We start from the raw sequence: 57,671 nt of genomic DNA, 5'->3' as shown, positions 1-57,671 counted from the left end.
GCATGGTCATTTCGGGGGTAGTGTGGCCAAGGTATCGCTGAACAACGTGGAGCGGGACCCCGGCGTTGAGTAGGTTCGTGGCCTTGGTGTGCCTGAAGCTGTGGGTTCTGGCGAGTCTGAGTGGTTGACCGTTTTCGTCGCGGATGTCGGCGAGATCGACCAGCTTGCGCAACTGCGTGCGGAAGACGTTGCTGCTGTAGGGGCGGCGACCGTGCAGGTTGTTATGGCTCCGGATGAACAGATACTGCGGTGGCTCTGTTATCCGGTTCCGGTGAAGGTGGTCTTTGAGCCAGCGCTGCTGTTCGGCAATGATCTCAATTGCCTCGGAATCGATGAAGATCGTTTCAGGTGCGCCGTCGATCTTGGTCTGCTGGTATCGCAGCTTGGCGATCCTCTCCGAGCCCGGGTCCTCGGCGCCCGGAACGGGTACCAGAGGATTCACGTCGATCATGCAGATTTCACTAGCGCGGCGACCTGTCGCGATGAGCAAAAGGAGGATCCGCATCGCTTGGGGATCCTCCAGACCTCCGTCCGACCTTGCAACCCCCAGCAATGGTGCGTGCAGGGCGATTTGGGACATCGTGTGCTCCGAATAGAGGCGGGTTTCGTCGAGCGGTTCCTTCTTTGACTTTCGAGGCAGGTCGCCTGGACGTATGAGGCGGAGGTAGTCAGGGGACAAGGTTGTCCAGCGGGCATCGATTCCGACCCGTGCCGCGTCGTCGGCCTGATCGACCATCAACTCATACAGTCCCCGGACAGCTGCAACGATCGAAGAAACGCCCGACAGCTCGCGTCGGCTGCCGCTTCGGGTCTTGAAGGCGCTCTCCGTGAGGAAGTCGAGCATCAATGCCCGGCGCTCCTGCGCACTCTTGGCGAGCAGGGGCGTATCGACATTTCTCAGGGTCAGGAACCTGCCGAAAACTTTGATCCCGTTATGTCGCTGCAGCGCGGTCCCCCAGGCGATGTCACCACGCTCCAGTTCCGTCTTTACGTAAAACATCGCACCCTCTCTCAGCCATGCTGGTGCGACTTCGTGCCAGTGAATGGCATCTGGCTTGGGAGGGACGTTTCGCCCTCGGGGGATGCGGGAGTCCAACTGCAGTGACCAGACTTCCCGCTTCCACCAGGGGCCGTCGTCGTAGGCAAACCACAGCAGTTTCGCCGAGCGGTCCAGCGGCCCTGCAATGGTTCGCAGGGTTGAGGGGTTTGGCAACGCCCGGGTTCTTTTCGCCCAGGAACTACTCAGCTCTTTCCGCCATTGGGATGGTGTGCGGTCCATCAGGCTCTCCGCCTCTTGCCCCTCTGCTTTCAGCCGGCGGGAGGTCTCGGCCAGTTCCCTTACGAGCAGTCCCAGCGGCGCGCAGGGAACTCGTCCACCGCCTTTGACGATGCTCCAGATCACGTACTGCATCTCGCGCCGCATGATCGCTGGGAGTCCGTCCAGATGAATGTTGCCGATCTTGGCGTGGTAGTAGGCAAAGAACGGCAAATACTGTGCCGGGATCGTCGTGCGGGTGTAGTGGAGCAACCGCATGTCCAGTGGAACCTGGTTGCCCAAAGCCTGGTTGGCCTCAACAGTGAAGGGGTTTCTGCCGTTGAGGCTCAGTGCTTCCAGAGTTCGTGCGTCAGCCGATTTCATCCTGGACCCTCCATCGATTCGTTAGTCTCTGCCAGTCGGCAAGGGATCGAAGTTCCTCGTCATCGGTGACCCAGGCATACAGATCCAATGTTGTCTGGACGTCAGCGTGCCCGAGCCGCCGGCTCACCATGTGGAGCGGGGCACCGGCCGAGAGCATTGCCGTGGCATGGGTGTGGCGGAACCAATGGGGCGTCCAATCCGGCGGCACCGCAGAGCCCAGGGCCTGGCGAATGCGCCCGACACGTTTATAGATGGTTTCCGCCCGCAGGGGCTTGAACTCATGCCCCATCCTGAGGTTGACGAACACATATGCCTCATCCATGGTGGGCACAGCCAAGTCCATGCCGGCTTCGCACAACTGCCAGACGTATTCGGCGTAGAGCCTGTCCAGGCCATCGGAGATGTGGATCTTGCGGTAGCGGGAGCCCTTGACCCGCAATCCGTACGGGTGGTCATCGCGCGGCGCGACCTCTAGGTAGGGGTTCTCCCCACGTCCGGCATGCCAGTCCCGATGCTGCAAACTGAGCGCCTCGCCCAACCGAAGCCCGGTCTCCTCCAACAAGGTGAAAAGCAAAAGGTCCCGAACAGACCCGTTCCACTCCCTCGTTTTCGGATCGAACCGACCACAGTGATCCTTGATCGCGTCGATCTGCCGAACCGTCAAGATAGGAGCGCTGGATCGTCGCTTGGGAACACTGATAGACGCGCTGCGGCGCAGGCGCCGGCTTGCATGCCCCAGAAACGGCAGATACGGGCTCCGGGCCGGGCGGTCGGAATAGACGATGGCCCCGAAGTCATACCCGCGCCACTGATGGAAAGCATAGAAGGAGCGCACGCCCTGAACCCTCAGGGCAGCTGTTGAAGGAGCAATTCTGGACGAGGTGGCGGTCCCGCGAAACAGAGCCACCCCTGGCGGAAGGCCCGTACGAATCCATGCCAGGAAGGCCGACAAGTCCTCGAGTTTTACGTGGTCCCAGGCACGCCCGTGAAGTCCCAGAAACTCCCACCACAAGCAAAGACAGCGCGCGTAGGACTTAACGGTGTTAGGAGAATGGCCGGTCTGCCTCAGGTGCTCGAAGTAGAGCTCGATCTCCGGAACCGGGAGGAAATCGTCTCCAAGAACTGTCCATGTGGTTTCTACGCCATCGCTTTGAACCCGCTGGACTCGCACCCTAGATCAGCTCCCCGTTCCACTCCCCCATCAGCTTCATGTGCGGAAGCCAACTCAAGTGGGCGTAAAGGTGAACGACGAACGGAAAGCTGCGGGCCGTCCGATGAAGACGAGTACCGGATAGCTCAGTCTTCAAGAGAGCAACGGCGCAGTCATTCTCTGTTGAAGACGTTAATGACAGGCCGAAAGCTGTACCGGATAAGCCGGAACGATAGCCCTGCGCATCACCGCAGCTGAACGGAACGACGGTTTCTCCAGGATGCTCTCGCTGCGGGCATTTATCAGCTTGGAGCCGATCTTGGTGTCCTTTGCCCAGGAAGGAACCAGACCCCATTTGGCGATCAGCAGACGCCGGTCGGGCGTTCCCTCGTCCAAGCGTTCGGCCACGATCGGCACGTTCTGGGTCGGGGCGACATTCCAGCTCGGCCCTGGAGGGCTGCCTTCAACTTCCTTGGCCTCGAAGTGGCTCAGAAGGTCGCTTGTTGCTTTGGACATCACGTATCTGCCGCACATGAGCCCATTCTGCCCACAAATCCGTCAAAGCGGCGTTCGTGTGCGGCTTCGGATCGCTTTGGGCGGGGTTTTGTTTCGTAAGGTCGGGCGGTACCTGTCGGCAGCACCGCCCGTCCTTGCCGCGGAGCCAATGACAGCCCCGGCCAAGGTGGGGGAACGCTGGCCGTTGCGCTGGTCCGCTGTGATCAGTAGAGCCCGGCAACGACGTCCACACACGAGTAGTCGGTACTCGTCTTTTCCGAACGCGGGAAACCCCGATACTCCCACGGGTGGTTTCTCCGTTGAAGAATTCTTTCGCGCTGATGCCAAGGCACACCTGCCCTTACGGATACAGTGCCGTTACAGCAGGACTCGTGACCCCGGCTAAGAGGCGGCTGACAGCAATGGGTCACGCCCTCTGATCGACACCTTGGCGTTTCTTCTTCTTTTCCGGCCAAGGGCCGAGCTTTTCCTTGTTCCCTGCGGCATGTCCTGGCCCCGTAGAGTCGGCAAGGTCGCCTACCTTGTGGACCTTCAGCGAGTTCGTGGAACCGGCCTGTCCTGGAGGGGAACCGGCAGCGATGACCACCAAGTCGCCTTCGTCCACGAGATCCATTTCCAGCAGGCTCTTGTCCACCTGTGCAGTCATCTCGTCGGTGTGGCCCACGGAGGGAACCAGCACCGGCTGGATGCCCCAGGTGAGGGCCAGTTGGTTCCAGACGTGCTCAACCGGTGTGAACGCGAAGACCGGCTTGACCGGGCGCAGGCGCGAGAGGCGTCGTGCCGAGTCGCCGGACTGGGTGAAAGTACAGATGTACTTTGCGTCCAGCTGGTCGGCGATTTCGACGGCGGCACGGGTGATGGCGCCACCACGGGTCTTGGGCTTGGTACCCAGCGGGGGGACGCGCTCAAGGCCGTGGACTTCGGTGGACTCGATGATCCGGGCCATGACCTTGACGGTTTCGATGGGGTACTGGCCCACAGAGGTTTCGCCGGAAAGCATGACTGCATCGGCGCCGTCGAGAACTGCGTTGGCGCAGTCGGAAGCCTCGGCGCGCGTCGGACGCGGGTTATCGATCATGGATTCCAGGACCTGGGCTGCCACGATGACCGGCTTGGCCCAACGGCGTGCCAGTTCAATGGCGCGCTTCTGGACGATCGGCACCTCTTCGAGCGGCAGTTCAACACCGAGGTCGCCACGGGCAACCATGATGGCATCGAAGGCGTCGATGATTTCGTGGAGCTGCTCCACGGCCTGCGGCTTTTCGATCTTGGCGATCACCGGCACACGGCGGCCTTCTTCGTCCATGATCTCGTGCACGCGCCTAATGTCGGAGGCATCACGCACGAACGAGAGGGCAATGAGGTCAGCGCCACGCTTGAGGGCCCAACGGAGGTCGTCCTCGTCCTTTTCACTCAATGCGGGGACGTTGACGGCAACACCGGGCAGGTTGATGCCCTTGTTGTTCGAGACCTTGCCACCAACCGTCACGGCGGCAACAACTTTGACGTCGTCAACCTCGAGGGCCCGCAGAGCCACCTTGCCGTCGTCAATGAGCAGGGCGTCGCCCACGTTGACGTCTTCGGTGAGGCTCTTCAGCGTGGTGGAGCAGATGTCCTTGGTACCGGGAACGTCTTCGGTGGTGATCGTGAAAGTGTCACCGACGGCCAGCTCGTGGGGTCCGTCAACAAAACGGCCAAGACGGATCTTGGGTCCCTGCAGGTCAGCCATGATGGCAACAGGCCTGCCCAGTTCTTCTGATGCTTTGCGGACGTTTACGTAGGTGATGTCATGCACGGAGTAGTCGCCGTGGCTCATGTTCATGCGAGCAACGTCGACGCCGGCCTCCAGCACCGCGAGAGTGTTGTCATAACTGGAGATAGCCGGGCCGAACGTAGCCACAATCTTCGCGCGTCTCATGTGATTCCTTACATTCTCTTGATGGCTTGAGGTTCTGTCCCCACTGCACAGCAGTGGGGACATCTGGGATTCCACGAGTCAGGAGCAAATACGACTAGATGTGAGCGCCAACGGTATTTCCCGACTCTGAGTGGTGACCCCGCCGGCCTGCAATTACCAGCAGTTAAAGGAGGCTCGCTGCGATGTCTTGGCCGATCTTCCTGAGCAGCGCGGCGGAAAGTTCAGGGTCCTTGGAAGAGTCCTGAGAGGTGTACTCGGTAAGCGTGTAGACGTGAGTGAGTGCCATCTCGGACCAGCGCTCCTTGGGGAGGAGGGAGCGGCCTGCAACGGCGATGATGGGTCGGGCTCCGGAGCGCCGAGCGACTGCTGCGGGCAGTTTTCCAGCCAAGGTCTGTTCGTCGATGCTGCCTTCTCCCGTAATGACCACGTCGCAGCTGTCCTTGCGGCTGTTGAAGTCCAACAGGTCCAGGAAGTAGTCAGCGCCGGAGACCTGGCGTGCCCCGAGTAGGAGGCAGGCATAGCCGATGCCTCCCGCGCTTCCGGCGCCGGGATGCCCGGCAAGAGAAGCTGCACCGTCAAACCCGGCCTCGGCAAGTTTGGCTGTCAAGGTGGCCAAGCCGGCATCGAGGGCGGCCACATCGGCGGGGGAGGCACCTTTTTGGGGTCCGAAGACCGCCGGAGCGCCATCGGGTCCGCGAAGCGGGTTGTGGACGTCGCTTGCAAGGATCAGTTCGGTCACGGCAAGTTCGGGTACAACTTGGCCCGTTATGGACGCAATCCGGCGGAGGTCACGGCCGCTGCCGTGCAGGGAGTTTCCGGCGGCGTCCAAGAAGCTGTATCCCAAGGCAGTGAGCATGCCCATGCCGCCGTCGGTGCTGGAGCTGCCGCCCAGGGCAAGCACGATCCGGGAAGGGGTCAGGCTAAGGGCGAACAGTATGGCTTCACCGAATCCCCGGCTGGATGCGTCCAGCGCTTCGAGCCGGCCATCTGGCAGCAGAGCGAGTCCGCAGGTGTTGGCGACCTCGACGACTGCGGTGGTGCCGTCAAATGCAATGCTGGCCGGTACCGGTTGGCCGGTGGGGCCGGTGACGGTGCAGGCATGGCGACTGAACCCGGAGGCGACGGCTGCATCGACACTGCCGTCACCTCCGTCTGCGAGTGGAAGGAGTTCGCAGTGCACCGTCCCACCGGCCGCGGAACCTGTGGAGGAGCGGAGCCCGCTGGCCAGCGCGTCGGCGACTTGGGCCGCGGTGAGGCTGCCTTTGAACTTGTCGGGCGCGATAAGGGTGCGGACGGTCTTTGGGGCGGTGGTGTTGGGCATGTCAGACGGTTTCCGAGTAGATGGGGCGTCGCTCAGTAGGGGCGGCTTCCGGGTCCGCGGCATGTTTGGGTGCCGGATTCTCTTCCGTCGGGTGCTTTGGGGCGTGGTGGCCGTATTCGGCCAGGTCCTCGTCGATATCGGTAACTTCGTCAAGGTGGATGGGGTCCTCGGACGGCATTGGTTCGACGGTTTCGCCCCGGAAGACGCGGCGGGCGCGGTCGGCATCCAGGGTGCGATCCCACCAGGCGATGAAGAGGGTGGCGACGGCGTTGCCGGTGAAGTTGACCAGTGCGCGGCATTCGGACATGAACTTGTCGATGCCGAAGATGAGCATGATGCCTGCCGCGGGGATGGTGCCGAGGGTGGTCAGGGTGGCAGTGAGTGCGATGAACCCGCCGCCTGCAACACCCGCTGCGCCCTTGGACGTCAGGAGCATGACGGCGAGGAGGCCCAGCTGTTCACCGATGGTCAGGTCAGTGTTGGTCGCCTGGGCGATGTAGAGGGCGGCGAGGGAGAGGTAGATGGCTGCGCCGTCGAGGTTGAAGCTGTAGCCGGTGGGAACGACCAGGCCTACGGTTTCCTTCTTGACGCCGGCGTGTTCGAGCTTGCGCATCAGGCCCGGCAGGGCCGGTTCGGCGGTGGAGGTGCCCAGGATGAGCATGTATTCCTCTTTGAGGTGCCGGATCATCGTGAAGATGTTCAGCTTCAGGAACATCATGATGGAGCCGAGCACGATCACCACGAAGAGGATGGAAGTGATGTAGAACAGGGCGATCAGTCCGCCCATGCTGGTCAGGGAGGAGACGCCGAACTTGCCGACGGCGTAGGCCATGGCGCCGAAGGCGCCGATGGGGGCGGCCTTCATGATGAAGCTGAGGATCTTGAACATGACCCCGGTGAGGCGCTGCACACCGTCCAGGACGGGGGCGCCGACCTTGCCCATGGCGTTCAGGGCGATGCCGAAGATGACGGCGATGAAGATGATCTGCAGGATGTTGCCCTCAACGAAGGGGGAGACCATGCTTTCCGGGATGATGTGGGTGAGGAACTGCCACCATTCCTGGTTCGCGCCGGCGTCGATCAGCTTCGCGGCGGACTCGGAGGTCTCGATGCTGCCAGCATCTGCGTTGACCCCATCGCCCAGCCGGAAGATGTTGATGGCCACCAGGCCGAAGATCATGGCCAGGATGGTGCCGACCTGGAAGTAGGTGAGGGCTTTCAGGCCCGTCATGCCCACCTTCTTGAGGTCCGCGACGCTGGCGATGCCGCCCACGATGGTCAGAAAAACGATGGGGCCGATGAGCATCTTCATCGCATCAACGAAGGTGGTCCCGATGGGTTCCATGGCGATGCCGACACTGGGGGCGAGCCAGCCGACGAGAATTCCGACGACGATGGCGGTCAGTACCCAGAAATACAGTTGGCGGTACAAGGGGGTTTTGCGGGCCGCCGAAGCTGTACCGGCGGTAGTGATGTGGTCCATGATTCCTACCTCGTTGTGGAATGTAGCTGGAGGGTGCTCGATGAAGATGGGCATGACGGAGTGGACGGCGGCGGTGTTCTGCCGCCGTCCACTCCGGGTTACGTACTGACCGCCGGGATCATCCCGGCAGGTTTTCTGGCTAGACGGCGGCCAGGGTGTTGGTCAGGGCCTTGATGATCGCCTCGGTGACGTCGTCGGTGTTGGCGTTCCCGCCGACGTCGCGGGTCAGGTGGCCTGCGCCCGTGGCAGCTTCGATGGCGGCTTCAACCTTGCGTGCTTCCTCGTGGAGGCCGAAGTGGTCCAGCATCAGGGCTGCGGAGGCGATGGCACCGATGGGGTTGCTGATGCCCTGTCCGGCGATGTCCGGGGCCGATCCGTGGACCGGTTCAAACATGGACGGGAAGCGGCGCTCCGGGTTCAGGTTGGCGCTGGCGGCCAGGCCGAGGCTGCCGGCCAGGGCGGAGCCGAGGTCCGAGAGGATGTCGGCGTTCAGGTTGGACGCCACGACGACGGACAGGTCCTCGGGCTTGAGGATGAACTTTGCGCTCATGGCGTCCACGAGGACGCTTTCAGTCTGCACGTCCGGGTAGTCCAAAGCGACACGGTTGAAGACTTCGTCCCAGAGGACCATGCCGTACTGCTGGGCGTTGGACTTGGTGACCGAGGAAACCTTCTTGACGGTGCGGGTGCGGGCGAGGTCGAACGCGAAGCGCATGATCCGCTCGCAGCCCTTTTCAGTGAACAGTGCGGTCTGCAGGGCCACCTCGTTGCCGGGGCCGCGGCCGCTCAGGTTCCGGCCGCCGAGGCCGGCGTATTCGCCTTCGCTGTTCTCGCGGACAACGACCCAGTCGAGCTCGGTGTTGTCGGCCTTGCGCAGCGGGGACTGGACGCCGGGGAGGAACTTCACGGGGCGGATGTTGGCCCACTGGTCGAAGTTCTGGGTGATGTTCAGGCGCAGGCCCCAGAGGCTGATGTGGTCCGGGACGTTTTCCCAGCCGACGGCGCCGAAGTAGATCGCGTCGAAGTCCTTCAGCGTCTCCAGGCCATCGTCGGCCATCATCTTGCCGGTTTCTGCGTAGTAGCCGCAGCCCCAGGGGAACTCGGTCCAGTCGAACGCGAACTTGCCGTTGGAGTTCGCTGCCAGGGCGTCCAGGACGCGCTGTCCTGCGGAGACGACTTCCTTGCCCACGCCGTCAGCGGGGATGGATGCGATGCGGAAATTCTGGGTGGCGCTCATGTGCCAGCCTCCTCGTTGAGTATGTAAGCAGTGAGCCTGTTAGCGGGGTCACACTGTCCTTCCTCTTCAAGTAGAGGTCATGACACGGGAGGGCGTCCAAGACTAAGATCCAATGCGGCAGATAGGAATAGCCTATTGATCCTTCGAGTGGCGGTTAGGGATGACCCGCAGCGGCGTGCAGTTCCGCGACTTTCAAGAAGGCCTGGGCGGCCGGCGTCAGGTCTTCCTTCCGGCTCAGTATCGCCACGTCCAGATGGGACACCGGTTCAATCAGTAGCGTCCGCAGCCCGGCCTTGTGGGCGGTCGTGGCCCAGGATGATGGCATGACCGCATGGCCCACTCCCGCGAGCACAAGCGGAAGGATCGACGTGCGGTGAGCGACCTCGGCAACAATTTCGGTATTGACCCCGTGGGCCAGTGCGTCATCGACCAGCCATCGCATCAGAGATCCGCGCTGGCTGGCGATCAGGCGGTGACCGCCAAGGTCTTCGCGTTGTATCGACGTTCCAGGGCGGAAGGTGTCGGCCTGGGGGTTGACGATGAGAATCAGGGGCTGACGCTCCAGCTCAAGGACCTGGACCCCTGGTACGCGGACAGGTGCGCGGGAACCCGCCAGTCCGATCTCCGTACTACCTGACCGCACAGAGTCGATCACTTCTTCAGGAGTGAAGGCTGCGCTGACATTTAGCCTCACGGAAGGGTGTAACCGGGTGAAGCCAGCAATCATGGACGTCAGCGGCTCGATGCCCGGAGAGGGCATCGTAATGATGTCCAGACGCCCGCTGCGTATCCCGCGAAGTGCCTGAACCGCGGACTGCGCTGCATCAAGATCACGCATCACCAGCCTGGCAGGCCCGACGAGCTCCTTCCCCGCTTCGCTCAGGACGGCGCGGCGGCCGATGCGGTGGAAAAGCGGCACCCCGAGGTCCTTCTCCAGACTCGCGATGGTCTGTGACAAAGACGGCTGAGCGATAAGCAAGTGCTCTGCCGCCCGATTGAATCCGTCATGATCAACTACGGCCAGAAAATACTTCAATTTTCGTGTGTCCACGCAGCATCCTCACTGGTTCGAACTCGGTTTCAGCGGCAATTACCGCCCTTCAAAGAACATGAGCATAGACCAAGCTCTAAATAGCCTATGCCTATCAGACGAATTGCTTTTAGGTCTTGGACGTACTTCCGTGCCAGCGACTGTAATGGATGAGGCTCCCGGAAGCAGCCAGCCCTGCCAGGCGTCCCGCTGCCGTTGCCCCCGGTTCACATCGCCTGCCATTCACATCCGGAAACGGAACCAGGATTGAACCAAGCTTGATCTCTAGCGAAGGCCGTTACATGTACATCTCGAATTCCTATTCCCGCACTGGTCACACAGCCCCTTCCGACTGCCTTCGTATCGAGGTACACAGCTGGCTCCAACTGACTCCCGGCAATTCTGTTGTCCTGCTGACGTCAGATAGGCGCAACCCCCGAATCGCCGGGCGAGTTGACCAGGTTTCTGTTGATGGCCACTACCTATGGCTGATCCAGGACAACGGCGCCGGGCGCCGGTTGTTCCACCGGCCGGAGGGTTACACGACATTCTTGGACTCTGAGGTCTAGTCACGTTTCCCACCAGGCTCCGACGAGAGCTCAATTGCGGCCGTTCCGATCCCCTGGCTCAGGTCTCAACTGGCCGTTGCTAGCTTTCCCGACACTAGCTCCTCCCGCCAGCGGCGACCCTTCTGAGGACGTAACGTTGCTTCAGGATTCCGGTCGACCGAAGTGGAACCATGCTTGTTGAGATTGGTTTTTCCTATCAGGCAAGTAGGAATTCCGTCTTGGACGTGATCCCTGTCACGGGAGCACAGTGGGTTCAACCCACATGACGAAAGGACGACGATGTCCAACAAGTTAACGGCATCCTCATCATCACCCGATGCCTCCTCACCCCAAAAGACCGATGTTCGTGCCGCCCTGCTGGGCGGTAAGACGTTCAGAAGTCTCAGTGAACAGAAGCTCTCTCCCAGGGAAGAAAAATTCGAGCGGGTACGACAAACACTGGGCTTCTTTCTCGCGCCGGCTGTGTCCATCGTTTTCGCGCTTCTCCCCACCGGAATGGAACACACCCAACAATTGCTCGCAGCAGTGTTGCTGGGTGTCATTATCCTGTGGATTTGCGAACCGGTACCCATCCCTGTCGGCGGGCTGATTGGTGTGGCCGCTGTCGTCCTGCTCGGCGTGGCCCCGGCCAATGAGGTGTTGAGGCCCTTTGGCTCAACAACCATTTTCACCTTCATCGGCGCCTTCATCCTTGCCGCAGCCATGCTCAAACACGGCATTGCCCAACGGCTGGCTTTCGCTGTTTTGTCCATTCCTGGTGTCGCAAAATCCACTTACCGGGTGATCGTCGCCTTCGGCCTGATCACATGCGTCCTGTCTGCGTTCGTTTCAAACACCGCCACCGTGGCCATGCTGATGCCCACCGCCCTGGGCATCCTGGCCGTGATCGCAAAACTTATGCAGGACCGCGGCGTAGTCAAAGCCGACTTCGACCCCTTGCGTCTGCGCGTCGGCGCAGCACTGATGCTGATGCTCGCGTACGGTGCCAGCGTAGGTGGACTCCTGACACCGGTTGGCGCGCCACCGAACCTGATCGGCCGCGGCCTCATCGAGGAAGCGACCGGCACCAAGATTTCCTTTGTTCAATGGACTGCCACCGTGGCCCCCGTCTGTGCAGCCATGTTCGTCGTGCTGGCGCTCATCATGTTTCTTTTGAACAAGCCGGAGATCCGCCGCATAGACGGCGTGGACAAGTTCATCCGCGAACAGAAGGCACAGCAGGGAAAGATGTCCCGGGCCGAGATCAACACCCTCATCGCTTTCGGCCTGACCGTCACGCTGTGGCTGCTCCCGGCAATTGCAAGCCTCATCACCGGTCCGGATTCTGAGCTCTACAAGTTCCTTGACGACCGCCTGGACGAAGGCATCGTTGCCGTGATCGGAGCTTCCCTGCTGTTTATCCTTCCGACCAATTGGAAGGAGCGCCGGGCGACGATGACCTGGTCCGACGCCGCAAGAATCGACTGGGGAACGATCATCCTCTTCGGTACGGGCATCATCTTCGGCGCACTGCTCTCCGCCACCGGCCTTGCTGAAACAATCGGGAACGCTGCAGCTAACAACCTCGGCGTCACCAACATCGTAGCGATCACCGCATTCGCGGCGATCTTGGCGATCCTCATCTCTGAGACAACCAGCAACACCGCATCCGCCGCCGTCGTGGTACCGATTGTCATTCCCTTGTGTGTCGCCATGGGAGTAGACCCCCTTGTTCCTGCCCTAGCAGCAACGTTCGCCGCTTCATTCGGGTTCATGCTGCCGGTCTCGACACCGCAAAACGCCATTGTCTACGGTTCAGGCGCAGTTCCCATCACCCGCATGGTCCGCACGGGATTCACCTTTGATATTCTCGGCGCACTCCTCATCATCATCATCGTCCCCATCATGGTCGGTGTGACGGGCATCGGCAGATAGCACAGCGCAACCGTTCGGGCAGGGACCACCAACACATCAACGGCTACCGGTGTCGCACTGCGGGCCACCGATCGGGTGGAGTTCCCTAAGCGCATCGCCCCGTTTCTTGGGCCGCACAAGTAGCCCACGCCAAAGACCATAGGCGGGCTACCCGCCCATCCTGACTGCGGCGGAGCGGCCATGGTGGCCACAAGGGCCACCGCATATCGCAACGCCAGCCGCTCCGCCGCAACACCCTCCCAACGTTCCCAAGGAGAACAACAAATGCCGATACGCCAACGTCAAAGTTGGGCTCCAACCATCGGTGTACTCGTCCAGATCCGACAAAACGGACAACTTATCTGCGAGGGATACGTCGAGGCTGTCACCAAAGACGACCAAGTGCTGTGGCTTGCCAGAGAGGGCGTCGAGACACGGAAGATGTTCCACCGAGTGGAAGGCTACGAGGTCTGGCGCCACGAATACAGCGGAATGCTCGGATAAATCGGCGAGACCTATATTTCCGGCTGAACCCCTTCTGGCGGTACGGCAGGAACCGACCGCATGAGGTAGAGGATCTCACCCTGGGCGGCAGCCAAGGCGGCTTCGAGCTCGGCAATCTTCTTGCGGTTGCCCCAGCCGCGGGCAGTTTGGGGCCATCGCTTCCAGATGTGTCCCAGTTCCTTGGAACTTGGACATGAGCGGCTATGGAACACGCTGTCCGGAACAGGGTCTGTTCAGTTTGGGGACCACGCACTCGGGATCGAGGAGACGCCAGAGTGACTTTCCTTCAGCCAGCCGCTCGATTAGCTCGGGCCCGTTGTTCGATCCCTTGCGAGGCACCTGCCCAAAGGGCTGTTGGGTCAAAACTGTGCAGGTCAGCAGCCACCGTTTCGGATCATCCTCAGGCAGCTCCGGGTCCGGCCAAAACGCGTACAAGCCACCGAGACGGGCTGGTTCCGAAGGTTGTCTACGGTTCAGGCGCAGTTCCCATCACCCGCATGGTCCGCACGGGATTCACCTTTGATATTCTCGCGCACTCCTCATCATCATCGTCCCCATCATGGTCGGTGTGACGGGCATCGGCAGATAGCACAGCGCAACCATTCAGGCAGGGTCCATAGACACATCAACGGCTATGGACCCTGCGTCCTGTCTGCGATACAACCAGGATCGCAGACAGGACGCCCGCTACCTTCTCCAGTTATCGGGCTCGCTACCGCCTCCCAGGATCCGAGCCGAGAAGCGGTTGCGGACAGCAGGATCATCGTGTGCGCTCTCGGGTAACGATGCTCGCACCTCCTCCCCTGTTCATTGGTGGTCCTGGCTCATTAGATGGTTACCGTTCGAAACCCGCAGTTACCGGACGATGATTCCGGGGAATTAGCTGTCCTTGCAGCTACGCGGTAGCGATTACAGTACGACTCGTGGCAGAGGTACGACCCACCTCGCATAACTCGTCCCGCCCCTATGGTTGGGCCGGACGGGTTGCTAGTAGGCGACGTGCGGTAATACTTCGGCAGAAACCAATCTGAGCACCACTCCCAGACGTTGCCTGCCATTTCGTGGAGTCCGTATCCGTTAGGGGGGTAGGAGCGTACTGGAGCGGTGCCCAGATATCCGTCCTCGATGGTGTTCGAGTGCGGGAATGTGCCTTGCCAAATGTTGCAACGGTGTTCGTCCTTGGGCGTCAGTTCGTCCCCCCAGGGGTAGCGTTTGCCAGCCAGGCCACCCCGGGCGGCAAATTCCCATTCAGCTTCTGTCGGTAGCCGGCGGCCTGACCAGCGGCAGTATTCTCTGGCGTCGTTATGGGACACGTGCACCACGGGATGGTCGAGTTTTTCCTCAACTGTCGATGATGGACCAGTCGGGTGGGCCCAATCTGCCCCCTGGACATTTAGCCACCATGGCGCTCCCCCCGCAACGCCTAGGACACAGTCCCTAGGGGCAGTAGACAGCAGGTGGAACACCGCGGATGAGCCGAAGACTTCCGCTTCCGTCGTGTATCCAGTGGCTTGGACGAAAGTTGCGAACATCTCGTTGGTCACGGTTACGACATCGATTCGGAAGCTATCGAGTTCTACTTCATGAACCGGAGCCTCGCCGTCTGCGGGGTACCCCTCTCCGAAGGCATCACCCATACGGAAGTTGCCAGCCGGGATGCATACATCTTCGTGGGAGGCCGCGCCCTTTAGCCCTCCTGTGGTGGCCGGCAGATTCGTTGAGCTGACCGGAGCCGCTGCCCGACGCGGCGGCGCACAGCATGCGCTGCTGTCGAGTTCTTCCGAGTCCTCACGTGTCTCCATGTAGTTCCTTTCTCTTTGCGCGAGGCCCGCTCTGCGGCTCAGTCATTCAGCGACGTCGGGCTGACGTAGCGCCCTTGGGATTGGCTGTCCCTATTTTCAGCTACCTCTTGAATTGTGTGATCCAAGTAACTAGCCTGAATGCAGATCGTCTAACAATCAGCATTCTACTTCAACGGAGAGTTACTGTGAAGAAACGTCTATTCCCCTCCCTCACCGCCTTGGCTGTCGTTCTGCTTGGTACGGCATCCTGCGGTTCGGGTGGACCAGCCAACGCTGTGCAGAATTACCCCAAGACTCCGGTAAAGATCATTGTTCCGTTCAACGCCGGTGGTGGCAGTGATGCTGTGGCGCGCCAGATCGCTTCTCAGCTAGAGGACGAGTTGGACGGTACGTTCATCGTCGAGAACAAGCCGGGGGCGGCAGGAGTGTTGGGCACTGATGCCGTGAGCAAGGCCAAGCCCGACGGTTACACGCTGCTTTCGACCAACAGCTTTGCCTTCACAGCGCAGCAGAAGCTTCGCAACACGTCCTACACGTCGGAGGACTTTGACCCGATCGCGGAGGAGAGCTCATACGGCTTGGTTCAAGTCGTGAAAGCAGACTCTCCTTGGAACAGCTTGGGCGACATGCTCAAAGCAGGCAAGCTCACGTACGCCCACCCGGGCGTAGGTGGCATGGTGCAGGTTGGCCAGGCTTCCTTGTTCAGTACCGCCAAGATCGACGCCCAAGGTGTTCCCTTTGACGGCTCCGCACCCTCTGTCACAGCACTGCTGGGAGGGCAGGTGGACACCACGGCTACCGAAGTTGGTGTTGCTCTGCCGTACATCAAGTCCGGTCAGCTCAGGGCGCTGAGCGTCTCAACGCCAAAACGGGTCGAGCAGCTGCCTGACGTCCCAACAGTCAGCGAAGCGGGCTTCCCTGACGCAGGCATTACAGCCAGTGAAGTGCTGCTGGCACCGAAGGGCCTGCCCAAGGAAATTGCAGATGCTCTTGAGGGAGCCGTCAAGGACGCCCTGGCAACCGAGAAGGTCTCCGGATTCCTCAAGAACAGCGTTTACGAGGCCGGGGATGTCTCCGGCGCGGGACTGGATGACCAGATGTCCCAGACCCTCACCCAAGTCAATGACCTGATCACGAAATTGGACATCAAGGTCGCCCAGTAGGGGTGGAAGCAATGCTTGTAGATATGAACAAAAAGCCCTTCAATGAGGGGAACACCGTCCCGGACAACGAGCAAAGGATCGAGGACGTGGAACGTAAGCAACACGGCTTCTTGTCCAAGCACATTGTCACCCTGAGCATCATCGCCGCGGCTGCAGCAATACTCGCTATCTCATTGAGTTACCGGGTTGGTGATCCAACAGCGCCTGGGCCTGGATTTTGGCCAGCCATTATCGCCTCGGTGGTCATTGTGCTCTGCATCGTACTTCTCTTTACGCCGCACCTTGATTCGGATTCGAATCAACCGCTGACTATGAGCCAGTGGCGGCTCCTCGCATTGGCCATCTTGCCTCTGCTTCTCTTCGTGCCTCTTCTTCTGGTGGCCGGAACGCCGATCGCCGCTGCGCTGTTGGCCTTCTACTCGCTGAAGGTGCTCCACGGATGCTCGACGAAGTATTCGTTGCTTTGGGCCGTGATCCTCACAGCTGCGGTCTACGTAATATTCATTGTCGGGCTGGGGATTTCACTGCCGGCCGGGCTGATCTTTGGAGGGTCCCTCTAATGCAGGGAATCATTGATGGATTCATGGTGGCCTTCACACCTGCGAATCTTCTCTTCGTCTTGATTGGTGTGCTGATCGGCATGCTGATCGGCGTTCTTCCCGGGCTGGGCCCGGGACCAACGGTCGCTTTACTCCTCCCGCTCACCTTTACACTGGAGCCTTCCACAGCTGTCATCATGCTGGCCGGCGTCTATTACGGGGCCATGTATGGCGGCACCATCACCGCCGTGCTGTTGAAACTTCCCGGAGAGTCCGCCTCGGTAGTGACCACCTTTGACGGCTACCAAATGGCGCGGCAAGGAAGGGCGGGCGCGGCCCTGGGTATCGCGGCAATCGGTTCCTTCGTCGGCGGCTTGGTCGCCACCTGCGCCCTGGTGCTCATCGCCCCGCTCATGGCCGAGTTCGGCCTCAGAATCGGTCCCCCGGAATACACGGTGATTGCACTCTTGGGCTTACTGCTGGTCAGCGCTATGAGCCAAGGCCCGTTGATCAAGGGCGTCATTTCCGCGGGCATCGGTCTTCTGCTGGCTGTCGTGGGTTTGGACCCCGTTGACGCCGCCCCACGCTTGGATTTCGGTGTGCCCGAACTGCTTGACGGGTTCAACCTTGTGGTCATCATCATTGGTGTCTATGGCATCAGTGAGTTGCTTTCCGGACTCATGGAGCCGGCTCCCACTGCCGCCGCAGGCCCCGTCGGGAAGGTACTTCCTACGCGAGACGACATGCGCCGAAGCGCTGGACCGATCGTCCGGGGTTCGATCCTGGGTAGTCTTTTGGGAACCGTCCCGGGCGGTGGCGGGGATCTCCCCTCCGTGGCGTCCTACTCGCTCGAACGCCGCCTGGCCAAGGACCCAAGCCGCTTCGGCAAGGGCGCCATCGAAGGGGTTGCGGGGCCTGAGACGGCAAACAACGCTGGGGCAGTTGCGACATTCATCCCGCTACTGACTTTGGGGTTGCCTCCCAATCCCATTCTTGCCGTCATCTTCGGTGCTCTCCTGATCCAAGGCATCACGCCGGGCCCTTCCCTGGTCGTGGAACATCCTGACATCTTCTGGGGCGTGATCGCCTCAATGTTCATCGGTAACCTTGTGCTCCTGATCCTCAACCTGCCGCTCGTCCGGGTATGGGTGAAAGTGGCCAGAGTGCCTGTCGCTTTGATGACAACCGGCACGATGCTTGTACTCCTCGTGGGCGCTTTCTCGGCTGCCAATGACGTTTTCAACATCTGGGTCGCTATCATCGCCGGCATCGTCGGATTCTTCCTCCGCAAGGCCGGCTTCGAAGGCGGACCGCTGATCCTCGGATTCGTCTTCGGATCCATCCTGGAACCCGCCTTCCGTCAATCACTCCTGCTCTCGCGTGGGGACCTGACGATCTTCATGTCCCGCCCGATCTCTGGAACCTTGATAGCGCTGGCAGTGGCCGCTGCGGCCTACTCGGCATTCCGCGTTATCCGCAAGCGCCGCGCCAGGGCCAAAGGGCAGCGCACCCTCACCCAGCCGCTAACCACAGAGGAGGCACCCACCAATGCCGACGACAGCTCACGACACTGAAGCGTCTCCGCAAAAGCTCACCTCAGGGAACGACGCCACACGACCGGTCCTGGGAATTGTTGAGCTGGATTCGACCTATCCCAAGGCGCGAGGCAACATGGCCAACCCGGCCAGCTTCGATTTCCCGGTGAAGTACGCCACCGCAAGGATCAGGCCCGGATGGTGGCTTGAAGGGCAGGGACCAGACCAATCCATCCGTGAGGCCTTCATGACGGCCGCATTGGAACTGGAACGACAGGGCGCGGCCGCAATTACAACGACGTGCGGGCTGTTCGCTGTCTTCCAGGAACATGCCGCGCGAGAATTGAATGTTCCAGTCTTCACTTCGCCCCTGATGCTGATCCCAATGGTCGCAGGAATGATCGGCCCAGACCGGAAAGTCGGCGTGGTGACCGCTGCGGGAAACCGCATTTTCGAACACGGTTTCCTTCAACAGTCCGGAGTTAGCCAGTCAACAGCTCTGGCCGTCGCCGCAGTCGACTCTTGCCCCGAGTTCTTGGACGTCATCCGCACTCAGCGCAAACCCGATCTCGACTCCCAGGCCTTTGAGGACCAGCTGGTAGGCGAAGTTGCTGACATGATCCGCAGCAATCCTGACGTTGGTGCGCTGGTGTTGGAATGCTCAGACATCCCTCCCTACGCCCACCGCCTGGCGAAAGAAACCGGCCTGCCAGTTTTCGATTTCACAGCAATGGCCTCGCTGGTTTACCGGGCTTGCCTTCCACCGACCTTCACGCATTGATACGCGATACTACCTTTAGGAATTCCATGGCTTCTCAACCCAACGTTCTGGTTCTGATGGCGGACCAGATGACCTCCGCAAGCATCGACCTGATCACCAAGGGCGATATCGTCGCGCCGAACCTCGCCGCGCTCATTGAGCGCTCGGCCAGCTTTGCCGACACCTACTGCGCATACCCACTTTGCTCCCCTTCGAGGGCATCGCTGATGAGCGGGCGCCTGCCCAGCAACATCGGCGCGTACGACAACGGCGCTGAATTCCCCGCATCGGTCCCAACGATCGCCCACTACTTACGCAACGAAGGCTACGACACGACACTGATCGGCAAGATGCACTTCCTGGGACCCGACCAATTGCACGGATTCGAGAACCGGCTGACCCCAGAGCTCTATCCATGTGACTTCTCCTGGACGCCCCGGTGGCAGCGTGATGCTGCCCGGTACCCCTATGAAACGGGAGCAGGCAACTCGGACGTTGGTACTGTCCTGGACTCGGGACCCGCGGTCTGGACAATGCAGATGGAACACGACGAAGAAGTGTCTCTTCTTGCCCGCCACCACATTCTCAATGCCGCCAGGCCCGGCCGTTTACGCCCATGGATGGCAACAGTTTCCTTCACGTCCCCCCACGATCCCTTCGTGATTTCACAGGAATACCTCGACCTCTACGACGAGGAAACAATTCCGATGCCCGCCGTGTCCCCCGTCAAGTACGAGGACCTCGACGAGCACAGCAAACTCGTCTACGAAATCAACGGAATGGCCAAATACTCCATCGCTGAATCCGAGACCCGGCGGGCCCGACGAGCGTACTTCGCGATGATCAGCTATGTTGACGCTAAAATCGGTGACGTTCTCCAAGCCCTCGAAGAAACCGGTCAGGCCCAGGACACCTTGGTCGTGTTCACTTCCGATCATGGCGAGATGCTGGGCGAAAGAGGAATGTGGTTCAAGAAGACATTCTTTGAACCTTCAGTTCAAGTCCCGTTGCTGATCTCCTACCCCGGTCGGATCACACCACGGCGCTCCACAGGGCCGGTTTCACTTGTTGACGTCCTGCCAACGGTGCTGGATCTTGTCGGTGCAAGAAGCGAGCAGGGACGCCCACACCTCGATGGGACATCCCTTGCCCCTGACCTTCTGGACAGCACAAAATCAGACATCTCGACGGTGGCTTTCGTTGAAGGACACGACAACGCCACCGTCGCGCCGCGGTTCATGGTCCGGGAAGGCGATTACAAGCTTGTTTACTCGGAGGCATACGCCCCAATGCTGTTCAATCTGAGGCTCGATCCCCACGAACTCAAAAACTTGGCAGGACAGGATGAACACCGGGATGTGGAGCTCCATCTGAAGGATTTGATCTTCGAACGCTTCGATGTCGTAGGTCTGCGAGAGCGCATCATTTCCAGCCAGAACGACCGACGACTGGTTACCCAAGCCCTCTCCATGGGCCGGACTCGTGACTGGAAGACCGGCTCGACCGTTGAAGCGTCAATCCGGTTCGTCGTCAGCGGTGACGCATTTCCCGATGTGGAGCGTAAAGGTTACGTGCGACAAGAGAGCGTCACCGAAGCTGCACCAATGACAGCAGAGGAAACGACGACCATGGTCTGATCCTGCGAGGCAGTACGAGCACTCGATAATGTTCGCTCTGGGGGCCGGGTGATTTACACCCGGCCCCAAATGCACTATCGTTTTGTCAGACAATCTGCGGATAATTATGGAGGTAAATGTGGGGTCAGCTCCTGAAGTGACAAGGATGTCTCCCGTGGCGACGATTTCGCGCCGGGATGGCGTTGTCAACGAGATCCGGCGGGCAGTTGTGCTCGGCAACATCAAGCCGGGCGAGAAGCTCACCGAAGTGCAGCTATCAGAGTGGCTGAACGTTAGTCGCCCGACGGTTCGCGAGGCCCTGAATCAGATGGCCCAGGAGGGTCTTCTTGTGCAGGAGCCGTATCGCGGTTTGCGAGTCGCTACTCTTGATGCCACGGGAATCATGGACCTCGCCCATGCCAGGCTTGCCTTGGATCTCCTCGCGGCCTCTGCCATAGTCGATGACCCCTCAGGGCGGCGGATGCAGATGGTCGAAGACAGTTGGGAACAGTACAGCCGGCTGTCCATGGATCCCGATCCGTTGGTGCAACACGAAAACCATGTCGCTTTCCACCGCAACATCTGGGCTGCATCTGAGAACGCACTCCTGCTGAGGCTTTGGCCAGTCACAGAGGCCCATCTCACCATTGTGCTTGCCCAGGATCAGGCGACCCGCGCCGACCCAGCCCGCGCCCATCGCGTACACGAGCACTTGGTGGAAGCTTTGAGGACGCATGACTTGGAAGTCATCAAGGCAGCCTTTACTGACCACACGATTAAAAGCGCTCAGGATCTCATCACTCTGCTTGCCAGCCGGAGCGCGTCCTAGCTCCAGGAAAGGGCTTCTACCACCAGCCTGCCCGAATCTCTTTCGTGTCGGTGCGCCTTAGGACGTCACGGTCCGCGCGTCTGTCAGACCCTAAGCGCGCACGTTAGACCCAGCGACACTCGGTAATGGAAGCCGGCCTTCTCTTCAGTAGCCCAGACCTCATAAGATCCGTCCTGCTCGTAGAGCCTTCTGCTGTCCCCCGTGGGCAGGATCCAGAGAATCCGTCCGTTCTCGGTAACTGCATCCACAGTTCCGGCGCAGACAGTATGTCCATGCAAGCGGATCTGCACGTTGGCGCCGCTCAGTGTTGACCAGTCATCTATGCGTCTGAGGTCCACGGTGATTCCTCTCTTACTTGTTTGCTCCGGACAATGGCTTCAATTGCGTCAGGTGTCCTGTGTGGTCAAGAAGAACGGGCGGGCGGGGGCCGCGAAGAGTCCCTGCCCGCCCGTTCTTCCTATTGTTCGAGGGCAAAGATGGTCCGGTGCCAGCTCTTGGCTTTATCTCCGCTGAGGTCGAACATGACGTGCTTGATGACTGTGTACTCGTCCAGGGAGTAGGTGGACATGTCTTTGCCGAAGCCTGACTGTTTCATGCCGCCGTGGGGCATTTCGCTGATGATGGGGATGTGGTCGTTGACCCAGACTGCGCCTGCGCGGATTTCACGGGTGGCGCGGAGGCTGCGGTAAATGTCTTTGGTCCAGACGGAAGCGGCCAGGCCGTAAGGGGTGTCATTGGCGAGGGTGATGGCTTCGTCGTCGGTGTCGAACGGGGTGACGGCGAGGACCGGTCCAAAGACTTCGTCCCGGAAGATTTCGCTGTCCGGATTCGCGTCGGCTACCAGGGCGGGTCGGTAGTACGAGCCGGCGGCTAAGTCGCCGTCGGGAATTCCGCCTCCGAAGACACGGGCGTAGCCGCGTGCCCGGTCCACCATTTCAGCCACCTTCTCCCGGTGGGCCTGTGAGACGAGTGGGCCGAGGTCCGTTGCGGGATCCTGGGTGCGGCCAAGCTTTACTTTGGCGTATAGCTCAGCGACGCCGGAAATGAAGTCCTCGTACAAGGAGCGGTGGACAATGGCGCGGGTGGCTGCGGTGCAGTCTTGGCCTGCGTTGATGAGGCTTCCTGCGACCGCACCGTGGATGGCAGCTTCGAGGTCGGCGTCGTCGAACACTACGAATGGTGCCTTGCCGCCGAGTTCCAGGTGAACCCGTTTAGCGGTGGTTGCTGCAGCCTCGAGTACGGTCCGGCCCACGTTGGTGGACCCGGTGAAGGAGAGCATGTCCACGTCCGGGTGGCGCAGCAGCTCGGCTCCGACAGTGGACCCGCGGCCCGTAAGGACATTCACGACACCGTGGGGCAAGCCCGCTGCCGTTGCCACTTCGGCGAACAGCAGGGAGGTCAGAGGGGTGATCTCGGCGGGTTTGAGGACGATTGTGTTGCCTGCGGCGATGGCTGGCAGGATCTTCCATGCAGCCATCTGCAGGGGGTAGTTCCACGGCGAGATGGAAGCAATGACGCCGATAGCTTCGCGGCGGATGGAAGAGGTGTGATCTGGCGAGTATTCGCCGGTGGCCTTGCCTTCGAGGTTGCGGGCGGCCCCGGCAAAGAATGCGATGTTGTCGATGGTGCCCGGGACGTCGAACTCCCGTGTGAGGCGGATGGGTTTGCCGGCCTGACGGGTTTCGAGCTGCGCGAATTCCTCGGCCCGCTCTTCCATGAGGGCCGCAAACTTAGTCAACACTGCGGAGCGCTCAGCCGGGGTGGCACGGGACCAGGCCGGGAAGGCATCCCGGGCAGCCTGAACGGCGAGCTTGACATCGTCACTGCCGGCGAGGGTGAGAGTGGCGATGGTTGTTCCGTTGGACGGGTCGATGATGTCCACGGTTTCCCCGGTGGTTCCGTCGACGATCTTGCCATTAATGAACTGGCTCACAACTCCTACTTTCATTCTTTGCTGTGGATTGGGCACTTAGCGGCTCACTTACAGGGCTGACCGTGACCACGGGAGCGCCGCTGGGTCCTTCGGCTATTTGTCGGAGATGTCCCAGCGGCCCTTCAGCCTGGCGTAATCAGGTTGTCGCGTGAGCGTCCGGAGACGCTATGGCGAGACCAGATGGACGCCTGCGGCGCGCAGGATAGCCGCGAAGCGTTCACGCTCTTCGGCGGGCAGGGGCTGGATGGGCAGGCGGACCGGTCCCACGGGTTCACCGATGAGTTCCAGGCCCGCTTTGATGCCCGCTACGTAGTTGACGGACTCGAGGAAGTCGCTGATGGCCCAGAGGTGTTTCCACAGTTCGCGGGCGCGGATCAGGTCCTTCTCTTCCGCCAGCGCGTTCCAGAATTCGACGGCGAGTTCTGGAACCACACCCGCGGTGCCCCATACGGAGGCTTCGGCGCCGGAGGCAATGCCGAAGAACGTGAGAGTGTCCCAGCCATTGAAGGCCTTGATGCGGTCGGTGCGCGCGGCCAAGAGTTCGGCCAGGCCAACAGCGTCGTCGGAGGTGTTCTTGATGTAGTCGACCCCGTCGATGTCGCCCAGCTCGGCGAGCTCAGCGGCAGTGAGCTGGATGCCGGTGGCTCCCGGAACGTTGTAGTAGACGATCGGGATGGTGATGGATTCTGCTACGGCTGACAGGAAGGACTTGAGGGTTTTCAGGTCAAGAGGATCATAGAAGGGCGGGACCAGCATGATCGCGTCGGCACCAACGGACTCGGCGTGCTGTGCAAGATCGATGGCCCCCTGTGTGGAGAGTGCGCCGATGCCTGCGACTACAGGAATCCGCCCGTCGGCACCCTTGACGTAGAGCTCGATGACGCGGCGGTATTCGTCAGCTGACAGAGTGGTGAATTCACCGGTGGTGCCGGTGGGGACGATGCCGTGGATGCCGGCCTTAACCAAGCGGTCAACTTGACGCTGCAGTGCGGCTTCGTCGATCACTGTAGCGTCCTGGTTGAACGGGGTGGTGACGGCAGCAAGGATGCCGCGGAGTTCCTTCTTGATGTGAGACATGGTGAGAAAGTCCTTTCGGGTGTTTTTATGAGGGGAGGTCTTAGAGGGCCGGGACCGGTTGGCGCCGAATGCCCTTGAAACGGTCGGACCTGAAGGGCTGAAGGGTGGGCACCGTACGGCCATGGACGATCAGATCCGTGAGGGCTGCAGCGGTGCCGGGTGCCAGGGTGATGCCCATCATTCCGTGGCCGGTTGAGGCGAAGGTGTTCTGCAGATGTCCCAGGTGGCCGATAACCGGAAGCCCGTCAGGCGTCATCGGCCGCATGCCCGCCATCGGTGTTGGCTTCACCGCGGGCGCCTCCCAGTTGCGGAAGTATTTCGAGGGAGCCCGCAGGATGGCATCGACGCGGACCTGGTTGATCTTCTCGTCCAGTCCGCCGAACTCCATGGTGCCGGCCAGGCGAAGTCGTTCGTTGAACGGGGTCACGGCAACTTTTGCGTCCCAAAGGTTCACCGCGCTGCGCAGGCCCAGGGCGGGAACCTCAACGCTATAGCCTTTCCCCGGTCGCACGGGTAGAGCCACCCCAAACTGCCGGGACAGCTTCCCGCTCCAGGCACCTGCAGCAAGGACAAAGTTGTCAGCGGTGTACCGGTTTCCCCCACTATGCACCGTGGTTACCCTGTCGCCATTGCGTTCCACAGCATCGATCGGCGAGTTCTCGATGATCTCAACGCCCATTGCCGACAGCCGCTGATGCAGCGCTGCCGTCATGGCTCCCGGATCAACGTGCCGTTCGTGTGGGAAGTAGATGCCGCCGAGAACTTCGTCGGTGAGCTGTGGTTCCTGCTCGTGAACGGCGTCCCGGTTCAGTACCTGTGGTTGGCGCCCGTACTGCGAGGCGAGATCCAAGTTGTCGATGTGATGGTCGAAGTTGTCCTGCTCCATGAACGCCATAAGCAGTCCGTCGGTGTGCATTTCGAAGTCCATGCCATCGGCGCGGTACTCGTCAAAGATCTGCAGGGTGTCAGCGGCAAGGCGGAGGTGACCTTCAAATCCCGCGCGCTGGTCACGGGCGTTGGACTTGCGCCACATGCCAAACATGAATCTCACGAAGTCTGGCTGGAGTGAGGGCTTTATGTACAGGGGGCTGTCAGGGCGGAGCATCCATTTCATGGACTTCAGGACGACGCCAGGGCCCGGCACCGGTGCCGATTCCGCCGGGCAGATCCAGCCAGCGTTGACCTTGGAAGCGCCCAGGCCTGCGGCTCGGGCGTCGATGACGGTGACAGTCCCGCCTTCCCGGGCGAGGTGGTAAGCCTGCGTCAGGCCAATGACGCCTCCACCAATCACTAAGGTGTGCACACTATGACCTCTCGGTTGCTATTGATATCGATGATTGGACAGCTATAAAGATTGTTATATTGTCAAACAATAAATTCAGCTTAGCGCTGTGACTAGCGCCACGTCCAGCCCCTAGTGCATAGTTGCTGGCGAAGATCTGCGGGGCCTTTGGGCCTAGCCCAATGCATAAACCTGCCCCGACTGGATGCCCTCGACGGATTTCACATAGGCTCGGCCCACCTCACTGACCGCAATCTGCGGGAAGCCCGGAAAGGACGCGTGATACCCCCTGGCCTCGGCCAGCACCGACGGGCTGACAGCGTTGATGCGAATGCCATTTGGAAGCTCCGGGGCCGCTGCCATCACGAACGATTCAAGCGCTCCATTGGCAAGGGAAGCAGCCGCCCCCGAGAGGATGGGTTCGCGGGCGAGGACTCCCGTGGTCAGGGTAACGGAGCCCCCCTTCGCCAAATACTTGACGCCAACTTGAACGAGATTGATTTGGCCGAGAACCTTGTCCTCGAAGCCAGCCCTGAAGTCATGACTGGCTAGTTCGGCCAGCGGCTTGAATGGAGCGGACCCCGTGCAGGAGATGACCGCGTCCACCATCCCGATATCCCTGAACAGGCTTTCTATCGATTTAGGCTCCGCCAAATCCACCCGGATCTTGCTTGACCGGGAGGCCTTGATTACTTGGTGTCGCTCGTCAAGTGCCGCCGCGGCCGCCGAGCCTAGTAACCCACTTCCACCAACTACGAGAACCCTCACGGCACATTGCTCCTTTGTTTGGCTGACAGATTGTAAGACAAGACTAGCAATGTGATGCTCTCGGGTAAATACTTGCTCCGCCCAAACCTCCGACCTGCGAATCATCCTCATCGTTGAGGAATCATGGTCAGCCATCGGCGCTCTGATGGTATTGCACGGAAAAGACGTTAGTCCCGGCAGGTAAATGTCCCAGCGCGTGACAAGGCTTGAACGTCAAACCCCCGCCCCCGGGTAGAGAAGCGGGCGCAGACCTCCTTGCGGTTACAGTGCCATCTTGAACGGTCCCACTTCCTTGGAAGTGGGACACCTCCCTTGGGACACTCCCCCATCCATCCGAATCCGCGAGATCCCGCGAAACATAACCGTCCCGAATGTAGTCCCAAAATCATGCAACAAATCCCTGTTACTGAGACAACTTTCGGTACGGTTCAGACATGGATACCGGGTACGCGAGGGTCTCAACAACGAAGCACGACCTTGCCCGTCAAATGGACGCTCTGTCGGCCGCCGGCGTCGAGGCCCAGTACACCTACGTGGACAAGAAATCCTGGGCGACCGCGAACAGGCCAGGACTCCAAGAAGCAATGCGGCACGCGAGGGCCGGGGATGTGATCGTGGTCCACATCTTGGACTGCCTCGGCCGGACCGTGCGAGACACCCTGAACCTCGTCCAGGAGCTTAAAGTCGGGAACCGAACACCGGCCGATCCCTGGCTATCGACACCACCGCCCCAGATAGCTCAATGCGCAGCTGGCGTTCGTGATGCTTGCCCTGTTCGCCGAGATGGAACGGACATATTCTGCAGAAAGGGTTGCCCCTGCCAGGGCGGTGGCAACGGCCGGCGGACCGGGCGTCCGTCCATCGTCGATACAGCCAAGCTCGAACACGCTGTCATGCTCCGGGACAGGGAGCAAGCATCCGCGTGGGAGCCTTTGCTGGTATCTTCAGGTGAGTATCACGTCACGGACCACCGTCCTGGTTCAGAACGCAACAGACTCAAGACTTGAAGGGGGAGGTGAAGGCCACGTGGCGACAGAATTCGCCCCCGTGACCCCGTCCGTCCTTAAGTGGGCTAGAGAGAGTGTTGGCGCAGGCATCGCGGATGCCGCGCAGCGGGCAGGAGTAACCGAAGACAGGATACTTCTTTGGGAGAGCGGCGACCAAGAGCCGACAGTTGCTAAAGCGCGGGCACTTGCCAAGCTTTACCAACGGCCGTTCTCGGTACTTTTCCTCCCCGAACCCCCCGTTCATTCGTTCGCAACGATTCGCGATTTCCGCCGACTGCCGGGGACATCTGACCACTCCTGGAGCAGACCACTTCACAAGCTCTTTGGACGGGCACAGGAGCAACAGCGGGTTGCCATTGAGCTTCTGGAAGACGATGGTGTCTCCCCTGAATCGCTGGTGCCGGCTGCATCAACCCAAATGTCTCCCGAGCTGGCAGCCAGAAACGCTCGGGCCGCACTCGGGGTGTCACTCAATGACCAGTTTTCTTGGAAGAGGCCGGAACAATCTTTCGCCGGTTGGTTGGGCGCCGTCGAAGAGCTGGGAGTCTTCGTGCTGCGTTCCAGCGACGTAGCCCCGGCGGAAATGCGCGGGTTTTCTCTAACAGGCGCCGTTCCAGTCATAGTAGTCAATGCCCTCGACTGGCCGCGGGGCCAGGTCTATACCCTCCTCCACGAATTTGCTCATCTTATGCTCCGCGAAGGCGGACTCTGCGACCTGATGGAACCGTCAGTCAACGGTGCTATGCAAATCGAGGCCTGGTGCAACGCTGTTGCCGCGGCCGCGCTGATGCCCGCGACCGCCTTCCTTGATAATAAGGTCCTTCATCAGCCTGGGGTACGCGACTGGGATGACGATGTCCTGCTTCAGCTATCTCGCCGTTGGGGAGTTAGCCAAGAGGCAATTGCCCGCCGTCTCTTGACGCTAAACCGCGCGACCCCCGAATACTACGCGGCCAAGCGTGAACAGTTTCAACGTATTTACGACGAGCTCAGAGACGACGAACGGCAACGCCGCCGAACCGCTCCGAGTAAAGGCGGGCCTCCTCCCCATCGCATGGCAATTCGGGACCAGGGGCGTCCCTTCGTCCGCCTTGTGCTGGACGCATACCACCGGGATGCTCTGTCACCTTCGTCCGCTTCAAGCCTTCTCCACTTGAAATTGAAACATTTCCCCAACCTTGAACGAGAAGTGGGTGTCTGAATCTGTTGACCTATGTTTTTGACACCAGTGCGTTGATCGGGGCTTGGGTCCGAACCTATCCCCCGGATGTGATGCCTGGGCTTTGGGACCACCTGGATGAGCTCGCAAGTCAGGACCGGCTCCACGCCCCGGAGGAAGTGCTCCAAGAAATTTCAAGCCAAGATGATGATTTGGCCGCCTGGGTACATGAGCGGGCAGGAAAGATAATTGTTCCGTCGACTCGGGCCGTGCTGCTGGAAGCCCGTAGCGTCTTGGCAGACCATCCGAAGCTCACGATGCTCGGCAAAGGCCGAGGTCTTGCTGACCCCTTCGTTATCGCCCTCGCGTCGATCAAGGGGTGCCACGTTGTCACTCACGAGCAAGGTGGATCGATAGACAAGCCGAGGATTCCGTTCGTGTGTCAGGACCGCCAAGTTCCATCAATGGACGTTCTCGGTGTTATCCGTGCAGAAGGTCTCCGCTTTACTCGTTGAGGTCCGTGAACGTGATCGAGGAACTCGCCAAGCGTGCACGCAGAGGATTGCTTCGTGGCTCCAGGGCGGGACATCCCTCGAGTCACGTGCTCAACCATCCACACCAGCGATTCTCAGGCGAGCCGGCTCACTTGAAACTCTTCGGGTATTTCTTCGAAATCGCCGCGTCGTGGAATGGGTATCGCCGCGTTTACTGCCCAGCCATCCTTATCCAGCTCCAAAGTCCGGAGCTCGCGCGGAGTCAAGCAGAGTGCGCATCGCGTACAGGCGAACGCCAGTGGCGTCCAGATTTCTCCCTGTGCCCACGTCGTCGGTTCCTGATTGTCGTCATCAGGCTCATAGAACGTCGTAGGCTCCACCTCGCACAGGAGCTGCCCATCGGGTGATTTACATGCCACGCACTTGTGAGGGGTGCGCTGGGGAAGCCCGTAAGAGTAGTCCTCATCAAAGATTGCAGCGACCCATAGTGCGAGGAAATCGTCAGGTTGTCCGGAGTCGGAGATGAGTAACGCGCCGGAGCGGAACCCGTCTCCATGCAGCTTGATCTTTTCCTTGATGAATGCGGCCGACGATTGCCGGTGCTGATACTGGAAAACATCAATGACATGCTCCAAGTTCGTGAAGGGCCATTCCAGGCCGGGTATCGCTGTTCTCGCCTTTTCATACATTGTGGTTAGAGAATAGATCGCCTCTGCGATCTGACTACGCCGAGCTTCAGCAGCGAGATGACAGGCAGCATTGCGCACCGTCATCAGCGCTTTGAACTCGTCCACAGCGAGGACCGTCGGTATTTCCTCTATCTCCTTGTGGATGTAGAAGGCATCTTCGGCCGTACAGGAGCGAACGTCAGCCAGGTCCGTCGTGTAGTTTTCTGAAGAGAATGTCAGCCTAGCTAACAAAGCACTCCGTTTGTCGCCCGTGGTGAGTTCGGCCAACAGACCAGGGGACTGTCTGGCCAGCAAGTGCTTTAGAAATAGCTCAGTCGCGATTCCTGCGGACGCGACCGCATCCAACCGCTTGTTCAGGTCACCATCTTGGAACTGCTCCCAGGCTCGGCGGGCATTCCAGTTTGCATAGGACAATAAAGCTTCAGCTAGCTTCATTAGGTCCCCCACTGCCGTCTAGGCGAGCTACGAAGCGTCTGTCCACTAAATGCCAATCCAAGTCTTCTTTCGTCACGGATCAAGGGTCCCACAACTTTGGGATGGGACAGGCTTAAAGTCGACCGCAGGAAGCTACTGCACCTGACACTCGTTGCGTGTGACAAAATCGAGCTTCCTATTGAGCAATATTTACTTGGGGGATGAGATGACTGAAGGCTGGCTTGAACGAAGAGATCGCGAGATGGATCGATGGCTGCCCGATCTCAGATTTTCGCCGCAGGGTGCAGATAAAGATCTACATCTGGCGTACCCGCACCTAGAGGAAGGTCAATGGGATAACGAGCGGACTCGGTCAACGAAGGCTGGAACTATCACGACGCACTTCGGCGACCTCACCGAACCACTTGTCGACTTCATTCGAACTTCGAAAGCTGTTGTTGGTTGCGTCGCGTGGTTGACCGCAAGTTCCATCCTTGAAGCTCTCGCAGAGGTTGACACGGCGATCGTTGTCCAAAAAGAGGATTTCCTTCGCCCAGACCAAGGACAGAAAGATTCTTGGCGACAAACACTTCGAAAAAATTACGGGGCAATTACCAATGATTTTGCTCGCTACAGGTTCCCTTACCCTTTCGGAATGATGAACTATGCCGGTGACCCCTCCGTGGATCCGATCAGCTGTGTCGGCAATCACAATGCTGACAAGCGGGCTGCCGCGCCTAGGATGCACCATAAATTTCTTGTTCGAGTAGATGAGTCGGATAACGGAATGGTTGGTTCAGCAGTCTGGACCGGCTCGTTCAACTTCTCGAAAAATGGTGGGAACTCATTTGAAAATGCGGTTGAAATCCATGACGTCGACGTCGCAGAGCAGTACCTAAAGGAGTTCGCCCGAGTAGCGGCCTTATCCGAGCCTCTAAACTGGTATAGGGAATGGGTCACCCCGCAGTACCGGCTAGGCAGCTAAAAGATCCAGTCAGGTCGTGATGCTGTTGGCGTTGTTCCTCGACGTCGGCGCGAGCCGGCTCTGTCATGCGTGCCCTCTAAGATCACGATTCCCTCCCTCTGATACGGCTGAAGTAGACCGTTGAGGGTCGGCTTTTGATAGTGAAAAACATTGCAATACGGGCCTTGGCGGTGGCCTCTATACCGGCCCGAGGTGCGGGCCATATACGGGTGCCCGCGCCAATCCGTACATGAGTAGCGTTCCTCCCGCTTCCGTCCTGGTCCCATACCTCCACCGAACCGGTATGGGTCACATCCCTGAGCTGGTCACTCGTTCTGACTGGCGCTAGTCGAAAGGCCCTGATCCAGGACTTCAGTCTTGCGGGTCATGGACTGGTGATGCCGCTATAGGGTCACTCGACTCCACCCAACGAATTGGGCAGCCTCTTCCGATGTTCGGCCCTTGGCCCGTGCCTGCTGCACATTCTCCAGCTTGCCGGCGATCACTGCAGGATCCTTCATCTGCGTTCCGAACGTGGTCCCATTTGCTTTGACGGCGGCATGCTAGCGTTCACTCGTTCGGTGATGAGCTGACGTTGGTAGTCAGCCAGGGTAGCGAGCATGTTCAGAATGGGGTGGACACTATTGGTGGCCGGGTCAATCACATTAGATAGGGAGCGCAGGGCTACTCCCCTGCCCTGAAGTAGGTTCGCGTTGTGCACACTGGGCGGCCGTGCTGACTCGCGTGTACCCGAGGAGCCGCATTCCGTCATTCCGCCTCATTAACTCTCCGGCCCTAAGGCAAGCGAGACACTTTATGGCGACATGACTTATCGAGACAAACGGTGGGGGTCAAAGTCTTTGTATTCAGGGGCTTGCGATCCGGCTGTCAGCCTTCCTGATGTCGACGTTAGATGCCTTATAAGGCTTTACCTTTCCAAGACATGCGAATGTCACTGCACTGCGCGCAAAGCAATGGCCGCCGTCATGAAATAGTGTGTAGCCAGTCTCGTGGAGCTGCTGGCGAATGCCTCGGTATGAGAGCGACCGCGACAACATTCTTGGAGGAAGAACCATTAGTCAGCCACCCAACCACGTAACCGCGCCACCTGGCTGGTACACGGACCCAGCAGGAACTATGAGGCTTCAATGGTGGGACGGTGCCGCATGGACAGGACAATTCGCCGACTTGCCCGCAGAAGGATCGAAAGGTAGGCCCCTCCTGCCGCCAAGAACGCCCACATCTACACCATTTCTGTGGACGCTGCTGTGGCTATCTGCCCTGTTTCTCATTTTGGACATCGTGGTGAAGACTCTCCATGGCTACGCCATCGGACTCGACGGGGCCCAGCTCGCTGATCCCGATCTCGAACTTAGCCTTGGTGATCTCATCGTCGGCGGTGTCGCATTGCCCACGTGCGCGGCCAGTGTCGTGATGGCCTACTTGGACTGGCGCAGACTCAAACGCCTTGGCGTCGTGCGCCCCTTCCACTGGGCCTGGGGGTTTCTCCCAAACATCTACGTCGTCGGGCGGACCGTGGTCGTCCGAAAAGCAGTACCTGGCAGTTCCATCGCACTGATCATGATCGCCATTGGCCTGAGCATAGTAAGCGTGGCCACCAACTACGGGTTATAGGACAAAACGTGTGTATGGGAGGGGCTTGCTTCCCAGTGATCGCACGGGAAATCCGGGGTAGCTAAGCTTTTGAAGCTTAGGGTAGCTGGGGTGCTTGCATATCTCTGGAGTGTTTGATTTGTGGCCGCGGGCTGGTTCGGAACGGGAAAACAGCTGCCGGTAAGCAGCGGTACCGGTGTTTGAAGTGCGGGGCGAGCCGCTCGGGTGAACGTCCCGATGTGAGCCGGAGAGCTGAATTGGACGCGTTCCTTGGCTGGCTGCTGGGCACGTCGAACCAATCAGCCGCGACCTCGTTTGGCACGGCCCGTTCCTTCCGGCGCCGCACCGAATGGTGCTGGAACATTGTCCCGGAGATTCCGGTCACCGGTGAGGTTTATGACCAGATCCAGGTCGACGGGATCTACGTGGGCTCGTGGTGCTGTTTGATCGCTGTTGCCGGGGATCACGTGCTCGGATGGCAGTGGTGCGATACCGAGAAGAAGGCCGCGTGGGCTGCCCTGCTCGCCCGGTTCCCTGCCCCCACCGTTGTGATCACTGATGGTGGCTCCGGGATCGCGGCAGCGCTGTCCGAATGCTGGAGTGAGACCGGCGGTCCAGCGGTGCCTTGTCCATGTCCAGCGCAACGTCCGCACGTACCTGACCGGCCGACCCAGGACTGAGGCGGGCAAGGCGTTGCTGCGGCTGGGACGGGCCCTGACGAGGATCACCACCGCCGCTGAAGCGGCCGCGTGGTTGGGCGGGCTCAATGACTGGCACCAGATCTACGGGCACTTGGTCAAAGCCCGCACCTATCGCACTGGCAGCGCCGTCGTCCCGGGGTGGGTCAGGGCCAATCAGACCTGGTGGTACACCCACGACAGGCTCCGCAAGGCCTACCGGCTTCTGGAACGACTCAGCCAGGCCGGGACGCTGTTCACCTATCTGCGCGCGGAGTTCGCCGGCCTGCAGATCGCCTCGACTACTAATCGCATCGAAGGCGGCACCAACGCCCAACTCCGGTTGCTGCTGCGGGCCCACCGGGGCATGAGTGAAGAGCACCGAAAACGCGCGATCGAGTGGTACCTCTACCTGCACAGCGAACAGCCCCTGCCACCAGCCAAACTCATCAAAGCCGAGCATTACCGTCCCGCCAAGACCGAAGCCATCACCACGACCGAGCAGAAGCCCGGGCCCGAGCTCTACAGCACCGGACTCAGCGCCGACGAAGGACTCTGGCATCGCAAAGGATGGGCAGGCCGCACATGACACACCCGAGATTTACACACGTTTTGTCCTATAACCCCCAACTACAGCTGAGCCCTGGGACCCGCCGTGCCAGCCGTGTTAAAGAAGAAAAGCACCAGTTCCGAAGAACTGATGCTTCCCAGTGGTGGCTCCGACCGGCGTCGATCCGGTGACCTTTCGATTTTCAGTCGAACGCTCTACCAACTGAGCTACAGAGCCTAGGTGACATGTCACCTTGAGAACCGAATTTCTTCGGCGCTCAGAGCGACCCTGACGGGACTTGAACCCGCGACCTCCGCCGTGACAGGGCGGCGCGCTAACCAACTGCGCTACAGGGCCTTGCGTTTGCAGTATCTCTACCGCATTTTTTTCAAGGCTTCTAGCTTACCAGACTTTTTTCATCCGGTTTACCACTTCCTTGCGTACCCCCAACGGGATTCGAACCCGTGCCGCCGCCGTGAAAGGGCGGTGTCCTAGGCCGCTAGACGATGGGGGCCTGAACTCAATTCGGATTTCGCAAAGAAAAGCGACGCTTTACGCGTTCTTTCCGTGTCTCGCTCGTCCGAACTGGACTCTAAAACTTTAGAGCATAGATGGCGATATTCCCAAATCGAGGCCTGCATAGTGTCCCGGACCACAGATCTGGGCCCTCGACGGGCCCCATCGAGGGCGCCAGCCGAACATTGGCAGGATCTTGTCCTGACGCGTCCGAAAACCGCCAGCCGCGCCCGGCCCCCGACGGATAGATTTGGCTCATGACAACCACCACCCCGGCCGAACCCGGCCAGCCTTCCCCGGGCCTGCCCCCGCGCACCACCCCCGCGCAGGGACCAGCCATCAGCAAACTCGGCATCGCTGCCGTCATCATCACTGTCGTCCTATGGGCTTCGGCTTTCGTGGGCATCCGTGCCGTCGGCCCCAGCTTCTCCCCCGGTTCCCTGACGCTCGGACGGTTGGCGGTTGCCGCCGTCGTGCTTGGAATCGTGGTGCTGCCGACGCTGAAGGTCTGGCCGAGCGGCCGCGAGTGGTTGCCGATTGTGGCGTACGGGGTGATGTGGTTCGGCGGCTATAACGTGGCGTTGAACGCCGCGGAGCACATGCTCGATGCCGGCACCAGCGCCATGCTGATCAACGTCTCGCCCATCCTCATCGCTATCCTTGCCGGCGTCTTCCTCAAAGAGGGCTTCCCGCGGTGGCTGCTGATCGGCAGCGGAGTGGCGTTCTGCGGCGTTGCGATGATCGCTTTGGGTTCCGGACAGCGTTCGACGGCGGACGTGGCCGGCGTGCTGTTGTGCTTGCTGGCCGCTGTGCTCGCCTCGGTGAGCACAATCCTGCAGAAACCCGTGCTCCGGAAGTTCACGGCAGGCCAAGCGACATGGTTCGGCATCATGGTAGGCGCGATCTGCTGCTTGCCGTGGACCGGTCAGTTGATCTCCGAGGTCCAAGCGGCGCCGCTCCCCGCCACGCTCGGCCTGGTCTACTTGGGGATCTTCCCGACGGCCATCGCATTCACCACGTGGGCCTACGCGCTATCCCTGATCTCGGCCGGAAAGCTGGCTGCCACGACGTACCTGGTTCCAGGCACCACCATTTTGATTTCCTGGGCGGTGCTCCAGGAAGTACCAACCATCTGGGGGCTGATCGGCGGCGTCATCTGCCTGGTCGGTGTCGGGTTGACCCGACGCCGGACCCGCTAAGTCCGCGACTAGCGGGCCATGCCCACCAGCAGTTCACGGTGCGTGGGAGGGTTGGCGCCGGAGCGGCCAACAGCAATTGAGGCGGCCATGGATGCGATGGTGCCGATCCGTTCCAACACAGTGGGCGCCATTCCATCGCTGCCCCGCAAGAGCAGCCCCATGATGAGCGCAGCCGTGAAGGAATCACCGGCGCCGATGGTGTCTGCCACGGTAGCCGGGACGGCCGGGATATTGATGTGGATGTGCTTGGTTGCCATGAGCGCTCCCTTGACCCCTTGAGTCACCACAGCAAGCCCCGTACCAAGGGCCAAGAGGTGGTTCGCCGTATCCTCCAACGACTTGCCGGGGTATAGCCAGCGGGCGTCCGAGCCACTCATTTTTACGACGTCGGTCAGCGGCACCATCTCCTCGAACAGGGACAGAGCCTCGTGGTGACTTCCCAGGAGGTCAGGGCGGATATTGGGGTCGTACGTGACCATGCATCCGCCCTGCGCCTGCTCCAGCAAACTCCTCACAACACTTGCGCCCGGCTCCAGGAACGTCGCGATGGAGCCCGTGTGCAGGATCCTTGGAGCGTACGGCAGGGCAAGTGGAGCCAGCGCCCAGCCAATGTCGAAGGTGTAATCGGCCGAACCGTCGGCCGTTATCCGGGCGGTCGCCGTCGCGGTCTTGCCTGCCGACATGGATCCGGGCAGCAGGACCACACCTGCGCGCCGCAGATGCGCGGCGATGGCATCGCCCCGCTCGTCCCGGCCAATGGCCGTCAGCAGGCCCGTTTTCACGTCCAACAGGCCCAGGCCGTACGCGACGTTGGCCGGCGATCCTCCCGGGTACTCCTTCTGCCCGTCAGCCGACTGGACGATGTCGATCAAAGCCTCACCCACAACGACGACGTCGAGGGGCTCAGGTGCGTGGGAAGCGGTGCCGGTCATGCGGTTCCTGTGTCTGTCGAAAGGAGGATTGAGTTCAGTATCTCCCATCACGCACGGCGCCAATGATGCCCAAGCGGACTAAAGTCGAATCATGCCCGCGAATCTCCCTCCCGGCCTGCCGATAGTTCCCGACGGCGAGCGCCCTTCATCTCCGCTACGGGAACGGAATGCGGTGCACAGTCCTCTTGAGCATGCCCCGGTGGAAGAGGCCCATGTTTCGGGGCCTTACGAGATGTCGCCCGAGGATTTTGAAGAAGCCGTCAGCGACGCCTTGCAGTTGATCCCGCCAAAGGCGGCCAGCGCAATGGATAACGTGGCGATCTTCATCGAGGACGACTACACGCCACAGCCAGGCGAAGATCCGGACACCGTGCTGTTGGGACTCTATGAGGGAGTTCCGCTGACCGAACGCGATTCCTGGTGGGAGGCAGGCTCCCTGCCTGACCGGATCACGATCTTCCGCCAGCCCATCCTCAACATCTGCAGCACCCGCGAAGAAGTCATTGATGAGGTGGCCATCACGGTGGTCCACGAGATTGCTCATCACTTCGGAATAGACGACGACCGCTTGCATGAGCTCGGCTGGGGCTAGCCTTATAAGCATGGGGCACGACCACAACCACTCCCACGGAGTCACAGCAACCGGCAAGCACCGGAAGCGGCTTATTGCCGTCCTCGCCATCACCTTAGGTGTGGTGGGCATCCAGGTGATTGGCGCCGTCGTGTCCGGGTCCTTGGCCCTGATGGCCGATGCCGGACACATGCTCTCTGACGCGGCAGGTGTGTTCATTGCCCTGATGGCGGCGTGGATTGCCACCCGGCCCGCGAGCGACCAGCGAACCTATGGCTACCAAAGGGCCGAGGTTCTGGCTGCCTTGGCCAACGCCCTGATCCTGATCGTCATCGCCGTGGTGATCATGATCGAAGCCATTCGCCGCTTTGGCGAGCCGACCGAAATCCAAACGGACGTCATGCTGTGGGCCGCCATTCTGGGTGCTGTGGCCAACCTCGTTTCCTTGCTGATCCTCCAAGGAGCGCAGAAGGAAAGCCTCAATGTCCGCGGCGCCTACCTTGAAGTCCTCGGTGACCTCCTTGGCTCCATTGCCGTCATTGTGGCGGCCGTCGTGATCATGACCACGGGATTCAGCGCGGCCGACCCACTGGCGTCCGTGCTGATTGCACTCATGATCATTCCGAGGGCCTGGCATCTGCTGCGGGATGTTGTGGATGTGCTTTTGGAAGCCACCCCCAAGGGCGTCGATGTGAACATGATCCGGGAGCACATCGTTGCCGTGGACGGTGTGGTTGATGCCCATGACATCCACATCTGGACCATTACATCCGGCGTTCCTGTGTTCTCAGCGCACGTGGTGGTGGAGGACGCGGTCCTCAACGCCAGCGGGGCGGACAGCATCCTGGATCAGCTGGGCTCCTGCCTTGGCCTGCACTTCGACACCGAGCACTGCACTTTCCAGTTGGAACCGGTGAGCCACTCCGAGCACGAGTCACACCAGCACGCCTGAAACTTTTTCACTGCCCGGGGTTTTCGGTGGTGATGGTCCCGGCAGCGCCGTCCACAGTGATGTGCTGGCCTGTGCTGATGCGCGATGTGGCGTCCGGGACGCCCACCACAGCAGGGATACCGTACTCACGGGCCACCACAGCTCCATGCGAGTTGGCTCCTCCCATCTCCATGACCAGCCCTCCTGCGGTGAGGAACAGGGGCGTCCAACCAGGGTCCGTTGACGGTGCCACGAGGATTTCTCCCGGTTCCAAGTGGGCGCCAACCGGATCCATGATGACGCGAGCGGGAGCAGATACAAGACCTGCCGACGCCGGACTGCCGGACAAAGTGCCGGGGCGCTGCTTACCTTCGTTCCGGCCGGGCGTAGCCTCAGGTTCAGTCCCGTCCGACAACAAGACCCTGGGAATGTGTCTGCGGCGGAGTTCCTGGTGGTACTGCGCGCGGCGTTCGGCGATCACTTCGCGGAAGTCGTCTCCTGCCAGGGCGATCTCGACGTCGTCGAGGTCCAGGAAGAAAACGTCTTCAGCCCGTTCGATGCGCTGTGCTGCCGCAAGCTCATTCCCGATCAGGAGCAACTGCTTCCTCGCAGCTGAAAGCCCCAGAACCAGGTTGTACTTGGGCAACTCCCGCAATCCGGCGAAGCGCCGTGTCCGGTCCAAAGCAAGTCTCACGATCACCGCGTGCAACGGACTCTTCAACCGGGCGCGGGCCACGAAACGCGCTACCTGTTCATCGGCGTCGAGGGCTGCTTGCTTGAACTGTTGGTCAGGCGCTTCGGCCTCGCCCGAGAGCCTCAGATAGTTGGCTATGACACCGAGGATGTGCGTTGGGTCATCGGACCAGCGGGGCATGCCAAGGTCGATCTCTGCAACCGCCCTGTGTCCGTATTTCAGCAGGAACCTCTCCAAGCCGGCCTGTGCAGCTGCAGGGAGCTGCGCTGCCCGATACTTTTTCACCAGCTCTGCCGGCGTTCGGCCAACCATGGAAGCAACGGCGTCCGGATCGTCACGAATCTCAGAGGCGAGCTGCCACAAAGCCAGGTCCATCTCAGTGGTGACGTTGTTAGGTAGGCCCCGGATTACTGTTTGCAGCTCGCTGTACGGCGCTTGGTCACCAAGAATCCGTCTCACCAGCGCCAGCATCGCGAAGCCGAGAGCAGGAAGGGGCAGCACCTGGGGAACCGTAGCGAAGACTTCCTCTCCCAGGATTCTCTGGACGTGGCCGAGCCGCTGGTGGGGTGTGGCTTCCGTGGGGACGGAGAAGGTGGTGGGTAACTCCGTGTTGAGCCGCTCCACACGCTGCATTGCTTTGCTTGGGCGGAACAGACCACGGAACAGTGACTCGGGGACACGGTACTTAGCCGCTACCGGAGCCACATGGCGGATCAGTTTCCTGGGTGTCTTGATGGTCACTGCGAAGCGCGAGTCGTCGAAGAGCCCACGCATAATGGCTGCGGAGCGTGCTTCCATAACGTCAAAAACCCGTGGCACGATTGTCCGGCCCACCCGGCTTCGCAGCACCGCGCTGAAGTCGAAGAAGATTCGTTGTCCGGCCTCGTAGTAGGGAGGCGGACCTGACCGGGGATTGGGAACGTCGAAAGCCGCTGTCTTGGCGACGCTTGAGCCTATGAGCCGGATTCCGGCCAACCCCATGGGCGTCAGAGGCCTGGTGAGGCCCTGAGCGAGGCTGAAGTTCAGAAACGCGTGCTCCCCGGGAGCCGGGGGCGTGCGCGTGGTTTGCGGGTACAGCGTGGTGATGGGCCTAGCTTGCGTAAGCCACAACTTTCCGTCGTCGTCGATTGCCCATTCGGTGTCTTGCGGAGCGCGGTAATGCTCCTGGACCTCAAGGCCTAGCTTGGCAAGCTCGAGGACCTGACGGTCACTGAGGCAGGGCTGCGGTTCCTCAATTCCTGATTGACTGGGGAGTTCCAAGCGCTCCGTGCCGCCGCCAGGCTTGGCACGGATCTCCACTTGCCTATCCCCCACGGCCCTTTCCACAATGGCACTACGATGGGCGTCCACAACGTAATGATCCGGATTCACAGCGCCCGAAACCACGGCCTCCCCTAAGCCAGGGCTCGCATCAATGACGGTCTCATAGCGATTCCCCGTCACCGGGTTGGCGGTAAACATGACGCCCGCGGTAACGGCATTCACCATCTCCTGCACAACCACTGCGAGGGACACAGTTCCGTGGTCGATCCCATTGGTGGTCCGGTAGGTCACTGCACGATCTGTCCAGAGCGATGCCCAGCAGCGGCTCACGGCATCAAGGACCGATTCAACGCCAACGATGTTCAGGAAGGTGTCCTGCTGTCCGGCGAAGCTAGCGAACGGCAAGTCCTCTGCAGTGGCCGACGACCTCACCGCGACAGGGACGTTGTCCCCCAAATCTTCATAGGCAGACCGAACCGCTTCGGCGATCCCATCGGGCACCCCGGCGTCGAGCACCAAGGACCGGGCGCGGGCGGCTAGCTCATTGAGCTGGTCCATGCCGGAGGCGCCGGTGTCGGAGGCGTCCATCCCGGGGGCGTCCATCCCGGAGGCGCTGGCCTCCTCCAAAGCCGCAAGGACAGACTCCAGGCCCACACCCGAGAGAGCCTGCCGGTAGGCGGCAGTTGTGAGGCAGAATCCGCGCGGAACCGGCAGGCCGACGCTGGCCAACTCGCCCAGATTGGCGGCCTTGCCACCAACGCGGGGAAGCATGGTTCCCCGGATTTTGGCGATGTCCAAGACCAATACCGGATCCTGCGACGGCTCCCCGGGCCGCTTCTTGTCCATGGACGTAACAGGCTCAGGGCTTAGGCAGCGCCGAGCATGGGCCCAAACTTGTGGCGGTCAGCGAGCCTGGGATCCTCACGGTCCGGAACAACCATTACCGGCCCCTTGGAGTGGTGCAGGACCCCATCCGATGTAGAACCCAACAGCATCCCCGCGAAACCGCCACGGCCCCGTGTACCCAGAACCACCAGCTCGACGCTGCGGCTGGTTTCCACCAGAACATCAACGGGGGAACCATCCCGGAGTTCCGTTTCCATGGGCAATGAAGGGAAGTGGCTTCTGAGCCAATCGGCCCCGGCGTCCAACTGGACTTTGATATCTGCAAACAAGGCATCCCGGTCCAAGGGTGCCGGAACCCATGCCAAGGAACCGCTGTACTGCGGCACAGCACAAATCACCCGGAGCTTGGCACCCATGCGCTGTGCCTGCTCGGCAGCTTCGAGCACGGCCACACGGGCCTGCTCGGAACCGTCCACGCCTACGGCAACTACGTTTTCCACAGTACGTGGGCCTGCCTTGGCATGTTCAGCCTTGATGTGTTTGTCCTCAGTGCTTTCACCAAGGCGGTCGGCACAGTAGAGCGGGACTGTCACCGTGGGGCATTTGGCGTGGGCGGGCAAGGCACTGCTGACCGAGCCAAGTAAACGCCCAACGAAGCCACCGCGGCCCCGGCTGCCGAAAACAAGGAGGGCGGCCTCGCTGGAAAGATCCAACAGGACACCAGCGGCGTCGCCGTTCTCGACAGAAGCGTCGACGTCGATGGCATATCCGGACACCTTATCCAGGGCCTGCCGGACAATCGCATCCGCACCCTCGCGAATCACGGAATCGTCGACCGTTGCGTAGCCGCCATCCAGCCCGGAGGCGGCGAAAATGGGCACGGAATATGCCGTGACGATATGCAAGGGAAGTTGCCGACGTTCGGCCTCCCGCGCGGCCCAAACCAAAGCACATTGACCATGCTCTGAACCGTCCACTCCCACCACGATGCCACCGGGTTCCACGGCTTGCTCCTGGCCGTCCTGTGGCTCTTCACTGTGTCTGCCGTGCTGGTCCATGGGGGCCTGCCTCTCCACCTACTGCTTGATGTTCCGGCTATTCTGCCAGAGGTTCTCCGCGTCGGATTCCCTCACTGTTTCATTGTCAATGGCCGGAGCAGGAGAAACCGGGAAATTTCTCCTCCCAAGGCCAACTATTCTCGTTCAGCAGTACCGAATCAAGACGACATCGGGCTATGTGCATAACGGTCCGGGCTCGGTTCCCGGGCTCCCACATTGCGCTTCGGACGAACACACAAAACGCACGGTCGCGGAGGCTATCCATGGCCGAAAAAGTTCGGTAGTGTTCGAGTCACCGAATGGCCGGCAAACGTGTTTCACACCACATACTCCGGCCATTTATTTGCGGCCGCTTGGGGAACTCGGACGCGATCCCACGCGATGCCGTAAGGCACACACGTCAAGGAGGAACCAAGCAGTGTCACTCACGCCTGATTCCGGCACGGAGCGCACCACCACCGTGGTCATCGGAGCCGGCCTGTCCGGCTTGGCAGTTGCCAGCGAGCTCAGCCGCTATGGCGTGGGCTCAATCGTCGTAGACGGGTTTGGTGCACTGTCCACCGCAGGGCCTTCTGTCCACACAGGCATGCTTCAACGCACCGAGGTGGCCGATCCTGCAGCCATGCAGGAGCGCAACGAAATCCTCCGACACCTGCGGAACTACGCCGCCAACCACCAACTGGACGTTCGCAACACCACCCGCGCCGTCCGCCTTGATTTCCTGGGGTCAGACCCCTCCCGGCAGATCGGGTACGGATTGGCGGCCAGCATGACCACGGCCGGTCTCAGAACAGGCCTCCACGTATCCGGCCCCCTCGAATCCACTCCACGCCAGTGGGCAGTCCACACAGCCAACGGCGTCCTCTTGGCAGACCACGTAGTAGTCACACGCTGCGCCCAAAGCCAGTTGCGGCGCATGCTCGCCGAACTTGGGATAGCCGTTGGCCAGAACTTCGCGGCCGCCATGCGGGCGGTAGGGATGCACCTGGTGGGCGTTGGGGACCTCATCACCCCGTCTCCCAAGGAAGTGCTGCGGCAAGCCAAGGCAGTGGGCCAAGCCATCTCCTCAAAGGTTGCCCTGCCCGCAGGTCCGGGCATCGCCCTCGCCTAGGGGCACCTCATCTAGGGGCTCTACGCCTATGGGCCCACACGGGCCCCGCCGCCCACGCGGCTATCGACCCGCCGTCGAACGTTCCGCGCTGAACAATCTCTCCCCGCTGAACATTAACAAACAGAACTTAACGCCAAAGGCCGGTGCCTCCAAAGACAATAGTCTTTGAAGGCACCGGCCTTTGAACTGAAGCGTGAGGCTTTATGCGCCAGCGCGTACGTAGGTCAGGGGACCCGTTGCGGTCAACCAGCTGATCGGGTGGATACCCGTCTGGTTGCCGTTGATGCCACCGCTGATTGCCTGGCCGTTGCCGATGTAGATAGCAACGTGGCCGGACTGGACGATCATGTCACCGGGCTGGGGATCGCTAACGACCTTGCCGTAGTTCATGAACTGCATGGGACCGAGGTCGCCTACCGGGATGCCAGCGGAGCCGAGAGCCTTCTCGACCATGGCGGTGCAGTCCTGGAAGACGCCGATCTGTGCGTAAGCCGAGGCAACCATGGCTGCGTTGACGCCGCCAACGGCGGGAGCAGCAGCTACAGGAGCAGGGGCAGCCGGTGCGGCAGCCACAGGAGCAGCAACCGCAGCCTGGGCGGCGACGGGAGCTGTTGCAGCAGCAGTGGTGACGGCTGCCTTCTGGACCACAGGGGCCTCAACAACGGGAGCCGGCTTTTCGATGACCGGAGCTGCTACGGAAGCAACGGCCGGACGCTCGAAGTTGACGGTAGCCGTCGCCAGGGCGGTTACAACCTTGGTGGGTGCCTCGGAAACGGTCTCAGCGACCGTTGCGGGGCTGGAGTCGCGCTGAACCGGTGCCTCAGCTGCGTGAGCAGCAATGGAGCCGGTCAAAACGAGGCCCGAGGCTGCTGCGATAACAGCTGCCTGGCGGCCAGCGCCGGAAGCGTTGCTGGCTACTGCCTTCGAGATGGAGATGAACGGATTAGGACGTACGCTGTCCGCCTTACGACGGCCGCGAAGAATGCGTGAAGACATGAAAGAGCCTCTCCCGATGCCTGCGAGGTTAGCTGTCGGATTCGGATGGGAGTCACCCGGCCACTATCCCCCGCTGTTCAGCGGAAGCTTCGTGACTTCACCCCAAGGCACGCTCGAAAGCGGCCTAAATTGGGTTCCCCGTCTCTGCCGTAGGTTTGTCTGCGAACGGATTCCGGACTGCGGCAGAGCTAGGCAATCAGGCCGGAAGTGCCCGCTACGTGGAACAGGCACAGGTACTACCGTACGCGATGATTCCTCCGAAGTCACATTTAAGTAACGGGAAGTGGGCTTCTGGCGTGTCGCAGTGTCCGTTTCGAGATATTCGCAGGTACGTAGAAAACCGCGTTATTCCGCGGAAGTATCGCCATCAGGGCTGTTGGAAGCTGCAAGTTTCTTCCGTGCGGTAACAGCAAGGTAAATAACGAGACCCACAGCAACAACAGCCAGCCCGACAATGCTCCAAGGGAAAGGTTGGGAGGCGTCAGCGGCAGGCTCGCTGCTGCCCGTTCCCGGCGCTGCGGTACCCGCCGTCGGTACTGCGGCTGACGGCGCCGACACCGACGGCGAAGCACCAACCGGGCCAGTCGCCGTCGTCGTGCTTCCCGCGGCGGCCGTGAACGTGAAGGTGCCCTCAATGGGGTGGGAATCCGAGCTGACTACACGCCATACCACGGTGTATTCACCAGCTGGAGCGCCCTCGCGAAGCTTTTGGACAGCCTGGCTGTCAATGATTTCGACCGGACCGTCCGTCCAGTTCTCACCGCCGGACGTCACGGTGACGCCGGAACCAATCGCGAGCGGGCGGTTGTTGAACGTGATGGAGACCGACGCCGGGACTTCCGCCACGCTGGCACCGTTGGCTGGCGCGGTTGACTCGGCGACGTCGTGCGCGGTCGCCGGAGCCGCGGAAAACAGCAAGGCGGACGCGAAAGCAAGGGCAGCGACGACGGCGGCCAGAAGCGGTCGGATGGTACGCATGGGGCGGTTTCTCCTAGTGTTGGCTTCCTTACAGACTAGGCGAATCGTTCAAAGGGCCCACACCGGACAACATAGGATTTGAGAGCAAACTCCCCTCGATCCCCGGAGACCTTCATGCTCAAACAAGGTTCTGCAATCGACCGCTACTTCAAAATCTCCGAACGTGGATCCACGTATTCGCGGGAAATCCGTGGCGGCTTCGCGACCTTCTTCGCCATGAGCTACATCGTGGTGCTGAACCCGCTGATCCTCTCCGGACCCGACTCGAGTGGCGCGTCGCTGGGCTTCACGGCCGTGGCAGCCACCACGGCGTTCGTTGCCGGCATCCTGACCATCCTCATGGGTGCGTGGGCCAAACATCCGTTTGCCGTGGCCACAGGCTTGGGCGTCAACGCCTTCGTGGCAGTCACGGTGGCTTCCCATCCCGGATTGACCTGGCCTGACATGATGGGGCTCGTGGTGCTGTCCGGCATCACCATGCTCATCCTGGTGCTGACCGGTTTCCGGACAGCCGTGTTCAAGGCGGTTCCGGAGGCCCTGAAGACGGCAATTGTTGTGGGCATCGGCCTCTTCATCGCACTCATTGGCCTGGTCAACGCCGGTTTCGTCCGCCGCATCCCTGATGCCGCCGGCACCACCGTTCCGTTGGGCCTGGGCGTGGACGGAAAGCTCATGGGCTGGCCGACACTCGTTTTCGCGGTGGGCTTGATCCTGACCATCGCCCTGGTGGTCCGAAAGGTCCGGGGCGCCATCCTGATCGGCATCGTGGTCTCCACTGCGCTGGCCGCCATCCTCGAATTTACGCTCCACATCGGCCCAAGCTTCGACGGAACCAACGTCAACCCCCGCGGCTGGTCATTGGTGGCCCCCACTCTCACCGAATGGGGCGCCCCGGATCTGTCCCTCATCGGCAAGGCCAACCCTTTCGGTGCTTTTGAACACCTCGGCTTCATCGCGGCGGCTTTGCTGGCATTCGTGATCCTCCTGAGCATCTTCTTCGACGCCATGGGCACCATGGTCGGGCTGGCCAACGAGGCCGGAACCGTGGACAAAGACGGCAACATCCCCAATGTTGACCGCGTCCTTCAGGTTGATGCCCTCGGTGCAATCGTGGGCGGCGGAGCTTCCGTTTCCTCCAACCAGATTTTCGTCGAGTCCGGCGCCGGCATTGGAGAAGGTGCCCGAACCGGTCTCGCCTCGATCGTCACCGGTGTCCTCTTCCTGGTGGCCATGTTCTTCACGCCGCTCATCAACCTGGTGCCGTTCGAGGCCGTGGCTCCTGCCCTGGTGGTTGTGGGCTTCATGATGGTCTCCCAGGTGGGCAAGATCGATTGGCAGGACTGGGGCGTCGGAATCCCCGCGTTCCTGACCATCGCCCTCATGCCGTTCACCTATTCAATTGCCAACGGCCTCGGCGCCGGCTTCATCTCCTACGTCCTGATCCGCACGTTCCAGGGCCGCGCCCGCGAAGTCCACCCCTTGATGTGGGCTGTGGCAGCCGCGTTCCTGCTGTTCTTCGGCATCGGAACTGTGGAGGAGTTGTTGGGCGTCAAGTAGGTCCTCGCCGAGATGGCATTTGATGACGGTGTTTGGCGCGAACATTGGCATTAAATGCCATCTCGCGGCGTCTACGGGGAGCCTGAGTCCGGGGTTTCAGACACTCCCGCGACGGAATGGCTGGTTTTGGGTTCCCATGTCCGGTGTGCTTGAAGCATGGAAACCAGCCTCTTCACCGTAGATGTCGCGCCTGCCCCCTGGACGGGTCGTTTTGATGGCGATGGCGATGAACACCGGCGGTGGTGGCAAGCAGTAGCACCCCACGAGACCTCTGCCTCCGAAGCAGCTCCGCGCCCCGCCGTCGTGCTTGGTTTCTGCAGCGACGCCGGCGTCCTCCGAAACCAGGGGCGCGTTGGCGCTGCTGCTGCTCCCGCCGCCATCCGCTCTGCGTTGGGGCCGCTGGCGTTCCACCTTGATCGTGACGTTTTCGACGCCGGTGACGTGGTTGTGGAGGACGACTCACTGGAGGCGGGCCAAGAGCGCGCCGGACGCGCCATCTCGGGACTGCTCGACGCCGGCAATCTCACCGTGGTGCTGGGCGGGGGCCACGAGACCGCCTTCGCCAGCTACTTGGGCGTGGCTGGTTCCGCAGCAGTTCGCGGCAAGCGACTGGGTGTCCTGAACCTGGACGCCCACTTTGACCTGCGGGATGAACCGATGCCGAGCTCAGGGACGCCCTTCCTGCAGATGGCCCACGCGGAAGCCGCCGCGGGGCGTGAACTTCACTACGCCGTCGTCGGCATCTCGGAGCCCAACAACACGCGGACGCTCTTCAACACGGCCCGGCGCTTGGGCGTGAAGTACCTGCTTGATGAGCAGTGCACTCCGGAAGCAGTAGAGGTCTTTGTTGCCGACCTCCTGGCCGGGGTGGACGTGTTGTACCTGACCATCGATCTGGACGTGATGCCGGCGTCGGTGGCACCCGGGGTGAGCGCGCCCGCCGCATACGGTGTGCCGCTGCCGGTGATCAGTGCGATTTGCAGGCAAGTTGCTGCCAGCGGAAAGCTGCTGCACCTGGACGTGGCAGAGCTGAATCCGGAGTTTGACATTGATTCCCGGACCGCGAAGGTTGCCGCGCGGCTGATCAACACGCTCCTGGCGTAGACGCGTTTGGCGTAGACGGGTTTGGGCGGACATTTGGAAGGCCCTGTTCATGGACACGTTCCTCCACATAGCCTGTGTGGAGGAAAGGACAGCGATGCGCACACCTCTTGTGCAGGAGAAGTGGGCTTGGGTTGCAGGGCTGGCCGCGGTGGCCCTTGGATTGGCCGCGCACATGCTGGCTGGCGGCAGCATTCCCGCCGTTCCAGTCCTTCTGGGCTTCGCCGCACTGTCCTGCCTGGCGGCCCAACTCGTTGCCCGCTGGGTGCACGGACCCCTGCTGTTGCTGCTGATGTCCGGCCTTGCCCAGCAGTTGCTGCACCTGGGTTTTGACGCCTTTGGCGGGTACTTTCCCGGTAACGGGTTCCTGGACCACTTGCACGGCGGCCCGGTCTTGGGGGACGCGCCGGCAGGGGCAGCAGCCAGTGGTGGCTCCGTTCACCTCCTGCTCTACACGCACACGGCCGCGGCCATCCTCACACTCTTGGTCGCAGCCGGAACCACGAAGCTGGCAGGGATGCGTGCCAAGCGTCGCGTTGGCACGGATCCCGCGCTTATCCGCGAATCCCACCCTTGAACGTATCGCTCAACGAACAAGCCGCTGATCCGCTGGCGCAGGGGCACAGGGGCACAGGGGCACAGGGGCACAGATCAGCCGTCATTGGAGGCAACGCGGCGCAACCTTCCCGTAGCCCGGCGACACCACCCAGTAGCTCAGAGACACCCTGCGTAGCCCTGCGAAAGCCTGGGAAATGAACTTTGATCCCGCCGCATCCCGGCGCCTAGTGTCGTTTGCACGTGGTGTACCCGAGAGGCCAGGGAGCTGCCTGCAAAGCAGCGCACGCGGGTTCGAATCCCGCCACCACGTCTTGGGGGCGCAAACCTCCCGCGAGGTGGCACTTAATGCCAATGTTTCCCTCAAACATTGGCATTAAGTGCCACCTCGCGGGAGCATGAAGTGAGGCGCAGGGACTTCGCCGGGCCGCAACACACGGCCTCTCCTTTGCGCATCGGAGGCGCACGGAAATGTCACCCAGGGTGGAGCCGGCGGACGGATTCCTGACCGACTACTACGAGCACGTTTCAGAGGACGACGTCCGCTATTACACCCCCGAAACGCTGCTGGAACGTGCCCGCTACCACCGAACTTTGGCCGAACGGCGCGAACCGGGGCAAGCCGTGATCGGGGTCTTGAACGAGTCCGATGCCAGCGTTGTTGCGATCGTCGCCGATGACATGCCCTATCTTCTCCCCTCCGTCACCGCGGAGATCGCCAGGGACACCGCTTCCATCCGGCTCCTGGTCCATCCAACCTTCAGCGTCGAGCGCGACCCCGTCTCGCACCGCCTGACCGAAATCCACAGGGCACCGCACCGCACGGCGCTGCCCACCGGCGTCGAACCTTCCAATACCGGCGCCCCGGCCGGGCCAGCCACCCAACAGCATCACGACGGCGGACTGCTCACCGAGGCGTGGATGGCGATCGAGATCCCACGGCTCCCGGATGAGGCGGCGGCGGAGCTCCTTGTCGGGCGGCTACGGGGAGTCCTGCGAGATGTTCGGTCCGCGGCAGAGGACACCGAAGCAATCCACCAGGAACTTGCAAGCCTCGTCAGAGCATTGGGCGAACTTGCACCATCAGACCCGGAAGCCAAGGAAGCCCAGGAGCTGCTGGCGTGGCTGGGTGAGGGGAACTTTGTCTTCCTCGGGTACCGCGGGCAGCATGGGCTTGGCTTGCTGCGGGAACCAGGAGAGGACTCCTACAGAGGCTTTCCAGAGGCGGAATCCCGCCTCCTCACGCTCACCAAGTCCACGCAGCGCTCGACGGTCTTGCGCCAGGCGTACCTCGACGAAATAAGCATCGCCACGAACGGGACAGAAACGAACGGGACAGAAACGGGCGGCGAGCATACCTTTGTGGGTCTCTTCTCCCCCAGCTCCACGTCCCACTCAGCCCTGGCGATTCCTGTCATCCGCGACACCGTGAACAACGTTTTGCAGGCCTTTGGCTACCCGCCAAGCTCGCATCACGGCAAGGAGCTCCTGGCTGTCATGGAGTCGTATCCGCGGGACGAACTTTTCCATATTGACGCAGAGCAGTTGGCTGCCCATGCCCGCGAGATCCTGCGCTTGCAGGAACGCCACAGCACACGGCTGTTCCTGCGCCCGGACTCCTATGGACGGTTCATGACAGCGCTCGTGTTCCTCCCGCGCCGCCGGTACAGCACCGCCGTCAGGCTCAACATTGAACGTGAACTGCGCGAGGCCTTCGGTTCGGACTCCATCGAGTTTGAGCTCCGCTTGGGCGAATCCGCCATGGCCAGGGTGTTCTTCCGCGTGCTGCTACCGCAGGCGGCGTCGCATCAGGGGACGCCCGGCGTCGTCAATGCTTTGGTCCTGGAGCCGCGGATCATCGCCGCCACCAGAACCTGGGCGCAGGGCCTCGCCGAGGCGCTGCAGGCGCGATATCCGTCCGATGAAGCGGCCCTGCTCTCCCGACAGTGGGCTGCCGCGTTCCCTGCCAGCTACAAGGCCGATTACGAGGTGGAAGACGCTGTTGAGGACATCTCGAAGTTCGAGAGCTTCCCGACCGAACCAAGCGAAGAAAGCGACCCGCTGCTGACGGTCTACAAGCGTCCCGGCACTGCCGTCCTCACGGAGGATGCCCGCATCCGTCTGTACCTGACCCGGCCACAGAGTCTCACCCAGATCCTGCCGTTCTTCCATAATCTTGGCTTGAAGGTCCTGGACCAACGGCCCTTCGACGTGCAGCGTGAGGACGGCCGGCAGTTCTTCCTCTACGACCTGGGGCTCAAGTACCCGCGCGGAGTGGACCCGTTGGCCACCGGGGATCTGTTGGCCAGTTCGTTCTGCGCCGCTATGCGGGGGGACGCCGAGTCGGACGCCTTTGATGCCCTGGTCATCAAGGAAGGCATCGACTGGCGGAGGGTGGCTATCCTGCGTGCGTATGCAAAGTACCTGCGGCAGCTGGGGAGCACTAACTCTTACGGCTTCATCGCAGACACCCTCCGGGCAAACACGAAGGCAACACATGCGCTGCTGGAGCTCTTCGAGGCGAAGTTCAACCCGGACAACTACGCGCCGGACCTGTTTGATCCCGAACTCATCAGCCACCCGCACCAGACTGACGGCGACGTTTTCGAGGAAGGCAGCAGCGAACTGAGCCATCGGACGCAGGCCATCCACGCAGCCCGAACCAAACTGGCAGAAGCGATTGACGCTATCCCTGTCCTGGACGCCGACCGCCTCCTCCGGACACTTTCCAGCCTGGTGGAAGCCACACTGCGCACCAATTTCTACCTGGACAAACCGTACGTCAGCTTCAAACTCAATCCGTCCAGCATTGCGGCTGCCCCGGCACCCCGGCCAAGGTTCGAAATCTGGGTCTACTCACCACGGGTTGAAGGGGTCCACTTGCGCTTCGGACCGATAGCCCGCGGTGGACTCCGATGGTCGGACAGGCGCGAAGACTTCCGCACGGAAATCCTTGGGCTGGTGAAGGCGCAGACAGTCAAGAACGCCGTGATTGTTCCCACGGGCGCCAAGGGCGGTTTCTTTCCCAAGCGGCTCCCCGATCCGATGGAGGACCGCGCGGCCTGGCTCGCGGAGGGCCAGGAAAGCTACCGGACTTTCATACGAGGGCTGCTGGACGTGACGGACAACCTGGTGTCGGATCCCGACGGCGGCGCCAACGGTCGCGTCGAGACGCCGCCGCGCGTGGTGCGGCACGACGGCGACGACTACTACCTTGTTGTCGCTGCGGATAAGGGAACAGCCGCCTTCTCGGACCTCGCCAATGCCATTGCCGTGGAGTACGGTTTTTGGCTTGGGGACGCCTTCGCTTCCGGTGGATCGGTGGGGTACGACCACAAACAGATGGGCATCACGGCCCGCGGCGCCTGGGTATCCGTGCGGCACCATTTCAGCGAACTGATGATCGATTCCCGGGCCGAGGACTTCACCGTGGTGGGCATCGGGGATATGAGCGGCGATGTCTTCGGCAATGGCATGCTCCTCTCCAACCACATCAAGCTGGTAGCCGCGTTCGATCACCGGCACATCTTCCTGGACCCCAGACCAGATCCCATGGTGTCCTACGCAGAGCGGGAACGCCTCTTCAAACTGCCCCGTTCCAGCTGGGCAGACTACGATCGCACCAAACTGAGCCACGGCGGCGGCGTCTTCGCGCGCACGGACAAGTCCATCCGGATCACTGAAGAGGTCAGACTCGCCCTGGGTTTGGAAGAGGTCCCCGGATTGACGGAGAACGCGGATCCAGAGGGGCAGTTGGCCCTGAGCCCGCCGGAGCTTCTGAGGGCGATCCTCATGGCGCCGATAGACCTCCTGTACAACGGCGGAATCGGCACCTACGTCAAGGCGTCCACGGAGTCCCATGCCGACGTCGGGGATAAAGCGAACGATGCCATCCGCGTCGATGGCAACCAGCTCCGGACCCACATCATCGCCGAAGGCGGCAACCTCGGCGTCACGCAGCGCGGCAGGATCGAGGCTGCGCTGGCTGGCGTCCTGGTGAACACTGATGCGATAGACAACTCTGCGGGCGTGGATTGCTCCGACCACGAGGTGAACATCAAGATCTTCCTGGACCGCATGATCGCCGCAGGCAGGATGTCCGCGGCGGAACGGCCGGCGTTCCTTCATTCCCTGCAGGCCGAAGTCGGCCGGCTGGTGCTCAGGACCAACGATGACCAAAACGTCCTACTCCTCAATGACAAGCAATTAGCCGTCGAATGGAGCCCCAGCTTCGAAAGGACCATGGACTGGCTGGAGTCCGTCACGGACCTGGACCGGGGATTGGAGTTTCTCCCGAACAACGAGGAACTGCAGGCCCGCGTCCTCACGGGCAAGGGATTAACCACTCCCGAACTTGCGGTGCTGGCCGCCTACGCCAAGATCGAGCTCGCCCGCGAACTCACTGAAGGCGGCCTCGCCGACGACCCCTGGTTCTCGCAGACACTCCGCGACTACTTCCCCCAACAGGTTTCGGAACGGTTCGGCGAACATCTCTCCACGCATCCGCTCCGCCGGGAAATCGTAGCCACGGTGTTGGCCAACGACATGATCAATATGGGTGGCATCGCCTTCGCTTTCCGGGCCATGGAAGAGACCACCGTGTCAGCGGCGGCCGTAGCGCGCGCCTTCGTGGTGATGCGGAAAATCTGGGACCTGGATTCCGTCACGCAGGCCATCGCCCAACTGCCGGCCAGCACACCCAGCGAGCATGGCTCCGCCGTCGCGCTGGACATGCGCCGGCTGCTTGACCGCTCCGTGCGGTGGTACGTGACCCACGACTTCCGCGATAAACCCATTGCCGACGCCCTGGAACGACTGGAACATCCGATGTCCTTGATGCGGGGCAGCTTCACCGGGCTCCTCCACGGCATCAACCTTGCGAATTCCCTGAAGCGCCTTGCGCACACGGACGCCGTGGGGCTGCCCCGCCCTTTGGGGATCCGCGCTTCAGAACTCCTGGTCAGCTATGGCCTGCTGGACATCTCGGCTATTGCCGAGGAGCTTCAGGAACCGGCGGAAGCGGTGGCAGAGGTGTACTTCGCAGTATTCGAGCGGATTTCCGCCATCCCTTTGCTGGAACACATCACCATGCTCCCGCGCGATACCCACTGGGAGTCGTTGGCGAGAGCCGCTTTGAGGGACGACATGTATCTGGTGCTGGCCGATATGACCAAAGCCGTGGTCCGGCACACGCCGCGCACCCCGGCTACGGCTGACCCTGTGGAAAGAATCATGGATTGGGAGCACGGAAACATCGAACAACTGGGGCGCATCCAAGAGACCATCCAGGAGGCTATCAAGCCAGGTCCGGTCGATATTGCCGCACTTTCGGTGGCAGTAAAACTACTCCGCGCCATGGTTCGCAGATGAGACCCGGATCACTGAGCTGCCGGTCATCTTACAAATACTTGACGCCCACACTCTATGATTGATGGGTCGCCCTCGCATGCGGCAAGTAATAGGAGGCCCCCAAATGACCCCTGCAATGATTGCAGAACGCGAAATTCGCCTGTCCTTTTCCAAGGCAGACGAGATCCACGACGGACTCGACCGCGCCGTGGATGCCCTGATCGAAAACGCAGCAGCAGACGCTAACTGCGGCATTCTGGTGACCCGGCACGAACCCGGCACCTACACAGTGGCTCTGGACGAATCCGTTCCCTTCGGTCAGACCCGCGAAGTACTCGCTGCCTGATTGCCACCCCTGACGGCACTCACGGCAACGAACAAAAAACCGGGGCCCGTCCCCTTTCCGCATCTACTACCCGCGGAAAGGGAACGAGCCCCGGTTTCTGTTTTAACAACTATCCCCACCCAAGTAGGTCGCATTTAAGCGCGTTTTGAGCGTCCAAAACGCGCTTAACTGCGACTCAGTTGGGTGCCTACCCCCGGCGGAGAGTCACGCCGTCGGACTTCATGAAGAGTTCCTTGCCCTCTTCGGTAACACCCGACCCCGCGTGCTCAAGCCATACAACGTTCCCGCTTCCGGAAACTTCCTCGACCCGGCCGGCGGCGATCACGTGGGCGTATTTGACCACTTCCACCCTCTCGCCAACCTTCAGCGTCTTCCAGTCGGTAACCGTAGCCGTGTGAGCGCTTCGCCTGGACAGGACTGCTCCGCGTGCCTTCATTGAACTTCTACCCCTTTGTGGATGTTCTCTGTTGTGTATTGAGTTGTGTGAAACGGTTGACCGTCAGGCCCACGACATCGTTGGCGTGGACGTGACGTACACCATAAGTTTTACTACATTTGCCACGCCCCGGTGCTTGCGTTGCGAACAAAGACCGGGGCGTGACAAATATGCCCATCAAATGAGCGTTTTATTCGACGTCAGGCCAAAATCCCGACGGCGGATTCGGCGGCCGCGCGGACCGCGCCGGAGCCAACCAAACGGTCAGCTGCTTCCAGTTCCGGCGACAGGAACCGGTCGGTGCCCGGGCCTTGGACCACTTCACGAAGCACCTCAAGAACGGCCGTACCGGCGGGACCCGGGGTGAGTTCGCCGTCGGACATTTGCGTCCGCATGTCAATGGCGCGGGCGCTGGTGACAAGCTCGACGGCGAGCACGCGGCGGAGGTTCTCGACCGCCTTGCGCAGCTTCCGGGCAGCGTGCCAGCCCATGGACACGTGGTCTTCCTGCATTGCGGAGCTCGGGATGGAGTCCACGGATGCCGGAACGGCGAGGCGCTTGTTGTCCGAAACCAGGCCTGCCTGCGTGTACTGGGCGATCATCAGGCCGGAATCGACGCCGGGGTCTCCGGCGAGGAAAGCCGGAAGTCCGTGTGAACGGGCCGGATCAAGCATGCGGTCGGTGCGACGTTCGGCGATGGAGCTGAGGTCCGCGACCGCAATGGCCAGGAAGTCCAGGACGTAGGCCACGGGCGCACCGTGGAAGTTGCCGTTGGACGTGACACGGCCGTCCGGCAGGACAACGGGGTTGTCGATCGCTGCAGCGAGTTCGCGGGAAGCCACCAGCGCGGCGTGGTCCACGGTGTCACGGACAGCCCCGGCAACCTGAGGGGCACAACGCAGGGAGTAGGCGTCCTGGACCTTGGTGTCGTTGATCCGGTGGGACGCGACGATGGGCGAGTTGGACAGCACGCGCAGCATATTGTCAGCGCTGGCAGCCTGGCCCGGGTGGGGACGCAGTGCTGCGTGGAGCTCCGGCAGGAACACCTGGTCCGTGCCGAGCAGCGCCTCGACGCTGAGCGCGGCGGTGACATCCGCCGTCGCAAGCAGCAAACGGATATCGGCGATGGCCATCAGGAGCATGCCCAGCATGCCTTCGGTGCCGTTGACGAGGGCCAGGCCCTCTTTCTCAGCGAGGGTAACCGGCTCGATACCGTGCTGCGCAAGCAGCTCAGCGACAGGCGGCTTGCCAGCGGTTCCGTACAGTTCGCCGTCGGGACCCGTTGCTTCGCCTTCGCCCATGAGGACCAGCGCGCAATGGGACAGCGGCGCGAGGTCGCCGGAGCAACCCAGCGAACCGAACTCGCGGACCAGCGGGGTGATGCCGGCGTTGAGGACGTCCACCATGGTCTGCAGGACCACCGGGCGGACGCCTGTGCGGCCGGAGGCGAGGGTCTTGGCGCGGAGGAACATGATGCCGCGGACCACTTCGCGTTCCACGGCCGGGCCCATGCCGGCGGCGTGGCTGCGGATCAGCGACTTCTGCAGCTGGGTGCGGAGGTCGTTGGGGATGTGGCGGTTGGCCAGGGCACCGAAGCCCGTGGAAATGCCGTACGCCGGGACGTCGCTGGTAGCGAGCTCGTCAATGTGGGCGCGGACCTTGGCCACGTTGTCCAGGGCTTCCTGGGAAATGGTCACCTTGGCGTCGTGGCGGGCGACGGCGACGACGTCTTCCGGGGTGACGCCGCTGGAGCCGAGGCTGACGGTGAGCTGTTCGTGGGTTGTGGTAGTCACTTTGTTGCCTACTTCTCTGGGGCCACGCGAGCAGGGTTCCCTGACCGAGCTTGCGAGGTTAGGGTGCTCGGGGGGATTGGGATGCGGACGCCGCGTTCGTTGGCGACCTCGACGGCGCGGTCGTAGCCGGCGTCGACGTGGCGGATGACGCCCATGCCGGGGTCGTTGGTCAGGAGCCGTTCGAGCTTTTCCGCGGCCAGGTCCGTGCCGTCAGCAACGGAGACCTGTCCGGCGTGCAGGGACCGGCCAATGCCGACACCGCCGCCGTGATGGATGGACACCCAGGTAGCACCCGACGAGGTGTTGATCAGGGCGTTCAGCAACGGCCAGTCAGCAACCGCGTCGGATCCATCGGCCATGGACTCGGTCTCCCGGTACGGGGACGCCACCGAGCCCGAGTCCAGGTGATCACGGCCGATCACGATCGGGGCCTTGACCTTGCCCTCCTTCACGAGCTGGTTGAACAGCAGGCCGGCCTTGGCGCGTTCGCCGTACCCAAGCCAGCAAATACGTGCCGGCAACCCTTCGAATTCCACGCGGTCTGCGGCAGCATCCAGCCACTTGTGCAGGTGCTTGTTCTCCGGGAAGAGTTCCTTGATGGCTTTGTCCGTGACGGCGATGTCTTCCGGGTCCCCGGAGAGCGCGACCCAGCGGAACGGGCCCAGGCCCTCGCAGAACAACGGACGAATATAGGCCGGGACGAAGCCGGGGAACTCAAACGCCCGCGCATACCCGCCCGTGCGGGCCTCGTCACGGATCGAGTTACCGTAATCGAACACCTCGGACCCGGCGTCCTGGAACTCCACCATCGCCTGGACCTGCCGGGCCATGGACGCCTGGGCCTTCTTGGTGAACCCTTCCGGATCCGCCTCGGCCTCAACATGCCACTCCGCCACGGTAATGCCCTCCGGAAGGTAGGACAGAGGATCATGGGCACTGGTCTGGTCCGTGACCACATCAAAGGTCACCTCCCCGGCCTTATGCCGACGCAGGAGTTCCGGGAAGACCTCAGCGGCGTTGCCCACATACCCCACAGACCAGCCGCGGCGCTCGTCCTTCGCGGCTTGGACCTTCTTGATCGCAGCATCCAGATCCGTTTCGACCTCGTCCAGGTACCGCTTACCCACACGACGACGCAGGCGGGTTTCATCCACGTCCACGATCAGGCACGCACCATCGTTCAGGGTCACCGCCAACGGCTGGGCACCGCCCATGCCACCACACCCACCGGTCAACGTCAGCGTCCCGGCCAACGGGCCCTCCGTGGAACCCTCAACTGCCGGGGCCGGGTGACGGCCCTCCGCAGC

General features: G+C 61.3%; 48 protein-coding genes, 4 tRNA genes, 3 pseudogenes and 1 riboswitch (2 of these 56 only partly in view). Of the genes and pseudogenes, 27 read left to right on the top strand and 28 right to left on the bottom strand.

Going from position 1 to position 57,671, the window contains the following annotated elements; genetic code table 11:
* The 9 genes and pseudogenes from ACNAOT_RS02315 to ACNAOT_RS02275 all read right to left on the bottom strand — a co-directional run.
* Window positions 1-1,639, bottom strand: partial view of a tyrosine-type recombinase/integrase gene (locus ACNAOT_RS02315; protein WP_420179868.1) — the 5' portion only. Its footprint begins 497 nt before the window's first position; 1,639 of the gene's 2,136 nt are visible here — the first part of the coding sequence; its start codon is at window positions 1,637-1,639; its stop codon lies beyond the left edge, outside the window.
* Window positions 1,626-2,474 (bottom strand): tyrosine-type recombinase/integrase, encoded by an 849-nt coding sequence (locus ACNAOT_RS02310; RefSeq protein ID WP_420181107.1) that lies wholly within the window; start codon window positions 2,472-2,474, stop codon window positions 1,626-1,628. Before ACNAOT_RS02310 ends, ACNAOT_RS02315 begins: the two co-directional genes overlap by 14 nt.
* 27 nt (window positions 2,475-2,501) lie before the next feature.
* Window positions 2,502-2,810: pseudogene (locus tag ACNAOT_RS02305) on the bottom strand (site-specific integrase); the annotation flags it as partial.
* Window positions 2,811-3,011: 201 nt separating this feature from the next.
* Window positions 3,012-3,305, bottom strand: a pseudogene (locus ACNAOT_RS02300) (SOS response-associated peptidase family protein); the annotation flags it as partial.
* A 406-nt stretch (window positions 3,306-3,711) separates the two neighbouring features.
* Complete coding sequence (gene pyk / locus ACNAOT_RS02295) at window positions 3,712-5,223, bottom strand: pyruvate kinase (RefSeq protein ID WP_420179867.1); 1,512 nt, start codon at window positions 5,221-5,223, stop codon at window positions 3,712-3,714.
* A 163-nt stretch (window positions 5,224-5,386) separates the two neighbouring features.
* Window positions 5,387-6,544, bottom strand: a complete 1,158-nt coding sequence (locus ACNAOT_RS02290) for a glycerate kinase (RefSeq protein ID WP_420179866.1) — start codon at window positions 6,542-6,544, stop codon at window positions 5,387-5,389.
* A 1-nt stretch (window position 6,545) separates the two neighbouring features.
* Window positions 6,546-8,027 carry a C4-dicarboxylate transporter DctA gene (dctA, locus tag ACNAOT_RS02285; protein WP_420179865.1) on the bottom strand — a complete coding sequence of 494 codons (1,482 nt, stop codon included), beginning with the start codon at window positions 8,025-8,027 and terminating at the stop codon, window positions 6,546-6,548.
* 139 nt (window positions 8,028-8,166) lie between these two features.
* The gene (locus tag ACNAOT_RS02280) at window positions 8,167-9,264 is read right to left on the bottom strand and encodes a tartrate dehydrogenase (protein WP_172324478.1); all 1,098 of its coding nucleotides are present in this window, start codon (window positions 9,262-9,264) and stop codon (window positions 8,167-8,169) included.
* 154 nt (window positions 9,265-9,418) lie between these two features.
* Window positions 9,419-10,315 (bottom strand): LysR family transcriptional regulator, encoded by an 897-nt coding sequence (locus ACNAOT_RS02275; protein WP_420179864.1) that lies wholly within the window; start codon window positions 10,313-10,315, stop codon window positions 9,419-9,421.
* A gap of 281 nt (window positions 10,316-10,596) precedes the next feature.
* On the opposite strand from ACNAOT_RS02275, the gene ACNAOT_RS02270 reads away from it, so the two are divergent.
* The 3 genes from ACNAOT_RS02270 to ACNAOT_RS02260 all read left to right on the top strand — a co-directional run bounded on the left by ACNAOT_RS02270 (window position 10,597) and on the right by ACNAOT_RS02260 (window position 13,260).
* Entirely contained in the window at window positions 10,597-10,863 is a 267-nt protein-coding gene (locus tag ACNAOT_RS02270; protein WP_420179863.1) for a hypothetical protein, read from the top strand.
* Between the two features lie 279 nt (window positions 10,864-11,142).
* Complete coding sequence (locus tag ACNAOT_RS02265) at window positions 11,143-12,777, top strand: SLC13 family permease (RefSeq protein WP_420179862.1); 1,635 nt, start codon at window positions 11,143-11,145, stop codon at window positions 12,775-12,777.
* 264 nt (window positions 12,778-13,041) lie between these two features.
* Window positions 13,042-13,260, top strand: coding sequence for a hypothetical protein (locus ACNAOT_RS02260; RefSeq protein ID WP_420179861.1), 219 nt, complete (start codon window positions 13,042-13,044; stop codon window positions 13,258-13,260).
* Window positions 13,261-14,087: 827 nt separating this feature from the next.
* On the opposite strand, the gene ACNAOT_RS02255 is transcribed toward ACNAOT_RS02260, so the two are convergent.
* Complete coding sequence (locus tag ACNAOT_RS02255) at window positions 14,088-15,062, bottom strand: formylglycine-generating enzyme family protein (RefSeq protein WP_420179860.1); 975 nt, start codon at window positions 15,060-15,062, stop codon at window positions 14,088-14,090.
* 185 nt (window positions 15,063-15,247) lie between these two features.
* On the opposite strand from ACNAOT_RS02255, the gene ACNAOT_RS02250 reads away from it, so the two are divergent.
* From ACNAOT_RS02250 to ACNAOT_RS02225, 6 genes are all read left to right on the top strand, one after another.
* Window positions 15,248-16,225, top strand: coding sequence for a Bug family tripartite tricarboxylate transporter substrate binding protein (locus ACNAOT_RS02250; protein WP_420179859.1), 978 nt, complete (start codon window positions 15,248-15,250; stop codon window positions 16,223-16,225).
* Window positions 16,226-16,248: 23 nt separating this feature from the next.
* Window positions 16,249-16,785 (top strand): tripartite tricarboxylate transporter TctB family protein, encoded by a 537-nt coding sequence (locus ACNAOT_RS02245; protein ID WP_420179858.1) that lies wholly within the window; start codon window positions 16,249-16,251, stop codon window positions 16,783-16,785.
* Window positions 16,785-18,338 (top strand): tripartite tricarboxylate transporter permease, encoded by a 1,554-nt coding sequence (locus tag ACNAOT_RS02240; protein WP_420179857.1) that lies wholly within the window; start codon window positions 16,785-16,787, stop codon window positions 18,336-18,338. Before ACNAOT_RS02245 ends, ACNAOT_RS02240 begins: the two co-directional genes overlap by 1 nt.
* On the top strand, window positions 18,313-19,080 hold the full coding sequence (locus ACNAOT_RS02235; RefSeq protein ID WP_420179856.1) for an aspartate/glutamate racemase family protein: 768 nt from the start codon (window positions 18,313-18,315) through the stop codon (window positions 19,078-19,080). The genes ACNAOT_RS02240 and ACNAOT_RS02235 overlap by 26 nt, the downstream gene beginning before the upstream one ends.
* 26 nt (window positions 19,081-19,106) lie before the next feature.
* The gene (betC, locus tag ACNAOT_RS02230; protein WP_420179855.1) at window positions 19,107-20,696 is read left to right on the top strand and encodes a choline-sulfatase; all 1,590 of its coding nucleotides are present in this window, start codon (window positions 19,107-19,109) and stop codon (window positions 20,694-20,696) included.
* A gap of 145 nt (window positions 20,697-20,841) precedes the next feature.
* Entirely contained in the window at window positions 20,842-21,504 is a 663-nt protein-coding gene (locus tag ACNAOT_RS02225) for a GntR family transcriptional regulator (protein ID WP_420181106.1), read from the top strand.
* 83 nt (window positions 21,505-21,587) lie between these two features.
* On the opposite strand, the gene ACNAOT_RS02220 is transcribed toward ACNAOT_RS02225, so the two are convergent.
* From ACNAOT_RS02220 to ACNAOT_RS02200, 5 genes are all read right to left on the bottom strand, one after another.
* Entirely contained in the window at window positions 21,588-21,842 is a 255-nt protein-coding gene (locus tag ACNAOT_RS02220; RefSeq protein ID WP_420179854.1) for a hypothetical protein, read from the bottom strand.
* Between the two features lie 119 nt (window positions 21,843-21,961).
* Window positions 21,962-23,437, bottom strand: a complete 1,476-nt coding sequence (locus ACNAOT_RS02215; RefSeq protein ID WP_420179853.1) for a gamma-aminobutyraldehyde dehydrogenase — start codon at window positions 23,435-23,437, stop codon at window positions 21,962-21,964.
* A 165-nt stretch (window positions 23,438-23,602) separates the two neighbouring features.
* Complete coding sequence (locus tag ACNAOT_RS02210) at window positions 23,603-24,514, bottom strand: dihydrodipicolinate synthase family protein (protein WP_420179852.1); 912 nt, start codon at window positions 24,512-24,514, stop codon at window positions 23,603-23,605.
* Between the two features lie 40 nt (window positions 24,515-24,554).
* Entirely contained in the window at window positions 24,555-25,817 is a 1,263-nt protein-coding gene (locus ACNAOT_RS02205; protein ID WP_420179851.1) for an NAD(P)/FAD-dependent oxidoreductase, read from the bottom strand.
* 153 nt (window positions 25,818-25,970) lie between these two features.
* Window positions 25,971-26,564: a short chain dehydrogenase gene (locus ACNAOT_RS02200; RefSeq protein WP_420179850.1), complete on the bottom strand. Its 594-nt coding sequence runs from the start codon at window positions 26,562-26,564 to the stop codon at window positions 25,971-25,973.
* Between the two features lie 434 nt (window positions 26,565-26,998).
* On the opposite strand from ACNAOT_RS02200, the gene ACNAOT_RS02195 reads away from it, so the two are divergent.
* From ACNAOT_RS02195 to ACNAOT_RS02185, 3 genes are all read left to right on the top strand, one after another.
* Window positions 26,999-27,571, top strand: coding sequence for a recombinase family protein (locus tag ACNAOT_RS02195; protein ID WP_420179849.1), 573 nt, complete (start codon window positions 26,999-27,001; stop codon window positions 27,569-27,571).
* Window positions 27,572-27,590: 19 nt separating this feature from the next.
* Complete coding sequence (locus ACNAOT_RS02190) at window positions 27,591-28,772, top strand: ImmA/IrrE family metallo-endopeptidase (RefSeq protein ID WP_420179848.1); 1,182 nt, start codon at window positions 27,591-27,593, stop codon at window positions 28,770-28,772.
* A 71-nt stretch (window positions 28,773-28,843) separates the two neighbouring features.
* Window positions 28,844-29,245, top strand: coding sequence for a DUF4411 family protein (locus tag ACNAOT_RS02185; RefSeq protein ID WP_420181105.1), 402 nt, complete (start codon window positions 28,844-28,846; stop codon window positions 29,243-29,245).
* Window positions 29,246-29,358: 113 nt separating this feature from the next.
* Here the strand turns inward: ACNAOT_RS02185 and ACNAOT_RS02180 are convergent, their stop codons facing one another.
* Window positions 29,359-30,348, bottom strand: a complete 990-nt coding sequence (locus ACNAOT_RS02180; protein WP_420179847.1) for a hypothetical protein — start codon at window positions 30,346-30,348, stop codon at window positions 29,359-29,361.
* Window positions 30,349-30,505: 157 nt separating this feature from the next.
* Between ACNAOT_RS02180 and ACNAOT_RS02175 the strand changes: the two genes are divergently transcribed.
* The gene (locus tag ACNAOT_RS02175) at window positions 30,506-31,312 is read left to right on the top strand and encodes a phospholipase D-like domain-containing protein (RefSeq protein WP_420179846.1); all 807 of its coding nucleotides are present in this window, start codon (window positions 30,506-30,508) and stop codon (window positions 31,310-31,312) included.
* 496 nt (window positions 31,313-31,808) lie between these two features.
* Here ACNAOT_RS02175 and ACNAOT_RS02170 read toward each other — a convergent pair whose 3' ends face one another.
* A complete protein-coding gene (locus ACNAOT_RS02170) occupies window positions 31,809-32,063 on the bottom strand; it encodes a recombinase family protein (RefSeq protein ID WP_420179845.1) in 255 nt (84 codons plus the stop codon).
* Window positions 32,064-32,317: 254 nt separating this feature from the next.
* Here ACNAOT_RS02170 and ACNAOT_RS02165 point away from each other — a divergent pair.
* From ACNAOT_RS02165 to ACNAOT_RS02150, 4 genes and pseudogenes are all read left to right on the top strand, one after another.
* Window positions 32,318-32,446 (top strand): annotated as a pseudogene (locus ACNAOT_RS02165) (DUF2510 domain-containing protein); the annotation flags it as partial.
* 150 nt (window positions 32,447-32,596) lie between these two features.
* Window positions 32,597-32,926: a hypothetical protein gene (locus ACNAOT_RS02160; protein WP_420181223.1), complete on the top strand. Its 330-nt coding sequence runs from the start codon at window positions 32,597-32,599 to the stop codon at window positions 32,924-32,926.
* A 218-nt stretch (window positions 32,927-33,144) separates the two neighbouring features.
* A complete protein-coding gene (locus ACNAOT_RS02155; RefSeq protein WP_420181222.1) occupies window positions 33,145-33,585 on the top strand; it encodes a hypothetical protein in 441 nt (146 codons plus the stop codon).
* Window positions 33,506-34,171 (top strand): hypothetical protein, encoded by a 666-nt coding sequence (locus ACNAOT_RS02150; RefSeq protein ID WP_420179844.1) that lies wholly within the window; start codon window positions 33,506-33,508, stop codon window positions 34,169-34,171. The genes ACNAOT_RS02155 and ACNAOT_RS02150 overlap by 80 nt, the downstream gene beginning before the upstream one ends.
* A 122-nt stretch (window positions 34,172-34,293) precedes the next feature.
* On the opposite strand, the gene ACNAOT_RS02145 is transcribed toward ACNAOT_RS02150, so the two are convergent.
* From ACNAOT_RS02145 to ACNAOT_RS02135, 3 genes are all read right to left on the bottom strand, one after another.
* A tRNA-Phe gene (locus ACNAOT_RS02145) sits at window positions 34,294-34,369 on the bottom strand.
* A gap of 46 nt (window positions 34,370-34,415) precedes the next feature.
* A tRNA-Asp gene (locus tag ACNAOT_RS02140) sits at window positions 34,416-34,489 on the bottom strand.
* Between the two features lie 84 nt (window positions 34,490-34,573).
* Window positions 34,574-34,646, bottom strand: a tRNA-Glu gene (locus ACNAOT_RS02135).
* A gap of 259 nt (window positions 34,647-34,905) precedes the next feature.
* Between ACNAOT_RS02135 and ACNAOT_RS02130 the strand changes: the two genes are divergently transcribed.
* Window positions 34,906-35,847, top strand: coding sequence for a DMT family transporter (locus ACNAOT_RS02130; protein WP_420179843.1), 942 nt, complete (start codon window positions 34,906-34,908; stop codon window positions 35,845-35,847).
* 8 nt (window positions 35,848-35,855) lie between these two features.
* On the opposite strand, the gene ACNAOT_RS02125 is transcribed toward ACNAOT_RS02130, so the two are convergent.
* Window positions 35,856-36,779, bottom strand: a complete 924-nt coding sequence (locus ACNAOT_RS02125; protein WP_420179842.1) for a carbohydrate kinase family protein — start codon at window positions 36,777-36,779, stop codon at window positions 35,856-35,858.
* Window positions 36,780-36,870: 91 nt separating this feature from the next.
* Between ACNAOT_RS02125 and ACNAOT_RS02120 the strand changes: the two genes are divergently transcribed.
* Together ACNAOT_RS02120 and ACNAOT_RS02115 are read left to right on the top strand one after the other, a co-directional pair.
* The gene (locus tag ACNAOT_RS02120) at window positions 36,871-37,371 is read left to right on the top strand and encodes a metallopeptidase family protein (RefSeq protein WP_179016730.1); all 501 of its coding nucleotides are present in this window, start codon (window positions 36,871-36,873) and stop codon (window positions 37,369-37,371) included.
* A gap of 10 nt (window positions 37,372-37,381) precedes the next feature.
* Window positions 37,382-38,302 (top strand): cation diffusion facilitator family transporter, encoded by a 921-nt coding sequence (locus ACNAOT_RS02115; protein WP_091464839.1) that lies wholly within the window; start codon window positions 37,382-37,384, stop codon window positions 38,300-38,302.
* Between the two features lie 7 nt (window positions 38,303-38,309).
* Here the strand turns inward: ACNAOT_RS02115 and ACNAOT_RS02110 are convergent, their stop codons facing one another.
* On the bottom strand, window positions 38,310-41,084 hold the full coding sequence (locus ACNAOT_RS02110; RefSeq protein WP_420179841.1) for a PEP/pyruvate-binding domain-containing protein: 2,775 nt from the start codon (window positions 41,082-41,084) through the stop codon (window positions 38,310-38,312).
* Between the two features lie 20 nt (window positions 41,085-41,104).
* A complete protein-coding gene (locus ACNAOT_RS02105; RefSeq protein ID WP_420179840.1) occupies window positions 41,105-42,142 on the bottom strand; it encodes a universal stress protein in 1,038 nt (345 codons plus the stop codon).
* Between the two features lie 418 nt (window positions 42,143-42,560).
* Between ACNAOT_RS02105 and ACNAOT_RS02100 the strand changes: the two genes are divergently transcribed.
* Window positions 42,561-43,253: an FAD-binding protein gene (locus ACNAOT_RS02100; RefSeq protein ID WP_364307399.1), complete on the top strand. Its 693-nt coding sequence runs from the start codon at window positions 42,561-42,563 to the stop codon at window positions 43,251-43,253.
* A gap of 201 nt (window positions 43,254-43,454) precedes the next feature.
* Here ACNAOT_RS02100 and ACNAOT_RS02095 read toward each other — a convergent pair whose 3' ends face one another.
* Both ACNAOT_RS02095 and ACNAOT_RS02090 read right to left on the bottom strand, forming a co-directional pair.
* The gene (locus ACNAOT_RS02095) at window positions 43,455-44,249 is read right to left on the bottom strand and encodes an NlpC/P60 family protein (RefSeq protein ID WP_091464833.1); all 795 of its coding nucleotides are present in this window, start codon (window positions 44,247-44,249) and stop codon (window positions 43,455-43,457) included.
* Between the two features lie 3 nt (window positions 44,250-44,252).
* A riboswitch (cyclic di-AMP (ydaO/yuaA leader) is annotated at window positions 44,253-44,444 on the bottom strand.
* 150 nt (window positions 44,445-44,594) lie between these two features.
* Window positions 44,595-45,227, bottom strand: a complete 633-nt coding sequence (locus tag ACNAOT_RS02090; RefSeq protein ID WP_420179839.1) for a copper resistance CopC family protein — start codon at window positions 45,225-45,227, stop codon at window positions 44,595-44,597.
* Between the two features lie 114 nt (window positions 45,228-45,341).
* On the opposite strand from ACNAOT_RS02090, the gene ACNAOT_RS02085 reads away from it, so the two are divergent.
* The 6 genes from ACNAOT_RS02085 to ACNAOT_RS02060 all read left to right on the top strand — a co-directional run bounded on the left by ACNAOT_RS02085 (window position 45,342) and on the right by ACNAOT_RS02060 (window position 54,135).
* Complete coding sequence (locus ACNAOT_RS02085) at window positions 45,342-46,784, top strand: NCS2 family permease (protein WP_091464829.1); 1,443 nt, start codon at window positions 45,342-45,344, stop codon at window positions 46,782-46,784.
* Window positions 46,785-46,940: 156 nt separating this feature from the next.
* Entirely contained in the window at window positions 46,941-47,888 is a 948-nt protein-coding gene (gene hutG, locus ACNAOT_RS02080) for a formimidoylglutamase (RefSeq protein ID WP_420179838.1), read from the top strand.
* A gap of 94 nt (window positions 47,889-47,982) precedes the next feature.
* A complete protein-coding gene (locus ACNAOT_RS02075; protein ID WP_420179837.1) occupies window positions 47,983-48,462 on the top strand; it encodes a hypothetical protein in 480 nt (159 codons plus the stop codon).
* A 220-nt stretch (window positions 48,463-48,682) separates the two neighbouring features.
* Window positions 48,683-48,753: transfer RNA gene (locus ACNAOT_RS02070), tRNA-Cys, on the top strand.
* Between the two features lie 158 nt (window positions 48,754-48,911).
* Window positions 48,912-53,810 (top strand): NAD-glutamate dehydrogenase, encoded by a 4,899-nt coding sequence (locus ACNAOT_RS02065; RefSeq protein WP_420179836.1) that lies wholly within the window; start codon window positions 48,912-48,914, stop codon window positions 53,808-53,810.
* 103 nt (window positions 53,811-53,913) lie between these two features.
* Entirely contained in the window at window positions 53,914-54,135 is a 222-nt protein-coding gene (locus tag ACNAOT_RS02060; protein ID WP_017198995.1) for a hypothetical protein, read from the top strand.
* Between the two features lie 187 nt (window positions 54,136-54,322).
* Here ACNAOT_RS02060 and ACNAOT_RS02055 read toward each other — a convergent pair whose 3' ends face one another.
* From ACNAOT_RS02055 to ACNAOT_RS02045, 3 genes are all read right to left on the bottom strand, one after another.
* Window positions 54,323-54,571 carry a hypothetical protein gene (locus ACNAOT_RS02055; RefSeq protein WP_091464823.1) on the bottom strand — a complete coding sequence of 83 codons (249 nt, stop codon included), beginning with the start codon at window positions 54,569-54,571 and terminating at the stop codon, window positions 54,323-54,325.
* A gap of 200 nt (window positions 54,572-54,771) precedes the next feature.
* Window positions 54,772-56,364, bottom strand: a complete 1,593-nt coding sequence (hutH, locus tag ACNAOT_RS02050; RefSeq protein ID WP_091464821.1) for a histidine ammonia-lyase — start codon at window positions 56,362-56,364, stop codon at window positions 54,772-54,774.
* Between the two features lie 8 nt (window positions 56,365-56,372).
* Window positions 56,373-57,671: the 3' portion of a urocanate hydratase gene (locus tag ACNAOT_RS02045; protein WP_420179835.1), read on the bottom strand. The gene runs 483 nt beyond the window's last position; the window shows 1,299 of its 1,782 coding nt (coding positions 484-1,782); its start codon lies off the right edge, out of view; its stop codon occupies window positions 56,373-56,375.

The sequence above is a fragment of the Paenarthrobacter sp. TA1.8 genome (assembly GCF_048595705.1).
Taxonomy (GTDB): domain Bacteria; phylum Actinomycetota; class Actinomycetes; order Actinomycetales; family Micrococcaceae; genus Arthrobacter; species Arthrobacter nitroguajacolicus.
This window is presented reverse-complemented; position numbering and strand designations above follow the sequence as displayed.

Bases quoted from the DNA above. Each gene is read 5' to 3' on its own strand.
- pyk (WP_420179867.1), bottom strand. From the start codon at position 5,223: ATGAGACGCGCGAAGATTGTGGCTACGTTCGGCCCGGCTATCTCCAGT.
- ACNAOT_RS02290 (WP_420179866.1), bottom strand. From the start codon at position 6,544: ATGCCCAACACCACCGCCCCAAAGACCGTCCGCACCCTTATCGCGCCC.
- dctA (WP_420179865.1), bottom strand. From the start codon at position 8,027: ATGGACCACATCACTACCGCCGGTACAGCTTCGGCGGCCCGCAAAACC.
- ACNAOT_RS02280 (WP_172324478.1), bottom strand. From the start codon at position 9,264: ATGAGCGCCACCCAGAATTTCCGCATCGCATCCATCCCCGCTGACGGC.
- ACNAOT_RS02270 (WP_420179863.1), top strand. From the start codon at position 10,597: ATGTACATCTCGAATTCCTATTCCCGCACTGGTCACACAGCCCCTTCC.
- ACNAOT_RS02265 (WP_420179862.1), top strand. From the start codon at position 11,143: ATGTCCAACAAGTTAACGGCATCCTCATCATCACCCGATGCCTCCTCA.
- ACNAOT_RS02260 (WP_420179861.1), top strand. From the start codon at position 13,042: ATGCCGATACGCCAACGTCAAAGTTGGGCTCCAACCATCGGTGTACTC.
- ACNAOT_RS02255 (WP_420179860.1), bottom strand. From the start codon at position 15,062: ATGGAGACACGTGAGGACTCGGAAGAACTCGACAGCAGCGCATGCTGT.
- ACNAOT_RS02245 (WP_420179858.1), top strand. From the start codon at position 16,249: ATGAACAAAAAGCCCTTCAATGAGGGGAACACCGTCCCGGACAACGAG.
- ACNAOT_RS02240 (WP_420179857.1), top strand. From the start codon at position 16,785: ATGCAGGGAATCATTGATGGATTCATGGTGGCCTTCACACCTGCGAAT.
- ACNAOT_RS02235 (WP_420179856.1), top strand. From the start codon at position 18,313: ATGCCGACGACAGCTCACGACACTGAAGCGTCTCCGCAAAAGCTCACC.
- betC (WP_420179855.1), top strand. From the start codon at position 19,107: ATGGCTTCTCAACCCAACGTTCTGGTTCTGATGGCGGACCAGATGACC.
- ACNAOT_RS02225 (WP_420181106.1), top strand. From the start codon at position 20,842: ATGTCTCCCGTGGCGACGATTTCGCGCCGGGATGGCGTTGTCAACGAG.
- ACNAOT_RS02210 (WP_420179852.1), bottom strand. From the start codon at position 24,514: ATGTCTCACATCAAGAAGGAACTCCGCGGCATCCTTGCTGCCGTCACC.
- ACNAOT_RS02195 (WP_420179849.1), top strand. From the start codon at position 26,999: ATGGATACCGGGTACGCGAGGGTCTCAACAACGAAGCACGACCTTGCC.
- ACNAOT_RS02185 (WP_420181105.1), top strand. From the start codon at position 28,844: ATGCCTGGGCTTTGGGACCACCTGGATGAGCTCGCAAGTCAGGACCGG.
- ACNAOT_RS02180 (WP_420179847.1), bottom strand. From the start codon at position 30,348: ATGAAGCTAGCTGAAGCTTTATTGTCCTATGCAAACTGGAATGCCCGC.
- ACNAOT_RS02170 (WP_420179845.1), bottom strand. From the start codon at position 32,063: ATGACGGAATGCGGCTCCTCGGGTACACGCGAGTCAGCACGGCCGCCC.
- ACNAOT_RS02130 (WP_420179843.1), top strand. From the start codon at position 34,906: ATGACAACCACCACCCCGGCCGAACCCGGCCAGCCTTCCCCGGGCCTG.
- ACNAOT_RS02125 (WP_420179842.1), bottom strand. From the start codon at position 36,779: ATGACCGGCACCGCTTCCCACGCACCTGAGCCCCTCGACGTCGTCGTT.
- ACNAOT_RS02120 (WP_179016730.1), top strand. From the start codon at position 36,871: ATGCCCGCGAATCTCCCTCCCGGCCTGCCGATAGTTCCCGACGGCGAG.
- ACNAOT_RS02115 (WP_091464839.1), top strand. From the start codon at position 37,382: ATGGGGCACGACCACAACCACTCCCACGGAGTCACAGCAACCGGCAAG.
- ACNAOT_RS02110 (WP_420179841.1), bottom strand. From the start codon at position 41,084: ATGGACAAGAAGCGGCCCGGGGAGCCGTCGCAGGATCCGGTATTGGTC.
- ACNAOT_RS02105 (WP_420179840.1), bottom strand. From the start codon at position 42,142: ATGGACCAGCACGGCAGACACAGTGAAGAGCCACAGGACGGCCAGGAG.
- ACNAOT_RS02095 (WP_091464833.1), bottom strand. From the start codon at position 44,249: ATGTCTTCACGCATTCTTCGCGGCCGTCGTAAGGCGGACAGCGTACGT.
- ACNAOT_RS02090 (WP_420179839.1), bottom strand. From the start codon at position 45,227: ATGCGTACCATCCGACCGCTTCTGGCCGCCGTCGTCGCTGCCCTTGCT.
- ACNAOT_RS02085 (WP_091464829.1), top strand. From the start codon at position 45,342: ATGCTCAAACAAGGTTCTGCAATCGACCGCTACTTCAAAATCTCCGAA.
- hutG (WP_420179838.1), top strand. From the start codon at position 46,941: ATGGAAACCAGCCTCTTCACCGTAGATGTCGCGCCTGCCCCCTGGACG.
- ACNAOT_RS02075 (WP_420179837.1), top strand. From the start codon at position 47,983: ATGCGCACACCTCTTGTGCAGGAGAAGTGGGCTTGGGTTGCAGGGCTG.
- ACNAOT_RS02065 (WP_420179836.1), top strand. From the start codon at position 48,912: ATGTCACCCAGGGTGGAGCCGGCGGACGGATTCCTGACCGACTACTAC.
- ACNAOT_RS02060 (WP_017198995.1), top strand. From the start codon at position 53,914: ATGACCCCTGCAATGATTGCAGAACGCGAAATTCGCCTGTCCTTTTCC.
- ACNAOT_RS02055 (WP_091464823.1), bottom strand. From the start codon at position 54,571: ATGAAGGCACGCGGAGCAGTCCTGTCCAGGCGAAGCGCTCACACGGCT.